This window comes from Pannonibacter carbonis (assembly GCF_003012935.1).
GTDB lineage: Bacteria > Pseudomonadota > Alphaproteobacteria > Rhizobiales > Stappiaceae > Pannonibacter > Pannonibacter carbonis.
This window is the reverse complement of the sequence record NZ_PUDR01000003.1, coordinates 398,601-442,386: the sequence shown is the minus strand read 5'-3', so window position 1 is coordinate 442,386 and position 43,786 is coordinate 398,601. Positions and strand designations below refer to the sequence as shown.

Annotated in this window: 42 protein-coding genes and 1 CRISPR repeat array (1 of these 43 running past the window's edge); of the genes, 13 read left to right on the top strand and 29 right to left on the bottom strand. The window is 63.5% G+C overall.

Annotated features, from left to right (window positions below; genetic code table 11):
• Positions 1 to 415: 415 nt before the first annotated feature.
• The 22 genes from C8348_RS06290 to C8348_RS06180 all read right to left on the bottom strand — a co-directional run bounded on the left by C8348_RS06290 (position 416) and on the right by C8348_RS06180 (position 19,146).
• Positions 416 to 2,710, bottom strand: a complete 2,295-nt coding sequence (locus tag C8348_RS06290; RefSeq protein ID WP_157950394.1) for a hypothetical protein — start codon at positions 2,708 to 2,710, stop codon at positions 416 to 418.
• A 1,431-nt stretch (positions 2,711 to 4,141) separates the two neighbouring features.
• Positions 4,142 to 4,933: a phage head morphogenesis protein gene (locus C8348_RS06280; protein ID WP_106752407.1), complete on the bottom strand. Its 792-nt coding sequence runs from the start codon at positions 4,931 to 4,933 to the stop codon at positions 4,142 to 4,144.
• Complete coding sequence (locus tag C8348_RS06275) at positions 4,930 to 6,516, bottom strand: DUF935 domain-containing protein (RefSeq protein ID WP_198646940.1); 1,587 nt, start codon at positions 6,514 to 6,516, stop codon at positions 4,930 to 4,932. Before C8348_RS06275 ends, C8348_RS06280 begins: the two co-directional genes overlap by 4 nt.
• Entirely contained in the window at positions 6,516 to 8,189 is a 1,674-nt protein-coding gene (locus tag C8348_RS06270; protein ID WP_106752406.1) for a terminase large subunit domain-containing protein, read from the bottom strand. The genes C8348_RS06275 and C8348_RS06270 overlap by 1 nt, the downstream gene beginning before the upstream one ends.
• Positions 8,186 to 8,800: a phage protein Gp27 family protein gene (locus C8348_RS06265; protein ID WP_106752405.1), complete on the bottom strand. Its 615-nt coding sequence runs from the start codon at positions 8,798 to 8,800 to the stop codon at positions 8,186 to 8,188. Before C8348_RS06265 ends, C8348_RS06270 begins: the two co-directional genes overlap by 4 nt.
• A gap of 2 nt (positions 8,801 to 8,802) precedes the next feature.
• Positions 8,803 to 9,099 carry a VpaChn25_0724 family phage protein gene (locus tag C8348_RS06260; protein ID WP_106752404.1) on the bottom strand — a complete coding sequence of 99 codons (297 nt, stop codon included), beginning with the start codon at positions 9,097 to 9,099 and terminating at the stop codon, positions 8,803 to 8,805.
• Positions 9,100 to 9,426 carry a DUF2730 family protein gene (locus C8348_RS06255; RefSeq protein WP_106752452.1) on the bottom strand — a complete coding sequence of 109 codons (327 nt, stop codon included), beginning with the start codon at positions 9,424 to 9,426 and terminating at the stop codon, positions 9,100 to 9,102.
• A gap of 149 nt (positions 9,427 to 9,575) precedes the next feature.
• Positions 9,576 to 9,830, bottom strand: coding sequence for a hypothetical protein (locus tag C8348_RS06250; protein WP_106752403.1), 255 nt, complete (start codon positions 9,828 to 9,830; stop codon positions 9,576 to 9,578).
• Between the two features lie 3 nt (positions 9,831 to 9,833).
• Entirely contained in the window at positions 9,834 to 10,061 is a 228-nt protein-coding gene (locus C8348_RS06245; RefSeq protein ID WP_106752402.1) for a hypothetical protein, read from the bottom strand.
• Between the two features lie 37 nt (positions 10,062 to 10,098).
• On the bottom strand, positions 10,099 to 10,755 hold the full coding sequence (locus tag C8348_RS21910) for a peptidoglycan-binding protein (RefSeq protein WP_157950393.1): 657 nt from the start codon (positions 10,753 to 10,755) through the stop codon (positions 10,099 to 10,101).
• A 117-nt stretch (positions 10,756 to 10,872) separates the two neighbouring features.
• Positions 10,873 to 11,241 carry a helix-turn-helix domain-containing protein gene (locus C8348_RS06235; protein WP_106752401.1) on the bottom strand — a complete coding sequence of 123 codons (369 nt, stop codon included), beginning with the start codon at positions 11,239 to 11,241 and terminating at the stop codon, positions 10,873 to 10,875.
• Complete coding sequence (locus C8348_RS06230; RefSeq protein WP_106752400.1) at positions 11,238 to 11,891, bottom strand: regulatory protein GemA; 654 nt, start codon at positions 11,889 to 11,891, stop codon at positions 11,238 to 11,240. Before C8348_RS06230 ends, C8348_RS06235 begins: the two co-directional genes overlap by 4 nt.
• A gap of 244 nt (positions 11,892 to 12,135) precedes the next feature.
• Positions 12,136 to 12,792: a DUF3164 family protein gene (locus C8348_RS06225; RefSeq protein ID WP_106752399.1), complete on the bottom strand. Its 657-nt coding sequence runs from the start codon at positions 12,790 to 12,792 to the stop codon at positions 12,136 to 12,138.
• A complete protein-coding gene (locus C8348_RS06220) occupies positions 12,758 to 13,153 on the bottom strand; it encodes a hypothetical protein (RefSeq protein WP_106752398.1) in 396 nt (131 codons plus the stop codon). Before C8348_RS06220 ends, C8348_RS06225 begins: the two co-directional genes overlap by 35 nt.
• Positions 13,150 to 13,410 carry a hypothetical protein gene (locus C8348_RS06215; RefSeq protein ID WP_106752397.1) on the bottom strand — a complete coding sequence of 87 codons (261 nt, stop codon included), beginning with the start codon at positions 13,408 to 13,410 and terminating at the stop codon, positions 13,150 to 13,152. Before C8348_RS06215 ends, C8348_RS06220 begins: the two co-directional genes overlap by 4 nt.
• Positions 13,400 to 13,798, bottom strand: a complete 399-nt coding sequence (locus C8348_RS06210) for a transcriptional regulator (protein ID WP_106752396.1) — start codon at positions 13,796 to 13,798, stop codon at positions 13,400 to 13,402. Before C8348_RS06210 ends, C8348_RS06215 begins: the two co-directional genes overlap by 11 nt.
• A complete protein-coding gene (locus C8348_RS06205) occupies positions 13,795 to 14,451 on the bottom strand; it encodes a hypothetical protein (RefSeq protein ID WP_106752395.1) in 657 nt (218 codons plus the stop codon). The genes C8348_RS06210 and C8348_RS06205 overlap by 4 nt, the downstream gene beginning before the upstream one ends.
• Positions 14,451 to 15,227: an AAA family ATPase gene (locus C8348_RS06200; RefSeq protein ID WP_106752394.1), complete on the bottom strand. Its 777-nt coding sequence runs from the start codon at positions 15,225 to 15,227 to the stop codon at positions 14,451 to 14,453. The genes C8348_RS06205 and C8348_RS06200 overlap by 1 nt, the downstream gene beginning before the upstream one ends.
• A complete protein-coding gene (locus C8348_RS06195; protein ID WP_106752393.1) occupies positions 15,224 to 17,404 on the bottom strand; it encodes a DDE-type integrase/transposase/recombinase in 2,181 nt (726 codons plus the stop codon). Before C8348_RS06195 ends, C8348_RS06200 begins: the two co-directional genes overlap by 4 nt.
• Positions 17,401 to 17,859 (bottom strand): hypothetical protein, encoded by a 459-nt coding sequence (locus C8348_RS06190; protein WP_106752392.1) that lies wholly within the window; start codon positions 17,857 to 17,859, stop codon positions 17,401 to 17,403. Before C8348_RS06190 ends, C8348_RS06195 begins: the two co-directional genes overlap by 4 nt.
• On the bottom strand, positions 17,852 to 18,781 hold the full coding sequence (locus tag C8348_RS06185) for a ParB N-terminal domain-containing protein (protein WP_106752391.1): 930 nt from the start codon (positions 18,779 to 18,781) through the stop codon (positions 17,852 to 17,854). Before C8348_RS06185 ends, C8348_RS06190 begins: the two co-directional genes overlap by 8 nt.
• Complete coding sequence (locus tag C8348_RS06180; RefSeq protein WP_106752390.1) at positions 18,781 to 19,146, bottom strand: hypothetical protein; 366 nt, start codon at positions 19,144 to 19,146, stop codon at positions 18,781 to 18,783. Before C8348_RS06180 ends, C8348_RS06185 begins: the two co-directional genes overlap by 1 nt.
• Before the next feature lie 182 nt (positions 19,147 to 19,328).
• Between C8348_RS06180 and C8348_RS06175 the strand changes: the two genes are divergently transcribed.
• The 4 genes from C8348_RS06175 (at position 19,329) to cas2 (ending at position 24,508) form a co-directional block, all read left to right on the top strand.
• Positions 19,329 to 19,853: a helix-turn-helix domain-containing protein gene (locus tag C8348_RS06175; protein WP_106752389.1), complete on the top strand. Its 525-nt coding sequence runs from the start codon at positions 19,329 to 19,331 to the stop codon at positions 19,851 to 19,853.
• Positions 19,854 to 20,211: 358 nt separating this feature from the next.
• The gene (cas9, locus tag C8348_RS06170) at positions 20,212 to 23,310 is read left to right on the top strand and encodes a type II CRISPR RNA-guided endonuclease Cas9 (RefSeq protein ID WP_106752388.1); all 3,099 of its coding nucleotides are present in this window, start codon (positions 20,212 to 20,214) and stop codon (positions 23,308 to 23,310) included.
• Entirely contained in the window at positions 23,286 to 24,185 is a 900-nt protein-coding gene (gene cas1 / locus C8348_RS06165) for a type II CRISPR-associated endonuclease Cas1 (RefSeq protein ID WP_106752387.1), read from the top strand. The genes cas9 and cas1 overlap by 25 nt, the downstream gene beginning before the upstream one ends.
• Positions 24,182 to 24,508 carry a CRISPR-associated endonuclease Cas2 gene (cas2, locus tag C8348_RS06160; protein ID WP_198646939.1) on the top strand — a complete coding sequence of 109 codons (327 nt, stop codon included), beginning with the start codon at positions 24,182 to 24,184 and terminating at the stop codon, positions 24,506 to 24,508. The genes cas1 and cas2 overlap by 4 nt, the downstream gene beginning before the upstream one ends.
• A 58-nt stretch (positions 24,509 to 24,566) precedes the next feature.
• Positions 24,567 to 26,781: direct repeats of the CRISPR family, unit length 36 nt; unit sequence AGCCTACCACAGGGAAATCGGTAGGGAAGCCACGGC.
• A 502-nt stretch (positions 26,782 to 27,283) separates the two neighbouring features.
• Here cas2 and C8348_RS06155 read toward each other — a convergent pair.
• From C8348_RS06155 to C8348_RS06125, 7 genes are all read right to left on the bottom strand, one after another.
• A complete protein-coding gene (locus tag C8348_RS06155; protein ID WP_106752386.1) occupies positions 27,284 to 28,039 on the bottom strand; it encodes an SDR family NAD(P)-dependent oxidoreductase in 756 nt (251 codons plus the stop codon).
• A 236-nt stretch (positions 28,040 to 28,275) separates the two neighbouring features.
• A complete protein-coding gene (locus C8348_RS06150; protein WP_106752450.1) occupies positions 28,276 to 29,727 on the bottom strand; it encodes an aldehyde dehydrogenase in 1,452 nt (483 codons plus the stop codon).
• A gap of 80 nt (positions 29,728 to 29,807) precedes the next feature.
• Positions 29,808 to 30,521: an ABC transporter ATP-binding protein gene (locus tag C8348_RS06145; RefSeq protein WP_106752449.1), complete on the bottom strand. Its 714-nt coding sequence runs from the start codon at positions 30,519 to 30,521 to the stop codon at positions 29,808 to 29,810.
• On the bottom strand, positions 30,508 to 31,242 hold the full coding sequence (locus C8348_RS06140) for an ABC transporter ATP-binding protein (protein WP_106752385.1): 735 nt from the start codon (positions 31,240 to 31,242) through the stop codon (positions 30,508 to 30,510). The genes C8348_RS06145 and C8348_RS06140 overlap by 14 nt, the downstream gene beginning before the upstream one ends.
• On the bottom strand, positions 31,242 to 32,228 hold the full coding sequence (locus tag C8348_RS06135) for a branched-chain amino acid ABC transporter permease (protein WP_106752384.1): 987 nt from the start codon (positions 32,226 to 32,228) through the stop codon (positions 31,242 to 31,244). Before C8348_RS06135 ends, C8348_RS06140 begins: the two co-directional genes overlap by 1 nt.
• Entirely contained in the window at positions 32,225 to 33,100 is an 876-nt protein-coding gene (locus C8348_RS06130) for a branched-chain amino acid ABC transporter permease (protein ID WP_106752383.1), read from the bottom strand. The genes C8348_RS06135 and C8348_RS06130 overlap by 4 nt, the downstream gene beginning before the upstream one ends.
• 127 nt (positions 33,101 to 33,227) lie before the next feature.
• Entirely contained in the window at positions 33,228 to 34,460 is a 1,233-nt protein-coding gene (locus tag C8348_RS06125; protein WP_106752382.1) for an amino acid ABC transporter substrate-binding protein, read from the bottom strand.
• 216 nt (positions 34,461 to 34,676) lie between these two features.
• Between C8348_RS06125 and C8348_RS06120 the strand changes: the two genes are divergently transcribed.
• The 9 genes from C8348_RS06120 to fdhF all read left to right on the top strand — a co-directional run.
• Entirely contained in the window at positions 34,677 to 35,597 is a 921-nt protein-coding gene (locus C8348_RS06120; protein ID WP_106752381.1) for a helix-turn-helix transcriptional regulator, read from the top strand.
• A 166-nt stretch (positions 35,598 to 35,763) separates the two neighbouring features.
• A complete protein-coding gene (locus tag C8348_RS06115) occupies positions 35,764 to 36,795 on the top strand; it encodes a TRAP transporter substrate-binding protein (RefSeq protein WP_157950392.1) in 1,032 nt (343 codons plus the stop codon).
• 10 nt (positions 36,796 to 36,805) lie between these two features.
• Positions 36,806 to 37,378 (top strand): TRAP transporter small permease, encoded by a 573-nt coding sequence (locus C8348_RS06110; RefSeq protein ID WP_106752379.1) that lies wholly within the window; start codon positions 36,806 to 36,808, stop codon positions 37,376 to 37,378.
• Entirely contained in the window at positions 37,375 to 38,670 is a 1,296-nt protein-coding gene (locus tag C8348_RS06105; RefSeq protein ID WP_106752378.1) for a TRAP transporter large permease, read from the top strand. The genes C8348_RS06110 and C8348_RS06105 overlap by 4 nt, the downstream gene beginning before the upstream one ends.
• A gap of 24 nt (positions 38,671 to 38,694) precedes the next feature.
• The gene (locus C8348_RS06100) at positions 38,695 to 39,930 is read left to right on the top strand and encodes a M24 family metallopeptidase (RefSeq protein ID WP_106752377.1); all 1,236 of its coding nucleotides are present in this window, start codon (positions 38,695 to 38,697) and stop codon (positions 39,928 to 39,930) included.
• Between the two features lie 128 nt (positions 39,931 to 40,058).
• Positions 40,059 to 40,982, top strand: a complete 924-nt coding sequence (locus C8348_RS06095; RefSeq protein WP_106752376.1) for a LysR family transcriptional regulator — start codon at positions 40,059 to 40,061, stop codon at positions 40,980 to 40,982.
• A gap of 100 nt (positions 40,983 to 41,082) precedes the next feature.
• Positions 41,083 to 41,562 (top strand): formate dehydrogenase subunit gamma, encoded by a 480-nt coding sequence (locus C8348_RS06090; protein ID WP_106752375.1) that lies wholly within the window; start codon positions 41,083 to 41,085, stop codon positions 41,560 to 41,562.
• On the top strand, positions 41,559 to 43,103 hold the full coding sequence (locus C8348_RS06085; protein ID WP_106752374.1) for a formate dehydrogenase beta subunit: 1,545 nt from the start codon (positions 41,559 to 41,561) through the stop codon (positions 43,101 to 43,103). The genes C8348_RS06090 and C8348_RS06085 overlap by 4 nt, the downstream gene beginning before the upstream one ends.
• Positions 43,100 to 43,786 carry the start of a formate dehydrogenase subunit alpha gene (gene fdhF / locus C8348_RS06080; RefSeq protein ID WP_106752373.1) on the top strand. It continues 2,193 nt past the right edge of the window, so 687 of the gene's 2,880 nt are visible here — the first part of the coding sequence; it begins with the start codon at positions 43,100 to 43,102; its stop codon lies off the right edge, out of view. Before C8348_RS06085 ends, fdhF begins: the two co-directional genes overlap by 4 nt.

The window sequence follows — 43,786 nt, the reverse complement described above, 5'->3', positions numbered from 1 at the left end:
CGCCCGCATACTGCCCATGGCGGACAACCACCCGCCGTGGTCTACTTCAACGCAACCCAAACCGATCAGCAGGTGCAGGCAGTAGCTTAAATCATCCGGAAATCTGTCCAAGAGTCGGGGAGTAGCTCATAGTTCCCATTGCTGCGGAGACAAATTACAATATGAACTAAGCGTTTAGCCTAACAGGTCTAGCAGGTGCGGGTTCGATTCCCGTTGTTACCCTCTGTGCCGTCGGCCCCCTGATGTACGCTGCCGCACTGGTAGCACAGTACTTCCTGTTGAAGAACACTGACATAAAGGAGACAACGATGGATACAACCACAGAGAAAACTACAAAGACCCGTTTTTGGAATGCAAACTTAGCTACCATGACGGCTGTCGGCGCAGGGGTGACGTCAGGTTTGGCCCTGTTAGGCTAAGCGCTTGAGCTAGAAGCCCTGTCTCCTTGGAGACGATGTAACAGAAGCACTGCCTCATAAGGGAGATTCCAACGGTCCGTGCACCGGGCAAAAACTACGATGTGGTCAACCTGATCGTGGTCAATGGCTTGCGCAGCCAAGTCCTCCATAACCTCGCGCGATTGCGCACGCAAAGCCTCAGGAAATGCATAAAAAATTATGCGAGCCTTACGCTGCAACGGTGGCTGAACCTGAAGCGAACAGATGTGGTCGGGTTCGCGGAAATTCTTACGAACCATCGCACGCAACTTGGTCAGGTTCCTTTCAATGCTCTTTTGCTCGCTGGGATCAGCCGATGACAGAAGGTGTAGACCGATAGTTGTCCAGCCCGGCGCTTTGCTCTGGTAGAGTTGCTTTATAATTGAACTGAACAAAGTTCCGAGCTGTGGCTTCGGTTTTGGTAGCGCTATTCCCGCATCGCGGCTCATGTAGTATCGATCTAGCGGCTCGGACATACCGCTCGGCGAGAAGATGGAACCTTCTTGCCTCAAGCGTTCGATATTGAAGCCGGTCTTAAGGTAGAGGCCAAGGAAGTCAAGTTCATCTCCATACAGGTTGAATGACTTTTGCAGGTAGATCCGCTCACCAAGATAGTGGAGGTAAGTCAGTGGATTTTCAAGAATGTCGGCGATGCAAATAAGATCAGCAATTGTAATCGTGGGTGCGAGCTGATGGTCGACCGGGACCCAACCGATTTCCTTGAAGTCCGCCTCTGCGGAGCTCAGCGCCGAAAAATCATCAAGTGTCACCGATATCCTTATGATCTGATCGACAATTTCGGGATTGATACCGATCCGGCGAACAACCGCTTCGGCTAAGGCATCGCCTTGCTTCGCAGAACTGATAAGCGTCGCTAAGCGCGCAGACTGCTCAGATGGAGCAAGCACCATCTCGGAGACGTGGCGCTTCACACGATCCGGCGCACCGCGCAGCCCCTCCGGGGTAAGGCGATTGGATTTCGCTTCAGCGATAATGACGGTGCGATCGAGCGTGACGAGAACATCTGTTTCGAATTGCTCGGTGCCAACTTGCCACTTTGCTGCCGGCACTATGGTCGCTTCCGGCAGAGCTTTTCGCATGGTGGTTTCGAGTTGGCTTTCTAGATAGTTGGCCCTGCGGCTTTCAAGTTGTTTCTTGATATCGGCCTCTCTTGCAAGCCGAGCCATGACGCGATGGATATGACTGAAGACCATTTGCGGGATCGGGAAGACGAATCTATCGCCAAGTTCGATACCTGGAGCGTCCCACATTGGATTGGCAAGGAAGAGTTGGTCAGGATTTATTCCAGCCAGACTGCCCGGAACCACAGACAGAGACTTAAAGGTCGCCTGAACGACACTTTCTGTTTTACCTGAAAGCTTTGCGATTTCAGCGACCGTAAAGCTTGCACGTTCGGAATGCCTGAGATCGCAATGGCCCATGATCACACCCATCATGCTGTCGAGCGTCACTCCCGGCGGTATGACGGACAGGAGGTCTTCGTGACCACCTTCAAGTTCAGGAAAATATTTGTAGTAGTTCCTAGCCATTTGCCTAACATTGGGCGAGCGGATGACCTTCGCAAGTCGCGTGAAATGTTCGGAATGCCTGCGCTCAAACTCTCTGACGACCGCACCTATCACCTCAATAAGGTCGGAGGCCCCAAAACCGAAATGCGGCTTAAGGAGATCGTCTAGGGGTCCGTACAGGTCGGTACAGATACGGATAACATCAGAGTAGTAGCCCCAGTTCCTGATCGCCTGCGTGTGAATTCTAATACGCTCCTGCAGCGACAGGACCGTAAGTTTCTGTTTATCTGTTATTCCATCTGCGGCTAGGATGCGTTTGTGCAGGAACGTCTCAGCAATCTTTGGAACAGTCTCGAACACCGTTTCCATGACAGCGGGTGTGAATGGGTCATTTCCCCACTCGTCCAACGGAATGGTCATGATCAACGCGAGCAGCAGCTCTGCGTGATGCTGCTGAATGTCCATGAGAGGGGATTTGGTGTTTACGCCCTCACGTCCTACCGATGTCTGAAGCCCATAAGCCGCGAATGTTGAAACGATCCCTATTGGGTCCGACTTTCGAAGCTCATTCGTGACAATTCCGAGTGTCGCCGGAAACTCGTCGACGCTGTGTCGTGCCGCAGTCAGGACGACCTTCTTGAATTCGTCGTGGCGTTCTTCCTGAATGGCAATGCTAGAGAGTTCGAGCTTCGGCTCTTTTCTCTTTGACGGACTTTTGCGGCGGTTCTTCTGGCTTCGAGGCATGTAGCGATAGTATATCGGATTAACGCCTGCTGTCTGCAGGCGACTTGTGTATTATGTGGCCTTTCCTCGTTGAAGGTCGGCCAATTTAACCGATGAACCTCCGCTTTCAGGAGTTGGCAGTAGCTCGACGAAAGACTGCCATGGGGCGCAAAACGGTCGTTGATTTGATGTGCGACCGAGTCTGCTCTGGACCGTAATCTGCAGCTGTCCGGTAAAACCTGCCACCAGCCGAACACCCTCCCCCCTTTCAAGATCCATTGCACAGCCCAACGGCGCCTGTTGGAACACTTCCGCCGCCACATTGCCGTTCGCGCCTTTTTCACACGCGGGCGGCGATTAAGCGCCTTCGCCGAAGTCCAGCCCGCTCCGCGCCTCGATCCGCCGCACGGTCTCCCGGTGTCCGCTTGGCCCGGGTTGGTATCCCGACGAGGGTCGATGCCCTCGGCACGGCTCGCCCCTCCCCCGTCCCTTTGTTTGTCCAAGGCTGCATCGTGCCTTTTTTCGGAGGTACTGCTGCCGCCCCCGTCGAGGCCAGAGACGGGACATACGTTTCCAAAGCCACAGGCAGCGTGATTGTCTGGTTTCAGTCGAAACGCCCTGTTGTCTTGCGCAGCAGGTCAGGTTCATTTGCTGTGACCAACGCATCGAACAACAACACAACCTCAAATCTACTCTTGGTTAGAAAACTTCAAACTAAAACTTTAGGTAGATTCTCCCGATCTACTACCTTAGCGTCACCCCGCCCGGCGTTGCGTATGGGGGGACTACATCGTGCGGCCTGACTGCTCACTATCACCGGCGTTTTAGCCGGGCCGCGCCTTGAGGGGATTCGACGATGTCGCCCCCTCAGGGGGCACTTTCGATGTGTGATATTGAGTACATCCGCTGGATGCGGGACCAGTCTGACGACAGCAACGTTCAGCTCCTTGCGACATTCGCGGCGTTGTATGTCGGTTCGCAAGCTGCGGCGGAGCAGTTTCGGGCGGCCGGTAACACGTCCATGGAAGAGTACATGCGCGTTTGGGTCCAACGGGGACTGGAACAGTATGAAGAACTCAGACAACAGCTCATCACGAAAGGCGAGCTCCCGGCCGCATTGGCTGATCCTCAGCCTCTCGCGCTGGCCAACCTGGCTCGTCCTCCTCGGCATCGGCTGGGCCACCGGCCTGTTGGTCCGGCTCGTTCTGAGCGCATCGTCCTAAGCGCAGGCTCCGGTCCGACACCTTGACGATCTGAGGCCACACCGAGCCGGACCGATCAAGGCGGTCGGATTGGCATTGCATTCACGGGACAGGATCCAGGCGAGGACAATCACCTGTCTCCTGTCCCGCGCATTCAGGCCGCCGTTAAACGGCCTTTGAACGGCGCCCAGCGCCGTCGAGTGATCGGCGCTATGCAGATGAACCTCAGATGCCGAGGCTTGCGCCACGGTCAATTTTCCACCGAGGAAAAGTCCGGCCCGCCCCGCGCCTCAAGCCGCCGCACGGTCTCAAGGTGCCCCGCCTTGCCCGGGTTGTAATCCCATCCCGGATCGATGCCCTCGGGCACCTGTCGCACCTCCCCGGTCCGCTTGTTCGTCCAGGGCTGCAGGGTCACCGCCGGCGGCTCGAACGTCAGCGCCTCGCCGTCCTGCTTGAGCCGGTCCAGATCCCTCTCTGACAGGCTCTGCAGGCTGCAGCGGCAGTTCCAGCCGTTGGGCGGCGCATGGATGTCCCAAAAGGCATGATCGAGGGGCAGCACAAGATTGTGCAGCCGCAGATGCTCCGGCCGGGTCAACCCGTCTTGCAGGGCGACATAACGCAGGTAAGGCCGGCTTGCCCGTGTCCGTTCGAACGCCGCCCAGTGCCCGGCGGCCAAGGACACCCGCATGTTGACCTCGAAGATGGTCCGCAGCCGCTGCAAGCTTCCCAGGCGAACCCGGACCGGCTCACCGGTCAGCGGGTCCACGTCGATCGCTTCGCCCCACCAGCCCTTTTGCACCAGCACCGGCATCAGGCGGCGGGAAAAGCTGTCGAGGGTCTCCCCCGCCTCCAGCGCCGTCGTGATCGCATGATAGATGTCCTCGAGGATCGAATGACCGGCGGACTTGGCAACCGTGAACATCGCTGCATGGTCGTCCGCGTAGACCTCTTCCCAGGCAAAGCTCTCGTGCAGCCGCCCGCCCCTCAGCTTCAGCGCCCGGATCGCTTCGCGCGGCGGCAACGGGATGAGTTCCACGCTCACCCCGGGTCCTCCTCCGCTTCGCCGGCAAGTCTTGCAGCAAAGGCGGCCCGGGCCAGCGTGTCGGTGAAGGCCGTCAGCCCCATGTGATTGGCCCGGCGTTGCAGGATCGCCCGCACTTCCTCGAGCGTTTCAGCCGCCCCGATCTCTGCGTCCAGTCCGTCGACCACCGGCCCGACCATCTTTTCCCAGCCCTCCTCCAGAAGTGCGTCCACGGCCCGGTCGATGGCATCCGGAGGCGCAACCCTGGATCCGGCCCGGAACGCCTTTGCCCCGAATTCGTAGGCCCGCAAGGGCTCAGCCTTGGCCGGCGAGACCGCTTGGCCCGGTAGTTCGGGGTCGTGCTGGATTGGTGCTCCTAACAGTTCCTCGTCCGGATCCGGATCTGGCAGGCCAAGATGGTCGCGCAGGGTCGACATGCCCACTTTCAGCCCCAGCGGCACGAGCTTGGCCACATTCTCCACCAGCGCCGTCACATCCACCTCATCCGGCCGCCCGATCCGGATCGCCGGATAGGCAGAACGCGGCCCCAGATTGAGATCGACCAGCGGGCGCACCAGGTCGCGGTTGAGGCTTGCCGCCAGCTGGCGCGCGTCTGCCTCCTCGATGTCGGCGCGCACTTCGTCATGGACCTTGCCAACCGCATGCCCGCCCGCGATTGCGTCCGTCGTGCCGGTCTGGCCCAGCACCAGCTTGGAGATCTGCCGGTCCAGCCAGTCGGCCCGCCGTTCATAAAGATCCAGAGAGCCGGTGAGTTTGGCCTCGATGAAGTCGATCGCCATGGTCTCGGGCACGATGGCCGCATAGTCGGAGGCGATGCCGGCAACCGCCTGCATCAGCTTGGCCTTGTCTTCCTCGGTGGCGCCAGGCCCGAATTTGCCGAGCCGCAGCGGCTGGCCATAGCTTTCGGAAAAGATCGCCCAGTCCTTCAACGTGAACGCCTTGAACAGGAACGACCAGGCCGCGCCGCGCGCCAGCCCGCCGCGGATTGGCAGGCCTGACTTCGCCTTGGCCGTATGGACAATCCAGCCGAAGGGCGTGAGCGGCTCGTCGTGGCTGACCCCGCGCAGTAAAAGGATTTCGGGGTCGTCCCGGTCAAAGCGGAACCAGCGCGGATCACGCCACTTGAAGGCCTTCGGCCGCCATTGGCCCTCGGACGTGTCCCAGAGGATTTCCGTCGCCGAAAAGCCCTTGCCGACCGCATCCAGAATGTCGATCAGCTCGTCGCGGAACCGGTCCCGCTGCGTGACCTCGCGGACCAGATCGGCCGCCGCCACCTCCTCGGCCGCGTCGCTGGCCGCCTCGACGGTGATCTCCAGCGCCGCCACCTGGCGTTTGCGCGTGCCCAGCACCCCGGCATAGTGCTCGTTGCGCTCCTCCATGTCCTCGGCCAGCGCCAGATAGGGCTCCGGATCGCCGTCGATCGAATCCCGCAGGACCCGCGCCAGCCGTTGCGGCGTCAGTCCGCTGGCTGGATGGAACGCGTCATTGCGGCGCGTGGCGCGCAGCTCGGCTCCGGCCTGTTCGGTCCGGAGCAAGCGGGTTGAGATCGGCCGGCCATGCATGTCGACGAGCCCTGTTGCCATCACCACAGCCCTTTCCGCCGGGATCCGGCCAGCGTGAAGGCCCCGTCCCGGGGCTCAAGATCGTCGGCTGCGCCTTCGTCGAACCGTGACGCCCCCTGCGGCACCGGCGCATAGCCGAACTCCCGCCACTGCATCCGGCTGGCGAAATGCGCCAGCGCCAGCGCGATGGCATAGTCGCCATGGCGCTTCCTGCCCTTCTCGCCCTCGCGCAAGGGCGGCACGCGCGGAATGCCGCGGATGAGCTTGATGGCCCTGAGATCCGAGAGGTGATCCGCATCCTTGCCTAGAAAAAGCGTTTCGTCCTCGAAGGCGGCCTTCAGCGGCGGCATTTCGAGCCGGTACCAGGTTTCGGAGAAATGCACCGGCATGACGAGACCGGCCCCAAGCGGATCTTCGCGCAGACCAAATCTGCGGCCCATGTCCTCGGCCACCGTCCAGCCCATGCCGGTGGCATCAAACGCGGCCCCAACGAGACGGCTTTGAACGGTGCTCAAAACGGCTTTGACGATGGCCTTCTGTTCCTCGCCCGGCACGCCGCGCAATTCGAAACTCAGCACTTCGCGGCGGGTGAGCCGCCGGTCGATGGCAAGAAGACAGCCGACGGTGAGGTCCGACACCCGGCCGAAATCGAAGCCGAAGGCATAGAGCGGTTTTAGGTCGAGCCCTTCAAGCACCGCGTCCAGATCCGCGCGGAACGGTGCAACACGGCGGGCCTGGGCAAGCCGGTCGAAGTGCAGGAAGTCGCGCGGCAGATCCAGCCGCAGGACGGGGGCATCGGCGCTCATGCGCGCCTCGATCAGCGGCGCGGCCAGCCAGGTGCCCGAGCCCATGGCGGGAATGCAGAACAGTTCCTCGTCCGCGCCCTCGCCGTAAAAGTCGATGATGTCCTTGCGGAATGCGGCTTCGCCCTCCGGGTTCCACGCCCGCCCCTGCACCAGGCAGATCCGCTCATAAAGCCCGTCTTTCAGCGCATCGTCCAAATCCACGCGCAGATGGGCGTATTTCGAGCGGCCGGCCAGAATGTCCTGGACGGCGATGTTGAACGGATTGTCGCTGCCGTCATGGGTGGAACAGACCACCACCTGCCCGCCCCACATCAAAAAGGCGAGCGCGGCCTTCAGAAGCTCGGCCAGCTGATCGACGAAAGCCGCCTCGTCGATGATGACGACACCCTGCTTGCCGCGCAGCGACCGGGGCGCGGACGACAGGGCCAGGATCTCGAAACCGGAGGCAAAGCGGATGCGGAAGGCCTGGATGTGCCGGGTCTGGGTCGGATCGGCCGGATCGGTGTCCTCGAACAGGAATTCGTCCTCGGCGAGCGCTGCCACCGCATAGGCCCTTGCCCACATGGCACAGGCATCGATGAACTCGCGGGTCATCTCCTGGGAATAGGAGATGTACATCGCGTCCATGCCGCCCGCAGACTTTTCCCGGGCAGCGCGCAGCACCGCATAGGACGCCAGCCCCCAGGTCATGCCGATGCGGCGGGATTTTTCAATGAACAGCACCCGGATCGCGGTCGTTTCCAGAAGACCGACGGCCCTGGACTGATAGGGCAAGAGCACATTCGGCAGGCCGACCTGGTCCGCGATCCGGTCGATGGCCGTCATCGACGCCCGGCGCAGCTCCGTCCAGTCGGCAGCCGCCAAAAGTGTGGTATGCGGCGCGGTCATGCCGCCCCCTCCCCCGGTTTGGCAACGCCCAGGATTTGCGCCTTGATCGCCTCCGCCGTGTCCGCTGTCAGGCCTTTCACCTTCGCCACCCGGTCGACGGCCTTCTCCGTCCGTCTGACAAAATCGCTTTCGACCTTCTGGCGGCGCTGGGTCGAGACGCCTTGCGCCTGCGCCGCGGCCCGAAGCGCCCCGGCGAGATTGAGCGCACCTTTCGGATCGATCCCGCTTTCCCCGGCATCCGTCAGCACCTCGAAGACCAGGGTCTTGATCGCCTCGGCCGCAATCAGCGTCAGATCATCGGACGCCTGCGCATCGAACTTTTCGGCAATGCTCGCCGCGATCGCCCGCGTGTCCTCCAGCCGCCGGGTCAAAGTGGCGAGCTTGATCGCATAGCGGTTAAAGGCGGAAAAGGAGGGAATGGCGAAGTCCAGCTCACCGCGATGCTCCTGCTGCAGGGCTTCGAGCTTCAGGAAGAACTCCTCGTAAATCTCCTTCTGGGTCCGGTCCCGGCCGCGCAGTTCACCCGCAGCCCAGGCAATCACCGGATCGCAAGCCGGTGGCAACTGCTCGATGGCGGACAGGCGCCCTCTCCCCTTCTTGACCTTGGGCATGATCAGGCCCCGGGCGAAGGTTTGAGGACGCCATCGAGCAGCGCCCGGCGCTCCACATGGTCAAGGCCCGGCCCGAGCAGCTCGGCGACCTGAACCGATCCGGCTGTCGATATCCGGACGGCCCCAAGGCTCTCCAGGCGGTTCAGCTGCGTGCGTACATAGTCGCGCGGTTTGGTGTGGCCGAAGCTTTCCAGGATCTTCTGGATCAGGGTCTCGTTGAGCCGGTGGTCGGTCTCGCCCGCAAGCGCCTTGAGGATGATCAGGCGACAATCGGCGGCCGCGTGGTCGGCGTAAGTCATCTATCGCCCCTCCCTCATCAGATAGTCCTCGACCCGGTGGACGGTACGCGAGACTCCCGACAGGCTTTCGTCCAGCCGCCCGACCGTGCCGCGCAGCTCGGCGAGCGCCAGTTTAAGCTCCAGGACATCATCCTTGGCCGGCAGATGGCTGAGCTCGCTTTCCGCCGACTGGATCCGCCGGTCGTGTTCGATCAGCTTCTGGTCGACGGCCTTCAGGTGTTCGGAATTCACCTTCACCCTCGACATCAACCAGGAATGGACTATGGCCCCCAGCGACATCAGCACGGCAATCAGGCTCGCCCATTCATTCAGCGTGTCAGGAAGCATCGGACCGGCTTTCTGGAACCGGGCCGCACAGGACCCGCCATCTGGCATTGTGCGCCTTGGACTGCAGGATGGTGCTGTCCGTGTCCCTTGGCGACCAGCGGATCGGATCGATCGCCCCGCACAGGAGGACCGGGCGCCGGTCCGACTTCTCAAGCCGGGTCAGCGCCGCCGGGCTCGTCTCTTTTGAACCCGTCATCGTCTCGCAGCCGGCCAGGCTCAGCATCAAGCCCAGCGCGCACGTCACGCTCCGCAGCCCTTGCCCGTTCAAGCGCATGAATGGCCTCCTTGAGACTGTCCGCGGCGGCCTCTGCCCGGCCGGCCGCAAGCAACCGCCGGGTCCGCACCGTGGCGGCTATTTCGGCAATGAGGGCGGTCAGCGCCTTCAGGACGACGAGCCATCCCATGCCTCAGCCGATTGTCTTGCGCGCCGTCACCCGGCCGTAGATGGCCAGCAGCGCGCCTGCGATCACCGCCAGGCTGTCCCAGGCGGCAAAGACCTGATCCGTGAGACTGGAGAGCTCTGCCTGGTCGGCCGCGGTGACTTCGATCCCGAACAACCCGGCCAGCGCGCCGAGAACGGCGACCGCCGCGCCCCAGAACGTCTTGGATCGGAAAAGGCTCTTTGTTTCAGTCATGTCGAGGTCCTATTGCATGTGGTCGGTGAGCAACGCTTCAGCGCCGAGGGCCGCGCGCCGCCAGGAGCCTGCCGGTGATCGGCCCGACGATCCCGTCAGCCGTGATCCCGGCAGAGGCCTGAAACGCCTGCACGGCGGCCCGTGTCTTCGGTCCGAAGTCTCCGTCCGGCACCAGCGCATATCCCCGCCGGACCAGCCGGTCCTGCAGGGTCCGGACGGCTTCGCCCTGGTCGCCGATCACAAGCCGGCTGGACGCACGCGCCTCCGCCCGGTCCGGAACTGCGGCCGGCATGTCGGTCAAGGCCGGGTTGTCCGTTCTCGGATAGGCGCCCCAGGGCAGCTGGAAATGCGGCCCGTCAAAGAAGCCCGGCCAGTCGCCGCCCCACTCGATCGGCACATTCAGCGCGTCCGCCGCCGCCTTCATCGCATCGGCGATCCGGTAATAGAGCGGCACCTCCCACGAGACCCGGCTGCCGATCATGGCCATCAGATCGACCGCATGACCGGAAAGGTGCCGGGAGTTGAGGGTTTTCGACGCGCCGCTTTTGATCAGCTGGCGCTGCCGGGCGAGGCTGCGCCGGCCTTCGATCACCTGGAAGGGCTGCGTCGTGATCCCGGCTGCATGATCGACCACCCGCACCAGGTCAGGATGGACGCCGTCAAGGCGTTTGAGGCTGCGTGCGGTCAGGATCATGGTTCGGTCCCGGTTCGTGAAACTGATGGGACAACCATGCCGAAAGGGACGCGAAAAGATCATCCACGGCGGTGCATGGGGAGACCGGCTTTGCAGATGGCACCGGTTGTTCTGTCGTCAAAGGTCGAAAAGCGAGAGCTGGTTGCGGTCCCTCGCACGGGCCGCCCACCGGCGCACGGTGGTCTGGTCCACATGCAGCAGCCGGGCGATCGCTGCCTTGGACTGGCCGTCCCGTTCCAGAACGGCGGCAAGCCAGGGCTTGGGGATCGGCACCCGGACAATCCCCGGGCCGAGCCGTTCGCAGAGCATGGCCGCTTTGTCCGGGCCGGTCAATTCCACCACCATGGACCGCTCCGGCCGGCGCGGGAGGTACAGTTCGGATCCGCCGAATGCCAGAAAGAACCTGGTCGCCAGCGCTTCGCCGAGCACCTCCACATAGGGGGCGATGTGGGCCGGCGGCCCGAGGGGAGCGGGCAGCGTCTTCATCTGGGTCGCCTGCCCCTGACGCCACGGGATACCGTGCCCCGGGAGATCGTCCCAAGTCCCTGATGCACCGCAGCCCAGTCGCTGCCGGTCAATCGTTCCGGATCGCCATGCCCGAAGGTGTCGATCAGATAGCCGGTCAAAGTGCTGCAAGGCGCGGCATTGCGGGCAATCAGCTCCGACCACAGATGCAGGACGACCTGGAACCTTGGATCATTGTAGAGCGCCGGCAGGCCGGCCTCGATCCGGAACAGGCCCGCGTTTCCGGTTTTCCGGCGGATCCAGTCCTTGAGTGCCTCGATGGCCTTTTCCCCGTCTTGCGGGTTGCGCAGGAACCGGTCGCTGTCGAGCCCGGTCTGGCGCTTCAGGAAGGCCTGCATCGCCGTGTCAGACCGCTCCGAAATCACCCCGAGCCAATAGCCCGAGATCCAGAGCGCCCGAAGTTTCGCGGCATAAGGCTGAAGACCTTCGCGCGGCGACCGGTCAATCCGGCGTTGAAGCCCGTTCAGAACCCCGATGAAGGCCAGCCGTTCGGCAGCAGTAAGGTCCTTGGCCGATCGTTTGCCCGTCTCCCGCTGCATCAGATCGCGGTAGCTGTCCTCGTCCAGCGCAGCCTGTCTCTTGAGGACATGGATCCTTGCAAGCGTCGTCATGCCTTTGGATCCTTTGCTAAACCAAGACCTTGTGCACTCATGCGCGCCTCCTCTCCGCCGTCATCCCCGACCAGTGAGGCGAACGCCGAACGCCGATCGGGGATCCAGCGGATCATCTGCCGGCAAGGCCGGCGCAAAACGGCCGTCCAGGCCCAAACCAGTTTAGGACAAACAAACGCCGATCTTTCCCGAGCCGATGGTACCCCGATCAGGTCGGGGATGACGGTCTGAGGGCGTTGCACCGTCACACCACCCGTGCCAGATCGATGCTGATCGCGCGCCAGGTGCCATCCGGATGCGCGCGTTCGTAGAACCGGACATAGGTCTTGGAGCCGGTGATGCGCATGGCATCGCGCAAGGCATCCATTGCCTTGATCCAGCGGGCATCGCCGATATCCAGCCGCATCAGCATGAAGATTTCGGACCGGTTGATCTGGCCTTCCTTGTCCGTATTGAAGGCCCGGGTGACGATCGCCCGGATTTCCGGCCCGCTGTCGGCTGCCCACTCGGTCAGGCATTCATCGATCAATGCCTTGGCGATCTGCAGCTCAGGCCCGAAGTCGATGAAATCGGAGACCTGCACCTGGACCTTTCGGCACCCGTCAATCGTCTGATAGGTCCGGTTGCCCTTCCTGCCGCCCCGTGTGACGCCATAGTCTTGCTGCAGCAGCGCATCGAAATCGCCGAGGTCGGTAAAGGTGTGGCCCTTGAACCGGGCGATCTGCGCCGAGAGCGCCTCGGCGAAGCCGATGATCTTGCGCACCGTCTCGTCTTCGAGCTTGTGCTGCGGCTTGATGTTTTCCAGCGGGATCAGGTTGCCCTTGGCATCGAGCATATAGTCCTTGCCGCCGACGGTCAGGACGCCGTCAGCGTCCTGGGTTTCGCTCACGTGAAGGTCCATGTGCAGTCTCCTTTTGCGAGTGATCGAGCGCGCTGCGCCCCGGCGCCGGATCGCCCATCAGGGCGGCGGTGACGCTGACGGGTGCGCCGGGACAGACCGGGCGGCCAATGGGCGAAGGAACCCGCCTGACAGGTGGCCTGCGCGCTGAAGCTATCGTGTCGGGTTTCAGCAAGGGCCGTGCCTTAAGAGCGCCGCAGATCAACGGATCGCGGATCATCGACCGGGCGCGGCCCAGGGCGGTTGCAACATCCAGTTCGCTCCGCCCGAGCTCTTCGGCGATTTCCGGAAGGCTGGTCTCCATCAGGTCAAGACCGACGATCAGGGCGAGATCCCGCCTGGTGAAGTATCCGGTGGCAATCATGCCGCTCCTCCTTCATCCGGCACCGGCCGCTTGAACTTCGGGAACGGTACGATCCGGTCATCGCTGAGATCGATGACGAGTTGCCGGCGTGCAGCCTCGGGCACGCAGGCCCGTTCCAGATGCAGGACCTGCTCCCGGCAGGCCTGCAAGCGGCCGGCAAAGCGCATCAGTTGCTGATGCATCGGATCGCTCTGGTCGATCTCGGTTGCCTGGATGAACATCGCCCGGCACAGGTTGGTGATATCGTCACTCAGCATTGCGCGTCTCCCCGTCCTGGCGTTTCAGTCTGGAATGGGGACAACCGGACCGGCAGGCGCGATAGACGCGTGTGCGCACCGCATTGGTCACCGCACGCGGTTTGGCCTGCCAGGCAAGGCAGGCGTCCCGGCCAATTTGTCCGAGCACCGGGCAGACAACCGTCTCGCCCATGAGCGCGCCGCGCACGGTGGCCTCGACCCTTGCAAGATCGCCCCGGTACTTGTTGCGAATGGTTTCGCTGATGACGGCTGCCGAATAGCCGAGCCGGCGGGCAGAGGCGTTGAGACCGGAGGCATCGGCAAGACGCGCCAGTTCCAGGATCCAGTCCGGAGGTGCAAGGTCCCAGGCGGCGACCGCCTTCTGCAGCATGGTGGGATCCGGGGTCATGCCGCCACCTCCTCGGCGATCAGCGTGCCCATGATCTTCTTGAGATTGGCGTCATAGACCAGTTTGGTCCGCAGGATCTTGGGCGGCTTGGGCCCGGTGTTCATGGACGGCTTCAGCCGCCAGATGCCGGGACTTGCGGCCTTGCCGGTCCGCAGGACCTGGAGATAGGACGCCGTCTCAAGCCGCTTGATATAGGCGAGCGCGGTGGTTCGCTGGACCGGGACATCGGCCGTGCTGGCTGCAATTGCGAGCTCCTTCGCGTCGAAGGACGACAGCGACCGCATCGCATTCCAGAGCTGGACCTGACCCTGCCCCTGTTTTCCAGGTGACCCGTCCCGGTTGAGGATCGGCGTAGCCGCCGGCGATTTCACCAGGCGGTAGACATGCTGCCTCCGGACCGCCGTGTTCGTCGTCCGGGGCTGGTCTGTCTGACCGTGGAGCGTTTCGGTCACGCCGAGATACCCCGCCTTGCACAGGCGGCCGACAAAATCACTGATGCTCTTGCCGTCGAGATCGTTGCAGCGCAGATCGATGTCCTCGAAGGTGAACAGCCGTCCGCCCTTTCCCAGATCCCGGATCACGCTCCAGTAGTGGTCGTGTCCCCGGTAGACCGGTTTGCCGCTGGTGACGCGCAGTTCAAGCTGGATCGACATCAGGCCGCCCTCCCCTTGATCCGGCCGCGCGGATCGCCGGTGTAGAACCAGTCTTCAGCGAAGCGGCCGGCCGTAAGCGCACCGCCAAACCGGCCGCTGCGTTCATTGCGTGCCGCCTCGCGGATCCGGTTGAGGTTGACCACGATCCGCCGCGCTCTGCCCCCGGATTTCTCCAGCACCTGGACGATCAGGTCTTCGCCCAGCACAAGGTCCGGGCAGAACAGGTCAGCCAGCGCCCGCGTGTCCTCGACATCGCATTTTTCGGCCGGCACCCATTCCAGCACCCGGTTGTGCACCCGCTCGACCTTCTGAAGCTTCTGCGGCAGCAACTCCTCGCCGATCAGCAGCATCGGCACCTGCGAATGTTCCTGGATCTCGCGGATCAGCTCGAGCATGTGCTTGTCGGCCAGCTTGTCCGCCTCGTCGATGATCAGCGGTCGGTCGAAATCATCGCCAAGCGCCAGGATCGTCTGTTCGGTCAGGTCGGCAATCGAGCCGCGTCGCGGCTGGTGGCCGGCCTCCTTCAGGATGTTCTCCAGGAGCTTCTTACGCGTCCAGCTGTCGCCCACCTCGACCCGCAGCGCGCCGGTCACGTTCTGCGCATAGATCGCCGAATAGGTTTTCCCGTAGCCCGAATAGCCATGGAACACCCCGATGCCAGGCAGATGCGGCCCGCGGGCCCGCAACAGCTCCACCAGGGTCAGGAACCTTGCGACATTCTTCAGGGCGGCCAGTCCGCCGGCGTTGTCGGGAGCTTGGTTCAGGCTTTGCGTCATCCGGGTCTCCTCGGTCCTCTGATGGTTTGCGCGCCATGCTGGCTCAGGAGCTTGCGGGCACGGTATTCGGCCCCGGCCTGGTAGCCGGTGAGCCACAGCGCGTCCCGGTCGGCAAGCGGTGTGCCCTCGGCAAGCCGCGCCTCCAGTTGCAGCGCCCGCTTGAACCGGTCTTCCGGTGTATCGAGGGCTGTTCCGGCGGGTGTTGCAGCGTGGCGTTTCGTCGGGCCAGCCGGCGTTTCTGACCGCGTCAGCCGGTCAAGGACGGCAGCTTCCCGTTCCGAGAGCGGCTTAGCCGCCGGAGGATGCTTGGCGGCCCTTGCGGCGAGTGATTGCGGCGTTTCATGCGGCGTCCCGGCCTTGGGAAACGCCAGAATGTCGGCGTTTGTCTGATAGGCGGCCCGTTGCGCCTCGGCCACCGTGCGCGGTGTAATCCGGCGTTTGGCTTTTCGGATGTCGGCAAGCGCTTCCGTTTCCAGCGCCTTTTGCCGGGCGCGGACTTCCAGGATGATCGCGGCCGGATCAAGTCCGGCCAGATCCGGCGCAAGCGCTTCGCCGAGATAGGTTTCGCCGTCCGGTTCGAACAGCCAGAGCCGGCCAAGGTCATCCGGATTGTGGCGGCACAGCACGTCCCGGCCCGGCATGACATCGCCGGTCAGATACTGACTGCCGTCGACCCTGATGCCGAGCCTGGTGACCCGGCGCAATCCATCCTGGCCGGCAATCGGCGCTAGCAGAACATCGAGCACGCCCGGCTCCTTGATCATCCGCAGATCACCGGTCCAGGCGGTCGCCGCCTCGAAGGGGGTCTTTCCCTTGAGCCCGGCGTGGGGGGTGTGGGCGTATTGTTCGGCAGCCCAGCGATCGGCCTCGGCCTGGAGGTCGGCACCGGACAATTCGACGTTGAAGAGCTTGGCATCGTCCGTGCCAAGCCGCGCCGAGAAGGCCTTGCGCGCTTCGATCACCTTCCGGTCGGCGACCGAATGGCCGACAAACCCGGGCAGTGTCGCGGCGCAGTCGCGCTGGAACGTGCCGATCAGCCGCTCCACCGTGCCTTTTTGCTCGGGGCTGTAAGGCGACGAGGGATCATGTTCGATACCGAGCGCATCGAGCAGGCGCCTGGTGGCTTTGGCAACGAAATCGGAGCCATTGTCGGTCCTGATCGCTTCCGGGACACCCCAGGCGAGCAGACACCGGCGCAACATCAGGCCTACGGCGGCCGCGCGCGGCGTGTCGGAGATCAGAAGCAGGCACCGGCGCGAATAGAGGTCGATGGCCGCATAGAGCGTCTTGCGTCCGTCGGTCGTCATCACGTCCACGGGCGAGGCGTCGATCTCCCAGACCTGGTTGAGCCGCTCCATCCGGTTGGCGCCGGTGGCGGCAAACCGGATGCTGGACTTGTAGGCATCCGGATCGGTGATTTTCAGCAGCGCGTTGCGGTTGAGGTCCTTCCAGCGCTTCAGCGCATCCTGAAAGGTTCTGAGCGGGGGCATGGCCACCCGCCGCTGGCCCCGGCTCGTGTCGACGAGCACGGTCGGACCGAATTCGGCGAGCGCGGCATTGCGGATGTGCTTGGCCGCTAGAAACTGGTTGCTGGCATGAAGGGCCAGACACCAGGCCCTGAGGCGTCCCTGTTCGGCGAGGTCAAGGATCCCCTTGCCCTTGCGCGCAAGGGACGGATCAGAACCGAGCCGGTTGAGATCCCGTTTGAGGTGGGAGCGCCAGCGGCTGAGCGTGCGCCGGGACAGGGACGTGAATTCAGCGTGAACCCATTCCGGCAGTGCGACCTGTCCAGCGTGAAATGCCTGTGAAAACAGGTGATCGCTCACCGCCTGGCCCATCCCGGATTGCTTGTGGAACCGCTCGGCGACTTTGAGCACGATCAGCCTTGCATCGCGCGTGGTCCGCTCCCGGATGGTCAGGCCTTCGTTGGTCTCGCACCGGAAATCGTCCGGCTCGACCGCAATGAACCGGGCCGCATAACTCAGTTTCTGCGGCAGCGGCAGGAGGTCGATGTGATATTCGAAGCCGCCGCCTCCGAGCGATCCGGCCCGGCGCCGGCATAGTGCCGTCTCACTCCAGCCATCCCGTTCGATAACCTTGTGCACACCGCGTTTGGTTCCCGGAAAGCCGTCAAGTTTTAGATCGGCGAGGTCCTGGGCGGTATGCCAGAGCTTCATTGCGCGCTCCGGATCTTGGCCTGGAGATAACGGGCCCGGCCCTCGATCTCACGCTTGTGATCCTCGATCAGGGCCAGCTCGATGACATTTTCATAGCGCTTGGGGATCACCGCCAGGTCGAACAGATCGGCCAGAAACCCGAGCAACTCGGTCTTGCCGGTGGCATGGATCAGGGCGATCAGACGTTCCACGGAGATGTTGTGGTCGGACTTGGCTTCCGAGGCATAGGCGTCGAGCATGGCGGTCGAAACCGGTGTCCCGAGCCGTTCCGACATTTGCCCGGCGATGGTCGCCCGGTCCTTGCCGCAGTCCCGGAGCGCCTTCGCGACGGCCCGGCTGATGCGCGACGACAGGCACTTGCCCGGTATGGATCCGGGCTCGAAGCCGACGGAGACCCGGGGCGGCGTCCAGCCGGTGAACATGTCGATCGTGTAGGGGTCGCGGGGTTTACGCATCGAACCATCCCTCCCGCCGGGCGAGATCAAGGATTTCGGCCCTGTGCTGCCGGAACACGGCGGCCCGGCCACTTGAGTTCAGTTTTGACAGGCTGTTTGAAACGCTTTTGAACAGTCGCTCGTTGACACTCAGCGGCGGACGTCCGGCAACGATCACCAGCGCATCGGCCACCGAGGCCGCCTTGGGCACCGGTGCCAGGATCAGATCCAGGACCTTCGACTGGATGTCCGGCGCCAGATCCGACAGCGCCTTGAGTTCGCTCTGCTTCTCCGCGGTCGGAGTGCCTTTGAGGCGCTTCCGGCTGTCGGCCGACAGGCCTTGCCAGATGGCGATGGCCAGCCGCACCGCCCGGTCCGACAGGCCTGTTGCATCGGCTGCGTGGTGGCAAAAGGCAAAGATTGCCGTTTGATTTCTGTTCGTGTCCTGAAAGGTCTGGCTCTTTCGGTCGCCGCCCTTGCGGGTTTGCGGATAGAGCCGTTCGTGAACCTGCTTCAGCTCGGCAAGGCCTGCGCAGCGTTCGAGCGCGTTGAGGTCCTTGCGTGCCAGATTGTCGAGGATCTCGTGTTGGCGGAGCGCGTCACCCGCCTCTGGGGCTGTCGCCTCGGACCCGGCTGTCTCGGCCCCGGTTGTCATGGCCTCCGGCGGCAGGATCTGCACGCGGATCGTGCGCCACTTCAACCGTTTGGCGGCCTCCAGCCGGTGCAGCCCAGCGACCAGCACAAACCCGGCCCCGGCGCGCACCACATCGATCGGCGTGTTTTGGCCGCTTTCCGACATCATGGCCGCAAGGGCGGCTGCCCAGTCCGGATCGAGCGCTCTCAGGCGCGTATCCGGGACCCGGACCGCACCGGGCGCCACGTCGGCAAGGGCCCAGCCCTCCTCCGTCCGGGGGTGGTCGGTGTGCGGACGGGACGCAGCCATTACGCGGCCTCCCGCGTCTGGCGGGTGGAGTTGTTTTGTCTGGCCTTTTGGAAAGCGGACGGTGTAGCGTTCAGGCGGAGACTCGGGTGGTAGGTGCGCAGCATCGAGCCCCATTGGTCCTCCGGCCACAGATCCTGCGGATCGGCCTCCAGGAAATGCGCGACGATGATCTTGCCGCGTCGGCTCTGGGGATCGGCCCGAAGCGCGTCGGAGACCGTGGACAGCTGTTCGCCATAGGCCCAGGACAGGAACTGCAGCGTGAAGCCGGCGCCAAAGCGCTGCCGCCCTTCCCGCATCACATCAGCCCGGATCGCATGCCGGTCGAGCTGTGATGAGTGTCTGTCCTGGATCTGCGCCCCTGCCATGCCAGCCTCCATCGCAGCCGCCCTTGTGGGAGCTCAGTCCCTGAAGGCAGCCATCGGATCAGGAATGAATGCGCCGGTCTGACCGGCGTTTTCGAGTTCGGGAAACTCGCAACCAAGGGGAGTATACACACATTAGTGTGCTTTTGAAGCGGATTTATACACTATAGTGTGCATTAAAATTAATGGCGCGGCCTTCAAAACCGAAAACAGAGTTAGCTCAAAGGCTTGTCTCAATCCGTGGAGACCTGACGCGCGCCGAGTTCTGCGCAAAACTCGGCATCTCGGATTCAACCTATGCGACATACGAGCGCGGTGACCGAACCCCGGACACCAGCCTTCTGGCGCAACTGATGGACGAGTTGGGCGTTGACATACACTGGCTCTTGACGGGCAATGGCGCCCCTGCAAGGCCAGACAGCCCGGCTGGGCAACCTGAGCTCCAGCGCGTCTCCCCCGCGATCAATCCCGATCTCTTCAGGCAAGTCGCCCGCATCCTCGAGCGCGCCCACGCCCGCGCGCAGATCCGTTTGCCCGCCGATGCCCGCGCCGAGGAACTCGCCCGCGCCTACAACCTTTTGCTGGCCAAGGCCGAGGACCCCGCCGATGCGCTCGAGCTTCAAAGCCTCCTGCCCTGGCTGGAAACCCACCTCACTAAAACCTTGAACCAAGCCCTGAACGAACCCGGTTCCGGGAAACGCGAGGCTTGACCGTGGTCAGGAGTGCGGCAAGAGCACCTGATGCTGTGGCTCGAGCTTAAACCCGCATTGGTTGTATTGTCAAGATTTGCAATCTGAACTCTAACTGCACGACATCTGGGCACCCATTCCAGCTCTAGCGGTCAGCTGAAATCCAAATCGCTGAACGACGTTCGCCAAACCACCGCAGCTCGCAAAAAACAAACAGGAACACCCCGCCCGGCAAGCCGAGCGGGGTGTGAACCTTCGTGATAATAAAACCACTTGCCGTGGCTTTCCTACCGATTTCCCTGCACCGACAATTAACCGATTGATTTGGCATGTCAACCGAATAGCATGACTCCAACGTGTATTTTTTGGAGTTTCTACCATGCGCATTCTCGGCATCGACGGCGGTATCTCCAGCATTGGCTGGGCAGTTGTCGACCTTGAGAACCAACGAATAGTTGCCGCAGGAACGCGGATGTTCGATTCCCCCGAGGAAGCAACACAAAGTGGCCCCAAACTCAAAAATGCCGATCGCCGTCTCTTCCGGGGGCAGAGGCGAACCATACGCAGGCGTGCCAAGCGAATGGCGGACATCAGGAAGCTGTTTCACGTGTCAGGCCTTCTGCCGTCAGGCGATCGCGAAGCCCTGGCGGCGGAAGCTGGTGACAAGGATCCCTGGTCCCTTCGTGCTGAAGGACTTGATCGAAAACTGACTTCTCGGGAACTGGCGCTGGCGCTGGGACACATCGCCCGCCACCGCGGCTTCCGGTCCAATCGCAAGGGAGCAGAGTCAAACAAGGCCAGTGAAGACCAGAAGGTTCTGGCCAGCATAGAAGCCACGCGGGAGAAGTCACAAAAGTGGCGCACCATCGGCGAAATGTTCGCCCGCGATGACGCATTCACCGACCGCAAGCGCAATCGCAGCGGGGACTATACCCGGTCGATCCTCCGTGCGGACCAGGAAGCAGAGGCTCGCAAGTTGTTTGCGGCACAAAAGCGGTATGGCAATCCCCATGCCACAGACGCACTGGAGGCAGCTTTTTCGGAATTGGCGTTTTCTCAACGACCGTTGCAAGGCAGCCTCAGGCTGGTGGGAGATTGCCCGTTCCTTCCCGGTCACAAGCGTGCAAGCGTCTTTGCACCGTCATTCGAACGGTTTCGATTGCTCTCCAGGCTGACCAATCTGCGGCTGATAACGGCCAATGGCCGGCGTGCCCTCACCCCCGACGAAATCGCAAGGGCGCTGTCTGGCTATGCGCGCACCAAAAGCCTGACCTTCAAGGCTTTGCGGACAAAGCTCGGCTTGGCGGAAACAGACCGTTTTGATGGCGTGGGTCCGGACATCGAAAAAAGAGATGTCGCCCGGCGCACCGGAGCCGCGCTGGAGGGCACAAAAACACTGCTGGATGTGTTGATCCCGGCGATTGGCGAGGTTGAAACCTTTGCGCTACTCGAAAAGGGAGCTCCCCTTGACGAGGCGACGGCAACAATTGCCTTCAACGAGGACCTTGGCGACATCGAGACGGGGCTTCAAGCCTCCGGTCTGCCAGCAGCGGCGGCTTCCGCCTTGCTCCAGGCGGCGCGTGAGGGCGTCTTCGATGCCTTCAAGGGCGCGGCCGCCTTGTCCGCAGCCGCGGCAAGGGCTCTGTGCGACCCGATGGAGCGTGGCTTGGTCTATTCTGACGCCTGCGCAGAACTGGGGTGGAGCCACAGCGAACACACTGCCATGGATCTGTCGGCAATCGGCTCGCCCGTTGCGCAGAAGGCGGCCAGGGAAATCCTCAAGCAGGTCAAGGCAGTCTCCCAAGCCTTCGGGCCGTTCGACCGTGTGCATGTGGAAATGGCGCGGGATGTTGGCAAAAGCGGCGAAGAACGGCGCAAGATAGAAAACGGCATCAACAAGCGGACTGATGAGCGCAACAGGGCCGCAGAAGAGCTGGCGGACCAACTCGGCAAGAAGGCCTCGACACTTCGAAGCGAAGATGTTCTGCGCTATGAGCTGTGGAAGGAACAGAATGGGCGGTGCCTTTACTCCGGCAGGGCAATTCCGCTTCAAGCGGTGCTCGCCACCGACAACACCGTTCAAGTCGATCATATTCTGCCCTGGAGCCGGTTTGGCGACGACAGCTTTGTCAACAAGACCCTGTGCTTCACGAAGGCGAACGCAGACAAAAAGAACAGGACGCCCTACGAGTGGAAATCGGCGGAACAGCCAGAAGACTGGGAACGTTTCCAGGCTGAAGTCGAGAGCAACAGGACACTGAAAGGCCTCAAGAAGCGCAACTACCTGATCCGCAACGCTTCAGACCGGGAAGAAGCTTTCAGAAGCCGGAACCTGAATGACACGCGCTTCGCATTGAAAGTGGTTCTGGCACACCTGAAGAACGCATTTCCGAATCTTGCACGCGAAAGCGGGGCCGAGCGCAGGGTGTTTGCGCGGCCAGGGGCACTCACGGCAGCTCTGCGCCGCGCCTGGGGTTTGGAAAGCCTGAAGAAGAACGCGGATGGCGAACGTCGTGAAGACGACCGGCACCACGCACTTGACGCCATTGTGACGGCGCTGTGCAGCGAAAGCCTGCTGCAGCGGGCCACCGCACTGGCCAAGGCAGCGGAGATCAAGGGTGAGAAATTCGAACTGCGTGGCCTGCCAGCGCCTTGGGGAACACCCAGCGAGTTCCGGAGCGAAGTCGCAGCCATCGTCCAGGCGGTGTTTGTGTCGCGGCCGGAAAGCGGTCGGATACGTGGAAAGGGCCATGACGCCACAATCCGGCAGATCCGCGAGATCGACGGTGAGGCCAAGGTCTTTGAACGCAAGGCGATCGAAGATCTCAAGATCGGCGACCTCGACCGTATCCCTGTCCCGAAACCCTATGGCAAAATTGTCGATCCCGGGAAGTTGCGCGATCAGTTGGTCGACAGCCTCAAGGCCTGGATTGAAGCCGGAAAGCCAAAAGACGCCCTCCCCTTGTCTCCAAAAGGGGACCCGGTCAGGAAGATTAGACTGCTGACGAGCAACAAGCCCGGGATTTCAGTTAGAGGAGGGACTGCGGGCAGAGACGCTATCGTTCGTCTTGATGTTTTTTGCGAAGTGTCAACTCGTGGAATAACCCAGTATAGATTCATTCCAATATATCGGTTCGATTTCAAAATACAGGAGCACGTTCCAGATCGATATTTCAAACGAAGCAAAAGCTCTGCACCTTGGCCGAAATTGTCCGAGGACATGCAATTCAAGTTTTCAATTCACAAAAATACATTAATGAAAATAGTCGATAGCGAAGAAAAAACACACATCGGTTACTATAAAAGTTTCGATACACGTGATGGTCGTATCGTCCTAATGCCTCCCAGTGGCGGAGACAATTACAGAATATCGACGACAACGGCTCTTGAATTTGAGAAATACTTCGTTGACCGCATTGGAAACCAGTTCTTGGTCTCAAAGGAAAAGCGGACATGGCGTGGAAAGGCGTGCATCTGACAAACCCTGCGCGGCTGTCCATGGCAGCGGCCCAGCTTGTGGTTTCACAGGAGGACGGCGAAACACGCTTGGCGATAGAGGACATCGCCTGGGTGATCATCGACAATCACCAGACCACACTCAGTGCCGCTTTGCTGGCCGCGCTCGCGGAAGCGGGAGCCGTCGTTTTGACAAGTGACCGGCAGCATATGCCGAGCGCTGTGACACTGCCCTATCACCGGCATTACAAGCAGGCGGCCGTTACAGAGCTTCAGATTGGTGTCGGAACGCCTCTCAAGAAGCGTCTCTGGCAGCGGATCGTTCACCGCAAGATCATCAACCAGGCGGCGGCCCTTGAGACCCTCGAACGCTTGGGCGCGCCCTTGACCGAAATGGCGACCCGCGTCCGATCCGGTGATCCGGATAACATCGAGGCGCAGGCCGCACGCGCTTACTGGCAGTGCATGTTTCGGGATTTTTCGCGTGGCGACGAGTCAGATCTGCGCAACAAGACCTTGAACTATGGCTATGCGGTGGTGCGCGGATGTCTGGCTCGCGCGATTGCCGCAACTGGGCTTATTCCCGCCCTCGGGCTGCACCACGCCAGTCAGGCAAATGCATTCAACCTAGCTGATGACCTGATTGAGCCTTTCCGCCCATTTGTCGATTTGACCGTTGCCGGAATCTGCGAGGATCGGGCTGCTTTCGACCCGTTGACACGGCAAGACCGGCAAAAGCTTGGCGGCCTGCCACTGATCGATGTCGTGATGACAGGTGGCAAAATGAGCTTGCTAAATGCCACGGAGATCGTCGCGCAAAGCCTGCTTCAGGCGCTTGAACATGGCTCCGCAGACTTGCTGGACCTGCCCAAACTCCCGGTCAGCCCGCGCCAATGAACAAGGACATCCGGTTCATGTGGCTGATGGTGTTTTTCGATCTGCCGGTTACGACAAAAAAGGAACGTGGCAATGCGACCCGCTTTCGCAACTTCCTGAAACGGGATGGATTCCTAATGATTCAGTTCTCGGTGTACGCGCGAATTTGCCGTGCGGAGGAAGGTGTGGAAAAGCACCTCAAGCGCATCAAAACCAACCTGCCTCCGAAGGGCAGCGTGCGTACGCTGCAGATCACGGACAAGCAATATGCACGAATGCAACTGCTTGTTGGCGAATCAACCAAAACCGAGCGCAAGGCGAGTGAACAGCTTGTTCTCCTATGATTTTCTTTTCGTCCTAGAAGCCTTTTGTATCGACAAAACAACGCATTGCGCCGGAGTGAGCCTACCACAGGGAAATCGGTAGGGAAGCCACGGCGGTCGCTTTGGCCGGCGCCGAATGCTCCTCAGCCTACCACAGGGAAATCGGTAGGGAAGCCACGGCACCGCCTCGCGTTTGCCGATCGGTGACAGCAGCCTACCACAGGGAAATCGGTAGGGAAGCCACGGCGCGCCGTCTTTCCAGTCGTCCGGCGTTGACAGCCTACCACAGGGAAATCGGTAGGGAAGCCACGGCCGCCCAGCTGCTGGGGGTCCATGTCTCCGAAAGCCTACCACAGGGAAATCGGTAGGGAAGCCACGGCATCCTCGAGCGGCAGCACGCGCGGGGGCTTAGCCTACCACAGGGAAATCGGTAGGGAAGCCACGGCAGCGCGCCGAATGGGGTGCTCTCGAGTACCAGCCTACCACAGGGAAATCGGTAGGGAAGCCACGGCTGACGCCGAGCGCTGCAAGATCAGCAGCAGAGCCTACCACAGGGAAATCGGTAGGGAAGCCACGGCTGCGATCTTCAGCCACAGCCCGCTTCGCGGAGCCTACCACAGGGAAATCGGTAGGGAAGCCACGGCTGCTCGGCGAGGTGGCCGACAAGACGAAATAGCCTACCACAGGGAAATCGGTAGGGAAGCCACGGCCGATGCCACGGGCATGGGCTGGACGGTTGCAGCCTACCACAGGGAAATCGGTAGGGAAGCCACGGCCTGCGGTCAGTAGCCGGCCAGGACCCAAATAGCCTACCACAGGGAAATCGGTAGGGAAGCCACGGCGCGCACGGTGGTCGTGAACAAGCTGGGGGAAGCCTACCACAGGGAAATCGGTAGGGAAGCCACGGCATGGGGCGCGCGCGTTGGATGCAGGCCAGGAGCCTACCACAGGGAAATCGGTAGGGAAGCCACGGCCGAGCTGAAAGACCAGCGCCGCGAGACTTTAGCCTACCACAGGGAAATCGGTAGGGAAGCCACGGCCATTCGCCAGGCGCGTGGCCAGACGGATCAAGCCTACCACAGGGAAATCGGTAGGGAAGCCACGGCCCTTGTGCAGCACGTCCAGCAGGCTCGACAAGCCTACCACAGGGAAATCGGTAGGGAAGCCACGGCACTTCCGCGCCACGGCAAGCGTGATCAAGTAGCCTACCACAGGGAAATCGGTAGGGAAGCCACGGCATACTGGCTGATGCCGGAGTCCACCGATCCAGCCTACCACAGGGAAATCGGTAGGGAAGCCACGGCGTCTCGCCACGCGACAGCCTGCATTGAACGAGCCTACCACAGGGAAATCGGTAGGGAAGCCACGGCAAGGCAGGTGAGTGATGGCAATCCAGATCAAGCCTACCACAGGGAAATCGGTAGGGAAGCCACGGCCGGAGATGCTGACGAGCGCGGACATCACGCAGCCTACCACAGGGAAATCGGTAGGGAAGCCACGGCCTTAAGCATCGGCGCATATTCCGGGTTCTGAGCCTACCACAGGGAAATCGGTAGGGAAGCCACGGCACATACCAGTCTCCCCATCCTCATCCGTAGAGCCTACCACAGGGAAATCGGTAGGGAAGCCACGGCGCGGCTGGCGCTCTACGGCGTCCGGCGTGAAGCCTACCACAGGGAAATCGGTAGGGAAGCCACGGCGTCGCAAGGCGCTTCGTCAAGCCGGTGCTGAGCCTACCACAGGGAAATCGGTAGGGAAGCCACGGCTTACCGGCACGATGGAGGCGGTGGACGCGAAGCCTACCACAGGGAAATCGGTAGGGAAGCCACGGCGGCGGTCGTCATCGCCAATGCGGGCGGCACAGCCTACCACAGGGAAATCGGTAGGGAAGCCACGGCCCTGCAGCGCAGCGAGCCGGAACAGCGCCAAGCCTACCACAGGGAAATCGGTAGGGAAGCCACGGCTCGATCACGACACGGTCAATTGGCCGGTCGAGCCTACCACAGGGAAATCGGTAGGGAAGCCACGGCGTCGCCAGGGTGCTCGCCGCGCTGGTCGCCAGCCTACCACAGGGAAATCGGTAGGGAAGCCACGGCGACCGTTGATGACCTGTGCCGTCTGCGGATAGCCTACCACAGGGAAATCGGTAGGGAAGCCACGGCCAGGACCACCGCGACACCGCCAGCCCCATGAGCCTACCACAGGGAAATCGGCAGGGAAGCCACGGCGCGCTATGCGATCTCGCTCGTGACCGGCGTAGCCTACCACAGGGAAATCGGTAGGGAAGCTGCGGTCTGAGACGGCCCACAAATGTAGGGCCAATGTGTCGGGATTCGCATAATGTGTCATATGGAATGGCGACGAGGGTTCCCACCACAACGCTGCAATTTACGGCCAAGGGATCAGCGCAGCTTGAAAATGCGCGCCTGAACCGCCGACGGGAACGGGGGAGTTAGCCCCCATTCCCTGTTCCCACGCCGAATGCGCATGCCGGCTGCTTTCCATGTCCTTTTCGTCCAGCTGGCCCACCGCAGCACCTTGAGTGCCATCCGATCCCGCGCGCCCGGCCTTCACAAGCCGCATCGAAGGCCGTTTGAACCCGCAGAAAACCGCCACTTCCCGCGAACTCCCGGATATTCCCGGCAAATCCCCAAGGCCATCCGTTCCTGCGCGTTACACCAGGACCGACATTGCGCGATATTTTTTGCAGCTTTCCTGTAGCGTAAGACATAATGGGCCGGCCACAGCGCACCCGAGGGTACGCCGGTCGCCTTTGCCATCATTTTCTCACCCTGATCAGACGCTCATGCCGCCATCGACCATCAGCATCGCTCCCGTGGTGAAGCTGCTGTCGTCGCTCGCAAGATAAAGCACCGAGCGCGCCACCTCCTCCGGCAGGCCATGGCGGCCGAGCGGGATGAGGGAGTTGAACATGGCCGTGCCATCAATCCCCAGCTCCCGGCTGAGACCGGCCTCAACCGCATGCTGGAACCCGTTGTCGAGGGGGCCGGGGTGGACGGAGTTGACCCGGATCCGGCGCGGCGCCAGTTCCTTGGCCAGACAGCGCATCAGCCCGATCTGGGCATGCTTGGCGGTAATGTAAGCATAGACGCCCGGATCACCGCGGGTGGCGGCAACCGACGAGGTGATGATGAAGCTGCCGCCGTCGCGCATCCTTGGCGTGGCGTGTTTGGCGCCAAGGAACGCGCCGGTGACGTGGACCCGCTGGACGGATTCGAACACGTCCAGCGCATAGTCGGCGATCGGCCGGACCTCGCCGAAGTTGCCGGCATTGGAAAAGAAGATGTCGATGGGACCAAAGGCTGCAACTGCCGCATCGATGTAGGCCTTCGTCGCCGCTTCCGAGCCGACGTCGGCGGCAACGGTCAGAACGTCGCCGGCTGGAAGGCTCGCCCGTGCGGTTTCAAGGGCCTCCTGCGAGAGATCGACCAGAACCACGCGCGCTCCCTCCTCGAGGAACAGGCGGGCCGCTGCGAGCCCCAGACTGCCGGCGCCGCCTGTGATGATGGCGGTCTTCTGGTTCAGTTTCATTTTCTATTCTCCCGTGAAGTTGGGCAGTTGGGATCTTGGGGCAATGGGGGAGCGGGCAGGCATCAGATCGCAAAGCGTCTCACGCAAGCCTGGTCAGGAAAGTCAGCACCTTGGATTTGAGTCCGCGCCCCCCACCCCCAACCCCTCCCCACAAGGGGGAGGGGGGCGGAGAGGCCGCGACTACACTCACGAAAGGGCTGCTGTACTGCCGCCTCCCCTGCCCTTTTGCCAATGCGTCAGAACGGATAGTGAATCGGGCCGTCCTGGATGGTGATCCAGCGCAGTTCGGTGAACTCGGCAATGCCTGCCTTGCCGCCGAAGCGGCCGTAGCCGCTGTCCTTGACGCCGCCGAAGGGCATCTGCGCCTCGTCATGCACGGTCGGACCGTTGATGTGGCAGATGCCGGATTCGATGCGGCGGGCGACCTGCATGGCGCGGGTGATGTCACGGCCGAACACGGCGGCCGAGAGGCCGTATTCCGTGTCATTGGCGATGCGCACCGCCTCGTCGATGCCATCGACACGCACCACCACGGCGACGGGGCCGAAGCTTTCCTGGCCGTAGATGTGCATGGTCGGGTTGACCCGGTCGAGCAGTGTCGCCTCCATCACGGCACCCTGCACGCCGCCGCCGGCGGCCAGCACCGCGCCCTTGGCGGTGGCGTCCTTGATCAGGTCCTGGATGCGCCGCGCCGCATGGGCATCGACCACCGCGCCGAGCGGGGTCTTGCCCTCGCGCGGATCGCCGGCCTTGAGCGAGCGGGCCTTGGCCGTCAGCTTGGCGATGAAGGCATCTGCGACCTTTTCATCGACGATGATGCGTTCGGTCGACATGCAGATCTGGCCCTGGTTCATGTAGGCGCCGAAGGCCGCCGCATCGACGGCGGCATCGAGATCGGCGTCGTCGAGCACCAGGAACGGCGCCTTGCCGCCCAGCTCCAGCAGGGCCGGCTTGAGGTTGCGGCCGCACATTTCCGCGATGATCCGGCCGACACGGGTCGAGCCGGTGAAGTTGACGCGGCGCACCGCCGGATGGGCGATGAGGGCCTCGACGATCTGCGGCGCGTCGTCCGGCGCATTGGAAATGGCGTTGAGCACGCCATGCGGAATGCCGCCGGCCTGCAGCGCGTCGATGATCAGGCGATGGGTGCGCGGGCAGATTTCCGAGGTCTTCATGACGACGGTGTTGCCGCAGGCTAGCGGTGTGGCCAGCGAGCGGACGCCGAGGATGACGGGCGCGTTCCACGGCGCCATCGAGAGCACCACGCCGACCGGCTGGCGCATGGCCATGGCCATGCTGCCCGGGCGGTTGGACGGGATAATCTCGCCGGCGATCTGCGTCGTCAGGGATGCGGCCTCGCGCAGCATTTCGGAGGCGAGATAGACGTTGAACCGGGCCCAGCCTTCGGTAGCCCCGATCTCGTCAGCCATCGAGCGGACGAAATCGTCCGCCCGGGCGGAAAGCGCGTCGGCGGCGGCCAGCAGGATCTTGCGGCGCGGACCGGGCCCCATCTGGGACCAGGCCGGGAAGGCGGCAGCGGCGGCGTCGCAGGCAAGCTGCGCATCCTCGATGGTGGCCGCTGCGACACGGGTGGCGACGTCGCCGGTGATCGGGTTGCGCCGCTCGAAAGTCCGGCCGTCGGAGGACTGGGTGTCGTCCGCGCCGATCAGAAGTCCAAGAGCATCCATGGTTTTGTCCTTGAGGTCAGTGCATGTCATGGGAAGTATCAGAGCCGGGGCACCGGTGACATCGGCCCCCGGCTGACGGGTCAGTGAGTGAGGCCGAGGAAGGCGCGCTGGACCGCCGGATCGGCCTTGAGATCGGCAGCCGATCCCTCGCCGACCAGCCGGCCGACCTCCATCAGGTAGCCCCGCGAGGCGAGCGCCAGCGACAGGCTGACGTTCTGTTCCACGAGCAGGACGGAGACGCCGGCATCGCGTACCCGGCCAAGGGCCTGGAACAGTTCGCCGACGACAACCGGAGCAAGGCCAAGGCTTGGCTCGTCCAGCATCAGGAGATCCGGGTTGGACATCAGCGCCCGGCCGATGGCGACCATCTGCTGCTCGCCGCCGGACATGGTGCCGACCTGCTGGGCCCGCCGTTCGGCAAGCTTCGGGAACAGGTCAAAGATGAAGTCACGCTGACGCGCCTCCCCTGCCCGCGCCCGCTGGGCATAGGCCCCAAGCCGCAGGTTCTCCTCCACGGTAAGATCGGCAAAGACGCCGCGCCCTTCCGGCACCAGCGCGATGCCGGCCTCCAGCACCTTGTGCGCGGCAAGGCCGGCAATCGGGCGGCTGCCGAGCTGCAGCGACAGGCCGGCATCCGGCCGGACCAGCCCGGCGATGGCCTTGAGCAGGCTGGACTTGCCCGCGCCGTTGGCCCCCAGGATGACGACGGTCTCGCCGCGATCGACACGGATCGAGACATTGTCGAGCGCCAGGTGCTTGCCATAGCGCAGGCTCAGGCCTTCAAGCGACAGCAGCATGAGGCTCTCCCAGGTAAGCGCGGACAACCTCGGGGTCGCGCAGGACATCGGCGGTCGGGCCATCGGCCAGTTTTGACCCGGCATTCATCACCACCGCACGCGGACACAATGCGCGCACGGCGTCCATCACGTGCTCGACCAGCAGGATGGTGATGCCGCGGGCATTGAGCTTGGCAATCAGGTCAATGCCGATGCGCAGCTCCGACGGGTTGAGACCGGCGAGCCATTCATCAAGGAGCAGCAGTTTTGGCCGGGAGGCCAGGGCGCGCGCCAGTTCCATGCGTTTCTGGTCGATGTAGGTGAGGTCCGTCGCCTTTTCCCCGCCCCGGCCTTCCAGGCCAACCGCAGCCAGCAGGTCTGCGGCCTCGATCCTTGCCTCCTGCTCGGAGGTGTGACCGGCGCGGAACAGGATGGCGGCGAGGATGTTTTCGGACACCGTGAGCGACGGCAGCACCCGCACCAGCTGGAACGTGCGGGCCACGCCGGCGTGGGCGATGCGATGCGCCGGCAAGCCGGACAGGCGCTTGCCCTGCAGCGTGATGGAGCCACCAGACACCGGCAACAGGCCGGAGATCATGTTGAGCACGGTCGTCTTGCCCGACCCGTTGGGACCGAGCAGGGCCACGACCTCGCCTTGGGCAAGCTCAAAGGAGACGTGGTTGACGGCGGTGAGGCCACCGAAGCGCTTGGAGAGATCGGAGATTTCCAGGAATGCCATTACTTGGCCTCCCCTTCTGCGAGCCGGCCCTTGCCGTGTTCCGGTGCCGTGCCGGCTGCCTGACGGGAGCGCTCGGACTTCATCCGGGCTGTCAGGCCTTCGAGGAAGTCGAGCACACCACGCGGCAGCACGAAGACGATGGCCATGAACAGGAGGCCGAGGATGATGGAATAGTGGTCCGGGAAGTTGGCCGAGAGCCACTCGAACAGCAGGAACAGCGGCACCGCACCGACAGCAGGCCCCCAGAGCCGGGTCGCCCCGCCCAGAAGCGCCATGATCAGCGTCAGGAACGAGATGGTCGGATTGAAGACGATGGTCGGCTCGATATAGGTCCAGCGCGGGGCCTGGATCGCCCCCACCAGCGTGATGATGACGGAGCTGAGGGCAAAGAGCGCCAGCTTCACCCGCGCGGTCGGCAGGCCGCAGTGCTCGGCCACCACCTCGTCATCGCCGATCATCTTGAGGGCGAGACCCAGACGGCTGCGCTGGATCAGGTAGCCGATGCCGAAGGTAACGGCGCAGAGCACCAGCAGCTGCCAGTAGACCACCTCCGGACCATAGGAGACGAACAGGTAGCGCCCCAGGGTGCCGGTGATGTTGACCTCGTACCAGGTGACGAGCTGGCGGATCAGCTCGGCAAGGCCGAAGGTGAAGATGACGAAATAGACGCCGGCGAGCCGCAGGGTGGCAAGGCCGACCAGCAGCGAGACGCCAAGGCCGATGAGCGCGGCCAACCCCAGCACCATGAGCGGCGGGAAGCTCTCGTAGAAAGCGGAAACCGTATAAGCACCAATGCCGAAGAAGGCGACCGTTGCCAATGACACGAAACGCGTCGGCCCCGAGAACAGCGCCCATGCGCTGGCGAGCGTGACATAGCCGATGAGGCCGATCATCAGGCCGATGCCATAGGTGCCGAGATACAGCGGCGCTGCGGCGAGGCCCGCGAAGGCGATGGCGGCAGCGGCAAGTCCAAGGATGGTCTTCATCTGACGGCCCGCCCGAAAAGTCCCTGCGGCCGCCACAGCAGCACGGCCAGGAAGATGGCATAGGTTGCCGCGAGCGTCAGGCCCGGGTCGGCGTAGGTGGAGACGAGGGTTTCGACGAGCCCCAGGATCAGGCCGGCGGCAAGCGCGCCGACAAGGTTGCCGACCCCGCCCATGATGACGACGATCAGCGCCTTCATGGTGAAGACGACGCCGCCGGTGGCCGTGAAGGTCTGGTACATCGAGATGACCACGCCGGCCGAGGCCGCGAGCCCGCCGCCCAGCGCGAAGGCAAAGGCCGCTGCCCGGTTGATGTCGATGCCGACCAGCTGGGCCGACTGCGGCGAAACGGCAACCGCGCGCAGGGCCGTGCCCCAGCGGGTGCGGGTGAGCAGCAGATAGAGGGTGATGCCGAGACCCAGCGCCAGGATCAGCGCGATCAACCGGTTGGCGGCAATGGTCGCCCCCAGCACGTTCACCGGCTCGTTGAGAAACGTGTAACTGGTGTAATTGCTGCCGAAGAGCACCAGCAGGATGCCCTGCACGACGAACAGAAGGCCGAAGGTGGTGAGGATGGAATCCACTTCCAGGACGCCGCGATTGGGGGCGCGGGCGACCAGCGGGGCAAGAATGACCGTGTAGACGGCATAGCCGAGCAGGAAGCCGCCTGGCACGGCGATGAGCAGGCCAAGGATCGGATTGATGCCGGCAGCGCCCTGCAGGACGAAGGCGGCGAAGGCGGCGGTGATGATCATGTCACCATAGGCAAGGTTCATGATGCGGGCGATGCCGTATTGCAAGGTGAGGCCCATCGCGGCGAGCGCGTAGGTTCCCCCCAGAACAAGGCCCGCGATAAGGGCTGTCATCAGGGTCATGAGATCTCCGGAGCCCGGGATACGGGCATCTCGATGGTCTGCTGGTCGGGCGTAGCGGTGCGTTGAGGCGAGAGCGACGGGCCGGGCTGCGGACCGGTGAAAGGGTCCGCAGCCCGGCGGTCAAGGCTTACTGCCAGGCCTTCTTCGGCAGCACGGGCTTGGAGGCACCCGGACGGTCTGCCGGCTCAACGCCGACGAGGTTGCCATCCTGCCACTGGCCAAGCAGCCAGAGCTGGCGCAGCTGGTTGTCCTCAAGCTTGGTCTCGCCCAGCACGGTGTCGAAGGTGCCGGTGGACAGTTCCTTGGCAACCGCCTCCCGGTCGAGGCCGACGCGCTTGATGGAATCGGCCAGCATCTGCAGCGACGCGTAGGTGATCACGCTGCCCCACAGGTCCGGATACTCGCCGTTCAGCGCCTTGTGACGCTCACGGTAGGCCATGTTGCGCTCGTTCTTGATGTCGATGCCGCCGAGGGTCATGATCCCGTCCGCCTTGGGGCCGAGGTTGCGGCCATAGGTCGGGAACCCGGCGCCGACGCCCAGATACAGCACCTTCGGGTTGAAGGCCTGGACCTGCGACTGCTGGGTCAGGGCAAAGGTGTCCGGCGGATAGGAGAAGGCGACGAAGGTGTCGGCACCGGAGCTGGCCGCTTCCTTCAGCAGGGTGGTGAAGTCCTGGGTGCCGACCGGATAGGTGCGGTCCATCACCACTTCGAGGCCAGCCTCCTTCATGGCCGGGCGGGCCGCGTTGACGAGATCGATGCCGAACCCGTCAGCAACCGAGATCATCGCGACCTTCGAGTTGATCACCCCGGCTTCGGTCTGGGCCGCTGCCATCTTGGCGAGTGCACCGGCATAGTCGCGGCCGCCGCCGAGGAACCAGTAGCTCTTTGGCCAGCGCTTGACGAAATCCGGTGCCTTGTCGGTCACCGACGACACGGCGAGCTGCGGATAGCCGTAGCGGTCGAACAGCGGCGCGACGGCGAGGTTGAAGCCAGTGCCCCAGGGCGGCAGGATGAAGTCAACCTTGTCTTGGCCAGCCAGACGCTCGACCGCGCGCACGACTTCCTCGGCGCTGGAGCGGTCGTCATACTCGACAACCTCGACCGGCAGCTTCGTGCCATCGGGCAGCTCGAGGCCGCCGTTGGCCGCAACATCGGCCAGCCAGAGCTTGTAGTTCGGGATCGTCGTCATGGCCGCGCCGCCGGCATTGGCACCGGTCTTGGAGACCGCATAGCCGATCTTGATCGACTTGCGCTCCTCAGCCGCAGCGTCAGCGGCAGACAGAGCAAATGTGGCAAGGCTCGCAGCCGCGAGCACGGCAAATGTCGACAGGCGCAGCCTGTCCTTCAAGCTTTTCATGTCTTTCCTCCCAAGGCTCCGCGCTTGTTCCTCCCACGCGGACAGAGCAGAGGGCACGCCATGAGCCTGCCATCTGATCCCTGAGGCTTAAGATGGGGCCGCTTAACATGTGAAAAAATGGACATATTGAAAAAGAAATTGTACTTTTGATCAGTTTTCGAGGGTGCGACCACGTGGCAACCCGTAGACGCACCCTGCTGATGGACGGTCCCTGCCATGCCCCTGTCTGACAGTCTGCCGAGGAACACCGCAGGTACCCTGCTGGCGGAAAGCTATCCGCAGCCGATCGAGGTGCTGCCGGACACGGAAGCAACGGTGATCCGCACCGCGCTGTCGCCGATGGGCTGGACCTTGCGGGGGCAGCGCAACCGGGCCTTCGTGCTGGTGGCCGGAAGCGGCCAGCTCGACATCGGTGCCGCCACCATGCCGATTACCGGCCCCTGTGCCCTGTGGCTGCCGGCCGGACGCAAGGCCCGGCTGACGCTGAACCCTGGCTCGCGCGGAGCGGCGCTGATCGTGTCGGAACTCGCGCTGGGCCGTGCGGTGCCCTCCGGTCCTGTCGGACGGCAGGTGAAGGAGGCGCTGTTTCATCCGATCATCGGCGGCCGCCTGACCCCAGCGCAGGCGCAGGATCTCAGCCGCGCCATCGAACAGGTCGGCGTTGAACTGAAAAGCAGCCTGCCCGGTGCACAGGAGGCGGCGCGGCACCATCTCGTGCTGGCGCTGATGAGCTTCTGGCGCATTTCCAGTCCGGTGCCGCAAAAGGTACAGGCCGCGCCGCGCGCCATCGTCCGCAACTTCCTGCATCTGATGGAGCTGCACCTGCGCGATCACTGGACCGTGGCGGACTATGCCGACTTCCTGTCCGTGTCGCGGGCCCGGCTGACCAGCGCGGTCAAGCGCGTGACCGGCCGGACGCCGCTGGCGCTGATGCACGAGCGGCTGGTGATTGAGGCCGAGACGCTGCTGGCCGATTCCAACCTGCAGGTCAGCGAGATTGCCGAGACGCTGGGTTTCAAGGATGCGGGCTATTTCAACCGGTTCTTCAAGCGCGAGACCGGGCGTGCGCCCGGCCGCGTCCGCCAGGCAGACAGCCGTGATGCCAAACGGCATCCGAACTTCGCGGAATGGCCATGACGCGAAGGCGTGCAAAATTGGAAAAGTTTTGCCACCTTACTGCACGTCAGACGGGTGAACCGTCGTTGCCCCGAACCTGGCCCTGTGAGACAGTCGGGCCTGACAGATGCAACCGGTTCCATCGACAGGTTGCACAAGCCTTCACACGTCACGAGAGGATACCGTCATGCGCCGTTTTGCAAAGCTTCCCGCCCTTGCCCTGGCTGCCGCCACGCTGACTTCAGGCCTTGTCCTGGCGAACGCCGCTTCGGCCGAGCCGGTCACCTGGCGCTTCAACAACAATTACGCGCCGACCCGGCCGGAATCGGAGCACATCCGCAACTTCGCCCAGGACGTCGAGACCCGCTCGGGCGGCGAGCTGAAGATCAATGTGATCGAAGGCGGCGGCATGAACCTCAAGGACGCCGACGCGCTGCGCTGGATGCAGACCGGCACGCCGGAAATCGCCTTCATCTGGCCGACCTTCATCGGCCGTGACGCACCGGATCTGGCCAGCCTCTATGTCTATGGCTCCGTCTCCACCGCCGAAGAGCATCTGAAGGCGCTGCCGGCCGTGAAGGGTGCCCTCAAGGAAGGCTTCGAGGAGCGCGGCATTCCGGTCGTCGGCTACATGGCGCTGCCGATCATCGATGCATCGCTGTTCTGCCGCGAGCCGGTGAAGACGCTGGACGAGCTGAAGACCAAGAAGGTGCGCGTGGGTTCGCGCGAGCAGGTGGAGACCTTCACCGCGCTGGGCGTTGCCGCGCAGATCATCCCGCAGAATGAACTCTACTCCGCCCTGCAGACCAGCGTTGTCGACTGCGCCCTCTATGCCGCGCGCTTTGCCAAGTCCGTGTCGCTGCAGGAAGTCGCCAAGCATGCCGTCTACACCGGCTTCCCCTTCCCGCCGGTGCCCTACGCCATCGTTGCCCACAAGGGCAGCCTCGACAAGCTGACGGACGCCCAGCGCAAGGCGCTGGACGAAGCAGGGGTCGCGCTTGAAGCCGCGTCGTCCGACTTCTCCAAGGACACGGCCGCCGAAAAGACCGCGCGCGCAGCGCTGGCCGAAGCTGGCGTCACCTACTACGCCGACTTCAGCGACGCGGACAAGGAAGCGATCCGCGCAGCTGCTGCCAAGACCTGGGAAAAGCTGACAACGGAAGCCGGCGACAAGGCCGTCGCCCACCGCGCCGCCATCAGCGATCTCCTGAAGCAGTGAGCCAGCAGGCGTGACGACCGACAAAGACCAGTCCCCGGGCGCTGCACCTGCGCCCGGGCCGGTGATGGAACACCCCGGACGGGTCCTGTCCGGGGTGCTCCTGTTGACGCGGACACTTGCTGCCCTCGGGGCGGCCTGCGTTGCCGTTCTGGCCGTGCTGACGGTGGCCGCCGTGGTGATGCGCTACGGGCTTGGCGCGCCGTTCCGCTTTACCGATGAACTGGGCGGGCTGCTGCTGGTGTCGTCTGTATTCCTCAGCCTGCCGCATGTGCTGGCGAGCAATGCCAACATCCGCGTGACACTTGTCAGTGACCGGTTGTCCGGTCTGCCGCGACGTGGGGTCTGGATCCTCGGCCAGCTGATCCTTGTCGCCTTCGCCGCCATTTTCCTGCGCGATGCCCTCGGCGAGGCGCAGTTCACACAGAAACTGAACCTCAGAAGCGAAGTGGCGCGCATTCCGCTCAGCCCCTTCGTCTGGCTGATGGTGGCCGGCATGGGGCTTGTTGCGTTCATCGGCACATTCCAGGCGCTTGGACCCGGGCCAGGCAAAACGCCCTCCTCCGGACCAGGACCCCATCCATGATCTGGACCCTGCTTGGCGGCATGACGCTGGCGACGGTGTTGACCGGCGCGGTGCTGGGCGCCGCCCTCGGCCTCACCGGCTTTGCCGTCCTCTACTTCTTTTCCGGTGGAGCCACGAACCTCGGCGTCCAGGCGGTCTGGAACACGTTCAACAGTTACACGCTGACGGCGATCCCGCTGTTCGTCCTGCTCGGCGAGATCCTTGTGGCCAGCGGCCTTGCCCGCAATGTCTACCGGGCGATGTCGCCCCTGTTCGCGCGCCTGCCCGGCGGGCTGCTGCACACCAACATCGCCGTCTGCACCCTGTTCGGCGCGGTCAGCGGCTCGTCCATGGCAGTGGCGGCCGCCGTTGGCTCGGTTGCCTATCCCGAGCTGACCCGTCGCGGCTATGACCGCAGCACGGTGGTCGGTTCGCTGGCCGGCGGTGGCACGCTTGGTCTCCTGATCCCGCCAAGCCTCAGCCTGCTGATCTATGGCGCCTTCACCGAGACCTCGATCGGCAAGCTGTTCCTCGCCGGCATCGTGCCGGGCCTGATCGCGGCGGCTGGCTTCATGGTCTGGATCACGATCCACAGCCTGCGCCGGCCCGAGCTTGCGCCGCGCAACCTCGAGCCTGCTGTCGGTCTCGGACAGGCGCTTAAGGGACTTTTCGAGATCTGGCCGCTGCTGGCGCTGATCGGTGCGGTCCTCGGCAGCCTCTTTGCCGGACTGGCGACCCCGACCGAATCCGCTGGCATGGGCGTGGCCGCAGCCATCATTCTGGGCTTTGCGGTGGGTGACCTGACACTCGCCGGCATCGGCCGGGCGCTGATGTCGACGGTCACGACCTTTGCCGTCATCGCCATGGTGTTCATGGGTGCGGTGATCCTGGCCCAGTCGATCAGCGTGCTTGGCCTGCCGCAGCAACTGCTCGGCCAGATGGCCGAACTCGGGCTGTCGCCGCTGATGGTGCTGATGGCGATCATCCTGCTCTACATCCTGCTCGGCATGGTGTTCGACGGGCTGTCGATGATGATCATGACCCTGCCCATCGTCTTCCCGCTGCTAACCGGGCTTGGCTATGATCCGGTCTGGCTTGGCGTGCTGATCACGCTGCTGATCGAGATCGGCATGCTGACGCCGCCGGTCGGCATGAACCTCTTCGTCCTCGTCGGCATGAGCAACAACCAGGTGACGCTGGGCGAGGCGGCGAAGGCGGCCTTCCCCTACTGGCTGGTGCTGCTCAGTGTGATTGCCCTGATGACCCTGCTGCCTGTCCTTGCCACCGGCCTGCCCGGCCTGGTCCGACTGTAACGATATCTGCTGGAAAGCCCTGCCATGCCCGCCCTCAATCGTCACCGCGCCGAACGCCTGATGGCCGATGCAGGGCTTGAAGCCCTGCTGCTGCTGTCGCCGGAGAGCTTCCGCCATGCCACCGGGGCGCCGGCCGGCGTCGGCACCATGTGGCGGCGGGCCGGCGCGGTGGCTGTGCTCGTGCCTGCCGATGCAGCACTGCCTGAAATGGCGGTGGCAAGCGACCTGTTTGCGCCAGCCTTCCGGGCGGCAAGTCCCATCGAGGATCTGAGGACGACGCCGCTCTGGGTCGAGACGACGGAGCTGGATGCCGACGCCGAGGGAGAGCTTGCAGCCCGCGTGGCTTTCGCCAACCGGCAAGCCGGGCGCAGCCCGCGCTTTGCCCGGCCAACGACCTTCGATGCAGGTCTTTGTTATGGCCACGTTGCTGATGGCCTGAAAGCGCGCGGCATCCTGCCGGGCGCGCGCATCGGCGTGGAACTGGCCGCTATTTCCGCTGCCGACCTGCCGGCGCTCCAGACCGCGCTGGCTGGCTATGTCCTGACGGACGGCAGCAACATTGCCGCGCGGCTGAAAATGGTGAAGACGGCCGAGGAGATCGGCTTCCTGCGCCAGGCGGTCGAACTCTCCGAACGCGGCATTGTTGCCCTGCGCGATCAGGCCCGTGCCGGCATGAGCCGGCGGGAGATCGCCGCACTGTGGATCGACGCGGTCAAGGCGGCAAGCCCCGGCCCGGCGCTCACCGGCACCTGGGACTATGTCTCTGTCGGCAAGGACCCCTGGGGCAGCGAAGCAACCGCAACTGAGGGTGATATCGTCAAGGTCGACGTCGGGTGCCTGATCAACGGCTACACATCAGACACTGGCCGCACCTTTGTCTTCGGAGCACCATCAGATGATGCGCAGCGCGTCCATGAAGCGCTGGCCGCAGGCTTTGCCGCCGGCGAGGCGCTGCTTCGGCCTGGCACCCCGCTGAAAGAGATCCACCGGGCCGCCACCGCAGCCATACATGCCGCCGGGTTTCCCGAGTTCAGCCGTGGGCATTTCGGACATGGACTTGGCGCCAGCCTTGGCAGCGAGGAATGGCCCTTCATTGCCGCCGACAGCGACGTGATCGCCGAGCCCGGCATGGTGCTGGCGTTTGAATGCCCGTGGTATCTCACTGGTCTCGGCGGGTTCATCCTCGAAAACCAGTATCTCATCACCGAAACCGGGGCAGAGAACATGAACCGGCTGCCGACGGACCTTGTTCGCCTCTGAACAGTCGGACAGGTTCGTAGGCAAATCGGTAGCCCGCACCGGATCGAAGCAGGTACGCTGCAACAGCGGCTGCGACGCCCTTCCGGTTGGTCAGGCCAATCGAGGACAGCCAGACAACCGGTGCCCAGATGATCGACAAGCTGGAAATGTTTATTGCGCTCGCCAACGAGAAGCACTTCGGCCGCGCGGCCGAGGTGATCGGCGTGACGCAACCGACCCTGTCCTCGGCCATGAAACAGCTCGAGGACCAGCTTGGCGTGCAGCTGATCCATCGCGGCTCGCGCTATCAGGGACTGACGCCGGAAGGCGAGCGGGCGCTGGACTGGGCCCTCAGGATCGTGGCTGACGCGAGAGCCCTGAAGGCGGACATGCGCACGGCACGGTCGGGCCTGTCGGGCAACCTGAGGCTCGGCGTCATTCCGACGGCGCTGCCGATGGTGGTGGATCTGGTCGCGCCTTTCACGGAGAAGCACCCGAAGGTGCGCGTCTCGATCCTGTCGCGCACATCGGCCGAGATCCTCGAGCAGATCGAACGGCTGGAACTGGACGCAGGCATCACCTACCTCGAAACGGCACCGGCGCGCCGCGTCGAGGTCCGCCCGCTGTATCTGGAGACCTATTGCCTCCTGATGCGGGCCGACACGCCGCTGGCACAGCGACCATACCTGACCTGGACCGAGGTCGGGCAGCAGCCGCTGTGCCTGTTGTCCAGCGACATGCAGAACCGGCGCATCGTTGACCGGCATCTGACCGCGGCGGGCGCGGCCTCCGCGCCGATGGTGGAATCCAATTCCATCATCGTGCTGGTCTCGCATGTGCAGACCGGACGCTGGATGTCCGTGGTTCCGGCCAAGCTTGCCGATCACTTCGTGACCCGGCGTGAACTCGCCGCCGTTCCTATTGTCGCTGATGCGCAAGATGATGCTCCAGAACCAGGCCAGCAGGTCGGTCTGGTGGTCGCCCAGCGGGATCCGCATACGCCGATGCTGCAGGCCCTGATCGATCTGGCCGAAGCGATGGCCCGCAAACGCGCCGGGTCCGGCACAGCTTGATGTTGGCCGGCACGATAGAGCGAACCTATCGGTCAACGATTTGACGAAATTGAACAAAGCGACGCACAGGCTCAAAGTGCAGTCTGGAGAGGAGACGCTTATGTCGGCACATTTTTCAGCCGACACGATTCGTGCGACCACGCGCGAGATCGTGACGGCACATGAACCCCTCGAAGGTCCGCTGCTTCCCATCTTGCACGCTGTGCAGGAGGCCTTCGGTTTTGTCCCTCAGGAAGCGCTGCCGGTGATCGCAGACGGGCTCAACCTGTCGCGCGCCGAAGTGCACGGGGTGATGAGCTTCTACCATGATTTCCGGGCAGAGCCTGCCGGCCGTCACGTCCTGAAGGTCTGCCGGGCCGAGGCTTGCCAGTCCATGGGCACGGACGCGCTGGCCGACAAACTCAAGCGCCGGCTCGGGATCGACTGGCACGGCACCACCAGCGACGGCACGGTGACGCTGGAGCCGGTCTACTGCCTCGGTCTTTGCGCCCAGTCGCCGGCCGCCATGCTGGACGGCGAGCTGTTCGCCCGGCTGGACGACGACGGCGTCGACGAGATGCTGGGAGGGATCGGCAAATGAGCGTGACCGTCTTTGTGCCCCGCGACGCGGCAGCCCTTGCCGTCGGCGCCGACAAGGTGGCGGCGGCCATCGAACGCGAGGCAGCTGCCCGCAATCTCGATGTCACCTTGGTCCGCAATGGCTCGCGCGGCATGCTCTGGCTGGAAACGCTGGTCGAGGTGCGCACCGACAAGGGCCGCGTCGCCTATGGCCCGGTGAAAGCCTCCGACGTGCCGTCCCTGTTCGACGCAGGCTTCCTGACGGGCGGTGACCACAGGCTCGCCCACGGCGTGACCGCCGAGATGCCCTTCCTGAAGGGCCAGACCCGGCTGACCTTTGCCCGCTGCGGCATCACCGATCCGCTGTCGCTTGAGGACTACCGCCATTATAAGGGCCTGAAAGGCCTGGAAGCTACCGTCGCCATGGCACCGGCCGAGATCGTGAAGCAGGTCACCGACAGCGGCCTGCGCGGTCGTGGCGGTGCAGGCTTCCCGACCGGCATCAAGTGGAAGACCGTGGCCGACGCCAGGGCCGACCAGAAATACATCGTCTGCAACGCCGACGAAGGCGACAGCGGCACGTTCGCTGACCGGATGATCATGGAGGGTGATCCCTTTGTGCTGATCGAGGGCATGGCCATCGCCGCCATCGCCGTGGGCGCCACAAAGGGCTACATCTACACCCGCTCCGAATATCCGCATGCCATTGCTGTAATGCAGGAGGCGATCGAGATTGCCCGGCGCGAGGGTATTCTTGGCGCATCCGTGCTGGGCTCGCCGCACGCTTTCGACATGGAAGTGCGCGTCGGCGCGGGCGCCTATGTCTGCGGCGAGGAAACCTCGCTGCTCAACAGCCTGGAAGGCAAGCGCGGCATCGTCCGCGCCAAGCCGCCGCTTCCCGCGCTGGAGGGCCTGTTCGGCAAGCCGACGGTCGTCAACAACGTCATGTCGCTGGCCTCTGTTCCGGTCATCATGGACCGGGGCGCGCAGTTCTACCGCGACTTCGGTGTTGGCCGCTCGCATGGCACGATCCCGATCCAGCTGGCCGGCAACCTGAAGCACGGCGGCCTTTACGAGACCGCCTTCGGGCTGACGCTGGGAGAGCTAGTCAACGACATTGGCGGCGGCACAATCTCCGGCCGCCCGGTGAAGGCCGTGCAGGTCGGCGGCCCGCTCGGTGCCTATTTCCCGCCGGCTCTCTTCGACACGGTCTTCGACTACGAGGCCTTTGCCGCCGCCGGCGGTCTCATCGGCCATGCGGGCGTTGTCGTCTTCGACGACACGGTGGACATGCTGGCCCAGGCCCGCTTCGCCATGGAGTTCTGCGCCATCGAATCCTGCGGCAAGTGCACGCCCTGCCGCATCGGCGCCGTGCGCGGCGTGGAGACGGTGGACCGGATCGCCCGCGGTGACGCCGCTGCCATTCCGCTGCTCGAAAGCCTTTGCAGCACCATGAAGTCCGGCTCGCTGTGTGCGCTGGGGGGCTTCACGCCCTACCCGGTCATGAGCGCCCTCACCCACTTCCCCGCTGACTTTGACAGGATGAAGGAGGCCGCAGAATGAAGGACTCCCGTTTGCTTGACCGCGACTTCGGCACCCCGGCCGCCCGGTCCGAAAAGATGATCACCCTGACCGTCGACGGTTTCGAGGTCAGCGTGCCGGAAGGCACATCCGTGATGCGGGCAGCGTCTGAAGCCGGCATTTCCGTGCCCAAACTCTGCGCCACCGACATGCTGGATGCCTTCGGCTCCTGCCGCCTCTGCCTTGTCGAGATCGAGGGCCGCGCGGGCACGCCCGCCTCCTGCACCACGCCGGTCGCCCCCGGCATGGTCGTCCACACCCAGACCGGTCGCCTGAAGGACCTGCGCAAGGGCGTGATGGAGCTCTACATCTCCGATCACCCGCTCGACTGCCTGACCTGTGCGGCCAATGGCGACTGCGAGCTTCAGGATATGGCCGGGGCCGTGGGCCTGCGTGATGTGCGCTATGAGGCCGTTGACACCCATTTCCGCGCCCGCAACGCCGGCGGCGACGTCAATCCGCAGTGGCTGGCCAAGGACGAGAGCAACCCGTATTTCACTTATGACCCGTCGAAATGCATCGTCTGCTCGCGCTGCGTGCGCGCCTGCGAGGAAGTCCAGGGCACCTTCGCCCTGACCATCGAGGGCCGCGGCTTCGACAGCCGGGTTTCGGCCGGCATGATGGGCGACACGTTCCTCTCCTCCGACTGCGTGTCCTGCGGCGCC

Coding starts and splice junctions, on each gene's coding strand:
- C8348_RS06130 (WP_106752383.1), bottom strand. CDS start 33,100: ATGACCCTGATGACAGCCCTTATCGCGGGCCTTGTTCTGGGGGGAACC.
- cas1 (WP_106752387.1), top strand. CDS start 23,286: ATGGCGTGGAAAGGCGTGCATCTGACAAACCCTGCGCGGCTGTCCATG.
- C8348_RS06255 (WP_106752452.1), bottom strand. CDS start 9,426: ATGCTTCCTGACACGCTGAATGAATGGGCGAGCCTGATTGCCGTGCTG.
- C8348_RS06120 (WP_106752381.1), top strand. CDS start 34,677: ATGCCCCTGTCTGACAGTCTGCCGAGGAACACCGCAGGTACCCTGCTG.
- C8348_RS06210 (WP_106752396.1), bottom strand. CDS start 13,798: ATGACCCCGGATCCCACCATGCTGCAGAAGGCGGTCGCCGCCTGGGAC.
- C8348_RS06200 (WP_106752394.1), bottom strand. CDS start 15,227: ATGACGCAAAGCCTGAACCAAGCTCCCGACAACGCCGGCGGACTGGCC.
- C8348_RS21910 (WP_157950393.1), bottom strand. CDS start 10,755: ATGATCCTGACCGCACGCAGCCTCAAACGCCTTGACGGCGTCCATCCT.
- cas2 (WP_198646939.1), top strand. CDS start 24,182: ATGAACAAGGACATCCGGTTCATGTGGCTGATGGTGTTTTTCGATCTG.
- C8348_RS06265 (WP_106752405.1), bottom strand. CDS start 8,800: ATGCCCAAGGTCAAGAAGGGGAGAGGGCGCCTGTCCGCCATCGAGCAG.
- C8348_RS06085 (WP_106752374.1), top strand. CDS start 41,559: ATGAGCGTGACCGTCTTTGTGCCCCGCGACGCGGCAGCCCTTGCCGTC.
- C8348_RS06190 (WP_106752392.1), bottom strand. CDS start 17,859: ATGCGTAAACCCCGCGACCCCTACACGATCGACATGTTCACCGGCTGG.
- C8348_RS06220 (WP_106752398.1), bottom strand. CDS start 13,153: ATGATTGCCACCGGATACTTCACCAGGCGGGATCTCGCCCTGATCGTC.
- C8348_RS06270 (WP_106752406.1), bottom strand. CDS start 8,189: ATGACCGCGCCGCATACCACACTTTTGGCGGCTGCCGACTGGACGGAG.
- C8348_RS06150 (WP_106752450.1), bottom strand. CDS start 29,727: ATGGATGCTCTTGGACTTCTGATCGGCGCGGACGACACCCAGTCCTCC.
- C8348_RS06260 (WP_106752404.1), bottom strand. CDS start 9,099: ATGACTTACGCCGACCACGCGGCCGCCGATTGTCGCCTGATCATCCTC.
- C8348_RS06225 (WP_106752399.1), bottom strand. CDS start 12,792: ATGGACCTTCACGTGAGCGAAACCCAGGACGCTGACGGCGTCCTGACC.
- C8348_RS06140 (WP_106752385.1), bottom strand. CDS start 31,242: ATGGCATTCCTGGAAATCTCCGATCTCTCCAAGCGCTTCGGTGGCCTC.
- C8348_RS06155 (WP_106752386.1), bottom strand. CDS start 28,039: ATGAAACTGAACCAGAAGACCGCCATCATCACAGGCGGCGCCGGCAGT.
- C8348_RS06175 (WP_106752389.1), top strand. CDS start 19,329: ATGGCGCGGCCTTCAAAACCGAAAACAGAGTTAGCTCAAAGGCTTGTC.
- C8348_RS06185 (WP_106752391.1), bottom strand. CDS start 18,781: ATGGCTGCGTCCCGTCCGCACACCGACCACCCCCGGACGGAGGAGGGC.
- C8348_RS06105 (WP_106752378.1), top strand. CDS start 37,375: ATGATCTGGACCCTGCTTGGCGGCATGACGCTGGCGACGGTGTTGACC.
- C8348_RS06090 (WP_106752375.1), top strand. CDS start 41,083: ATGTCGGCACATTTTTCAGCCGACACGATTCGTGCGACCACGCGCGAG.
- C8348_RS06235 (WP_106752401.1), bottom strand. CDS start 11,241: ATGAAGACGCTGCCCGCTCCCCTCGGGCCGCCGGCCCACATCGCCCCC.
- C8348_RS06100 (WP_106752377.1), top strand. CDS start 38,695: ATGCCCGCCCTCAATCGTCACCGCGCCGAACGCCTGATGGCCGATGCA.
- C8348_RS06095 (WP_106752376.1), top strand. CDS start 40,059: ATGATCGACAAGCTGGAAATGTTTATTGCGCTCGCCAACGAGAAGCAC.
- C8348_RS06275 (WP_198646940.1), bottom strand. CDS start 6,516: ATGGCAACAGGGCTCGTCGACATGCATGGCCGGCCGATCTCAACCCGC.
- C8348_RS06250 (WP_106752403.1), bottom strand. CDS start 9,830: ATGGGATGGCTCGTCGTCCTGAAGGCGCTGACCGCCCTCATTGCCGAA.
- cas9 (WP_106752388.1), top strand. CDS start 20,212: ATGCGCATTCTCGGCATCGACGGCGGTATCTCCAGCATTGGCTGGGCA.
- C8348_RS06290 (WP_157950394.1), bottom strand. CDS start 2,710: ATGCCTCGAAGCCAGAAGAACCGCCGCAAAAGTCCGTCAAAGAGAAAA.
- C8348_RS06215 (WP_106752397.1), bottom strand. CDS start 13,410: ATGCTGAGTGACGATATCACCAACCTGTGCCGGGCGATGTTCATCCAG.
- C8348_RS06135 (WP_106752384.1), bottom strand. CDS start 32,228: ATGAAGACCATCCTTGGACTTGCCGCTGCCGCCATCGCCTTCGCGGGC.
- C8348_RS06195 (WP_106752393.1), bottom strand. CDS start 17,404: ATGAAGCTCTGGCATACCGCCCAGGACCTCGCCGATCTAAAACTTGAC.
- C8348_RS06230 (WP_106752400.1), bottom strand. CDS start 11,891: ATGACGACGCTTGCAAGGATCCATGTCCTCAAGAGACAGGCTGCGCTG.
- C8348_RS06245 (WP_106752402.1), bottom strand. CDS start 10,061: ATGACTGAAACAAAGAGCCTTTTCCGATCCAAGACGTTCTGGGGCGCG.
- C8348_RS06180 (WP_106752390.1), bottom strand. CDS start 19,146: ATGGCAGGGGCGCAGATCCAGGACAGACACTCATCACAGCTCGACCGG.
- C8348_RS06125 (WP_106752382.1), bottom strand. CDS start 34,460: ATGAAAAGCTTGAAGGACAGGCTGCGCCTGTCGACATTTGCCGTGCTC.
- C8348_RS06205 (WP_106752395.1), bottom strand. CDS start 14,451: ATGTCGATCCAGCTTGAACTGCGCGTCACCAGCGGCAAACCGGTCTAC.
- C8348_RS06115 (WP_157950392.1), top strand. CDS start 35,764: ATGCGCCGTTTTGCAAAGCTTCCCGCCCTTGCCCTGGCTGCCGCCACG.